The 56,050-nt window shown below is 72.5% G+C and carries 52 protein-coding genes and 1 pseudogene (2 of these 53 running past the window's edge); 28 read left to right on the forward strand and 25 right to left on the reverse strand.

The window, feature by feature from the left end:
- Both GA0070610_RS02175 and GA0070610_RS02180 read right to left on the reverse strand, forming a co-directional pair.
- Positions 1 to 718: the 5' portion of an ABC transporter permease gene (locus GA0070610_RS02175; RefSeq protein WP_088998468.1), read on the reverse strand. Its footprint begins 221 nt before the window's first position; only the first 718 of its 939 coding nucleotides appear in the window; its start codon is at positions 716 to 718; the stop codon falls past the left edge of the window.
- Positions 719 to 803: 85 nt separating this feature from the next.
- Positions 804 to 2,408, reverse strand: a complete 1,605-nt coding sequence (locus GA0070610_RS02180; protein ID WP_088998469.1) for a peptide ABC transporter substrate-binding protein — start codon at positions 2,406 to 2,408, stop codon at positions 804 to 806.
- 430 nt (positions 2,409 to 2,838) lie between these two features.
- Between GA0070610_RS02180 and GA0070610_RS02185 the strand changes: the two genes are divergently transcribed.
- Both GA0070610_RS02185 and mdh read left to right on the forward strand, forming a co-directional pair.
- Positions 2,839 to 3,699, forward strand: coding sequence for a bifunctional methylenetetrahydrofolate dehydrogenase/methenyltetrahydrofolate cyclohydrolase (locus GA0070610_RS02185; protein ID WP_088998470.1), 861 nt, complete (start codon positions 2,839 to 2,841; stop codon positions 3,697 to 3,699).
- 140 nt (positions 3,700 to 3,839) lie between these two features.
- Positions 3,840 to 4,790 carry a malate dehydrogenase gene (gene mdh / locus GA0070610_RS02190; protein ID WP_088998471.1) on the forward strand — a complete coding sequence of 317 codons (951 nt, stop codon included), beginning with the start codon at positions 3,840 to 3,842 and terminating at the stop codon, positions 4,788 to 4,790.
- A 56-nt stretch (positions 4,791 to 4,846) separates the two neighbouring features.
- Here mdh and GA0070610_RS02195 read toward each other — a convergent pair whose 3' ends face one another.
- Positions 4,847 to 5,653 carry an MBL fold metallo-hydrolase gene (locus tag GA0070610_RS02195; RefSeq protein ID WP_088998472.1) on the reverse strand — a complete coding sequence of 269 codons (807 nt, stop codon included), beginning with the start codon at positions 5,651 to 5,653 and terminating at the stop codon, positions 4,847 to 4,849.
- A 137-nt stretch (positions 5,654 to 5,790) separates the two neighbouring features.
- Here GA0070610_RS02195 and GA0070610_RS02200 point away from each other — a divergent pair, with 137 nt between their 5' ends.
- Complete coding sequence (locus tag GA0070610_RS02200; protein ID WP_088998473.1) at positions 5,791 to 7,008, forward strand: NADP-dependent isocitrate dehydrogenase; 1,218 nt, start codon at positions 5,791 to 5,793, stop codon at positions 7,006 to 7,008.
- Between the two features lie 598 nt (positions 7,009 to 7,606).
- Here the strand turns inward: GA0070610_RS02200 and galT are convergent.
- The 4 genes from galT to GA0070610_RS02220 all read right to left on the reverse strand — a co-directional run bounded on the left by galT (position 7,607) and on the right by GA0070610_RS02220 (position 11,806).
- Positions 7,607 to 8,683: a galactose-1-phosphate uridylyltransferase gene (gene galT / locus GA0070610_RS02205; RefSeq protein WP_088998474.1), complete on the reverse strand. Its 1,077-nt coding sequence runs from the start codon at positions 8,681 to 8,683 to the stop codon at positions 7,607 to 7,609.
- Positions 8,680 to 9,504 (reverse strand): DeoR/GlpR family DNA-binding transcription regulator, encoded by an 825-nt coding sequence (locus GA0070610_RS02210; protein ID WP_088998475.1) that lies wholly within the window; start codon positions 9,502 to 9,504, stop codon positions 8,680 to 8,682. Before GA0070610_RS02210 ends, galT begins: the two co-directional genes overlap by 4 nt.
- A gap of 105 nt (positions 9,505 to 9,609) precedes the next feature.
- On the reverse strand, positions 9,610 to 11,139 hold the full coding sequence (gene cysC / locus GA0070610_RS02215; RefSeq protein WP_088998476.1) for an adenylyl-sulfate kinase: 1,530 nt from the start codon (positions 11,137 to 11,139) through the stop codon (positions 9,610 to 9,612).
- Positions 11,140 to 11,248: 109 nt separating this feature from the next.
- Positions 11,249 to 11,806 carry a DM13 domain-containing protein gene (locus tag GA0070610_RS02220; RefSeq protein ID WP_392567283.1) on the reverse strand — a complete coding sequence of 186 codons (558 nt, stop codon included), beginning with the start codon at positions 11,804 to 11,806 and terminating at the stop codon, positions 11,249 to 11,251.
- A 193-nt stretch (positions 11,807 to 11,999) separates the two neighbouring features.
- Here GA0070610_RS02220 and GA0070610_RS02225 point away from each other — a divergent pair, with 193 nt between their 5' ends.
- From GA0070610_RS02225 to GA0070610_RS02245, 5 genes are all read left to right on the forward strand, one after another.
- The gene (locus GA0070610_RS02225; RefSeq protein WP_088998477.1) at positions 12,000 to 12,914 is read left to right on the forward strand and encodes an ABC transporter ATP-binding protein; all 915 of its coding nucleotides are present in this window, start codon (positions 12,000 to 12,002) and stop codon (positions 12,912 to 12,914) included.
- The gene (locus GA0070610_RS02230) at positions 12,907 to 13,788 is read left to right on the forward strand and encodes an ABC transporter permease (RefSeq protein WP_088998478.1); all 882 of its coding nucleotides are present in this window, start codon (positions 12,907 to 12,909) and stop codon (positions 13,786 to 13,788) included. The genes GA0070610_RS02225 and GA0070610_RS02230 overlap by 8 nt, the downstream gene beginning before the upstream one ends.
- On the forward strand, positions 13,785 to 14,744 hold the full coding sequence (locus tag GA0070610_RS02235; RefSeq protein WP_088998479.1) for an ABC transporter ATP-binding protein: 960 nt from the start codon (positions 13,785 to 13,787) through the stop codon (positions 14,742 to 14,744). The genes GA0070610_RS02230 and GA0070610_RS02235 overlap by 4 nt, the downstream gene beginning before the upstream one ends.
- Before the next feature lie 4 nt (positions 14,745 to 14,748).
- Positions 14,749 to 15,459 (forward strand): ABC transporter permease subunit, encoded by a 711-nt coding sequence (locus GA0070610_RS02240; protein ID WP_088998480.1) that lies wholly within the window; start codon positions 14,749 to 14,751, stop codon positions 15,457 to 15,459.
- A 91-nt stretch (positions 15,460 to 15,550) separates the two neighbouring features.
- On the forward strand, positions 15,551 to 16,201 hold the full coding sequence (locus GA0070610_RS02245) for a hypothetical protein (RefSeq protein WP_231925879.1): 651 nt from the start codon (positions 15,551 to 15,553) through the stop codon (positions 16,199 to 16,201).
- A 67-nt stretch (positions 16,202 to 16,268) separates the two neighbouring features.
- Here the strand turns inward: GA0070610_RS02245 and valS are convergent, their stop codons facing one another.
- From valS to GA0070610_RS02275, 6 genes are all read right to left on the reverse strand, one after another.
- Positions 16,269 to 18,884: a valine--tRNA ligase gene (gene valS / locus GA0070610_RS02250; protein ID WP_088998481.1), complete on the reverse strand. Its 2,616-nt coding sequence runs from the start codon at positions 18,882 to 18,884 to the stop codon at positions 16,269 to 16,271.
- Positions 18,885 to 18,972: 88 nt separating this feature from the next.
- Complete coding sequence (locus GA0070610_RS02255) at positions 18,973 to 20,580, reverse strand: trypsin-like serine protease (RefSeq protein ID WP_088998482.1); 1,608 nt, start codon at positions 20,578 to 20,580, stop codon at positions 18,973 to 18,975.
- A gap of 131 nt (positions 20,581 to 20,711) precedes the next feature.
- Positions 20,712 to 22,583, reverse strand: coding sequence for an ABC transporter ATP-binding protein (locus GA0070610_RS02260; protein ID WP_088998483.1), 1,872 nt, complete (start codon positions 22,581 to 22,583; stop codon positions 20,712 to 20,714).
- Positions 22,580 to 24,397 (reverse strand): ABC transporter ATP-binding protein, encoded by a 1,818-nt coding sequence (locus GA0070610_RS02265; RefSeq protein ID WP_088998484.1) that lies wholly within the window; start codon positions 24,395 to 24,397, stop codon positions 22,580 to 22,582. The genes GA0070610_RS02260 and GA0070610_RS02265 overlap by 4 nt, the downstream gene beginning before the upstream one ends.
- Before the next feature lie 47 nt (positions 24,398 to 24,444).
- A complete protein-coding gene (locus GA0070610_RS02270) occupies positions 24,445 to 24,945 on the reverse strand; it encodes a methylated-DNA--[protein]-cysteine S-methyltransferase (RefSeq protein ID WP_088998485.1) in 501 nt (166 codons plus the stop codon).
- Positions 24,942 to 26,492, reverse strand: a complete 1,551-nt coding sequence (locus tag GA0070610_RS02275; RefSeq protein WP_088998486.1) for a DNA-3-methyladenine glycosylase 2 family protein — start codon at positions 26,490 to 26,492, stop codon at positions 24,942 to 24,944. The genes GA0070610_RS02270 and GA0070610_RS02275 overlap by 4 nt, the downstream gene beginning before the upstream one ends.
- 141 nt (positions 26,493 to 26,633) lie before the next feature.
- Between GA0070610_RS02275 and GA0070610_RS31295 the strand changes: the two genes are divergently transcribed.
- The gene (locus GA0070610_RS31295; protein WP_231925880.1) at positions 26,634 to 27,116 is read left to right on the forward strand and encodes a hypothetical protein; all 483 of its coding nucleotides are present in this window, start codon (positions 26,634 to 26,636) and stop codon (positions 27,114 to 27,116) included.
- Between the two features lie 128 nt (positions 27,117 to 27,244).
- On the opposite strand, the pseudogene GA0070610_RS02285 reads toward GA0070610_RS31295, so the two are convergent.
- A pseudogene (locus GA0070610_RS02285) lies at positions 27,245 to 28,135 on the reverse strand (EamA family transporter); the annotation flags it as partial.
- Between GA0070610_RS02285 and GA0070610_RS02290 the strand changes: the two are divergent.
- From GA0070610_RS02290 to GA0070610_RS02310, 5 genes are all read left to right on the forward strand, one after another.
- Positions 28,107 to 28,610, forward strand: coding sequence for a MarR family winged helix-turn-helix transcriptional regulator (locus tag GA0070610_RS02290; RefSeq protein WP_231925881.1), 504 nt, complete (start codon positions 28,107 to 28,109; stop codon positions 28,608 to 28,610). The pseudogene GA0070610_RS02285 and the gene GA0070610_RS02290 overlap by 29 nt on opposite strands.
- Positions 28,611 to 28,734: 124 nt before the next feature.
- The gene (locus tag GA0070610_RS02295; protein ID WP_088998488.1) at positions 28,735 to 29,469 is read left to right on the forward strand and encodes a Type 1 glutamine amidotransferase-like domain-containing protein; all 735 of its coding nucleotides are present in this window, start codon (positions 28,735 to 28,737) and stop codon (positions 29,467 to 29,469) included.
- A 147-nt stretch (positions 29,470 to 29,616) separates the two neighbouring features.
- Positions 29,617 to 30,702, forward strand: a complete 1,086-nt coding sequence (gene ychF / locus GA0070610_RS02300; protein ID WP_088998489.1) for a redox-regulated ATPase YchF — start codon at positions 29,617 to 29,619, stop codon at positions 30,700 to 30,702.
- Positions 30,703 to 30,826: 124 nt separating this feature from the next.
- On the forward strand, positions 30,827 to 31,069 hold the full coding sequence (locus GA0070610_RS02305; RefSeq protein ID WP_157747020.1) for a hypothetical protein: 243 nt from the start codon (positions 30,827 to 30,829) through the stop codon (positions 31,067 to 31,069).
- A gap of 637 nt (positions 31,070 to 31,706) precedes the next feature.
- Positions 31,707 to 32,162, forward strand: coding sequence for an Rv0361 family membrane protein (locus tag GA0070610_RS02310; RefSeq protein WP_088998491.1), 456 nt, complete (start codon positions 31,707 to 31,709; stop codon positions 32,160 to 32,162).
- Positions 32,163 to 32,308: 146 nt separating this feature from the next.
- On the opposite strand, the gene GA0070610_RS02315 is transcribed toward GA0070610_RS02310, so the two are convergent.
- The 3 genes from GA0070610_RS02315 to GA0070610_RS02325 all read right to left on the reverse strand — a co-directional run bounded on the left by GA0070610_RS02315 (position 32,309) and on the right by GA0070610_RS02325 (position 33,808).
- Positions 32,309 to 32,803: a GNAT family N-acetyltransferase gene (locus GA0070610_RS02315; protein ID WP_088998492.1), complete on the reverse strand. Its 495-nt coding sequence runs from the start codon at positions 32,801 to 32,803 to the stop codon at positions 32,309 to 32,311.
- Between the two features lie 281 nt (positions 32,804 to 33,084).
- Positions 33,085 to 33,420 carry a YnfA family protein gene (locus tag GA0070610_RS02320; protein WP_088998493.1) on the reverse strand — a complete coding sequence of 112 codons (336 nt, stop codon included), beginning with the start codon at positions 33,418 to 33,420 and terminating at the stop codon, positions 33,085 to 33,087.
- A gap of 22 nt (positions 33,421 to 33,442) precedes the next feature.
- A complete protein-coding gene (locus GA0070610_RS02325) occupies positions 33,443 to 33,808 on the reverse strand; it encodes a hypothetical protein (protein WP_088998494.1) in 366 nt (121 codons plus the stop codon).
- A 162-nt stretch (positions 33,809 to 33,970) separates the two neighbouring features.
- Between GA0070610_RS02325 and GA0070610_RS02330 the strand changes: the two genes are divergently transcribed.
- From GA0070610_RS02330 to GA0070610_RS02355, 6 genes are all read left to right on the forward strand, one after another.
- Positions 33,971 to 34,432 (forward strand): hypothetical protein, encoded by a 462-nt coding sequence (locus GA0070610_RS02330; RefSeq protein WP_088998495.1) that lies wholly within the window; start codon positions 33,971 to 33,973, stop codon positions 34,430 to 34,432.
- On the forward strand, positions 34,419 to 35,075 hold the full coding sequence (locus GA0070610_RS02335; RefSeq protein ID WP_088998496.1) for a DUF3995 domain-containing protein: 657 nt from the start codon (positions 34,419 to 34,421) through the stop codon (positions 35,073 to 35,075). Before GA0070610_RS02330 ends, GA0070610_RS02335 begins: the two co-directional genes overlap by 14 nt.
- A gap of 260 nt (positions 35,076 to 35,335) precedes the next feature.
- Positions 35,336 to 39,625, forward strand: coding sequence for a DUF5005 domain-containing protein (locus GA0070610_RS02340; protein ID WP_172896352.1), 4,290 nt, complete (start codon positions 35,336 to 35,338; stop codon positions 39,623 to 39,625).
- Between the two features lie 257 nt (positions 39,626 to 39,882).
- Positions 39,883 to 40,200 (forward strand): hypothetical protein, encoded by a 318-nt coding sequence (locus GA0070610_RS02345; RefSeq protein WP_088998498.1) that lies wholly within the window; start codon positions 39,883 to 39,885, stop codon positions 40,198 to 40,200.
- A 22-nt stretch (positions 40,201 to 40,222) separates the two neighbouring features.
- Positions 40,223 to 40,558, forward strand: a complete 336-nt coding sequence (locus GA0070610_RS02350) for a YciI family protein (RefSeq protein ID WP_088998499.1) — start codon at positions 40,223 to 40,225, stop codon at positions 40,556 to 40,558.
- On the forward strand, positions 40,551 to 41,792 hold the full coding sequence (locus tag GA0070610_RS02355; protein WP_088998500.1) for an RNA polymerase sigma factor: 1,242 nt from the start codon (positions 40,551 to 40,553) through the stop codon (positions 41,790 to 41,792). The genes GA0070610_RS02350 and GA0070610_RS02355 overlap by 8 nt, the downstream gene beginning before the upstream one ends.
- A 173-nt stretch (positions 41,793 to 41,965) precedes the next feature.
- Here the strand turns inward: GA0070610_RS02355 and GA0070610_RS02360 are convergent, their stop codons facing one another.
- The 3 genes from GA0070610_RS02360 to GA0070610_RS02370 form a co-directional block, all read right to left on the reverse strand.
- Complete coding sequence (locus tag GA0070610_RS02360; RefSeq protein ID WP_088998501.1) at positions 41,966 to 42,694, reverse strand: class I SAM-dependent methyltransferase; 729 nt, start codon at positions 42,692 to 42,694, stop codon at positions 41,966 to 41,968.
- Positions 42,695 to 42,941: 247 nt separating this feature from the next.
- Positions 42,942 to 43,304: a PH domain-containing protein gene (locus GA0070610_RS02365; RefSeq protein WP_088998502.1), complete on the reverse strand. Its 363-nt coding sequence runs from the start codon at positions 43,302 to 43,304 to the stop codon at positions 42,942 to 42,944.
- A 104-nt stretch (positions 43,305 to 43,408) separates the two neighbouring features.
- Complete coding sequence (locus GA0070610_RS02370) at positions 43,409 to 44,293, reverse strand: LysR family transcriptional regulator (RefSeq protein WP_089003211.1); 885 nt, start codon at positions 44,291 to 44,293, stop codon at positions 43,409 to 43,411.
- 86 nt (positions 44,294 to 44,379) lie between these two features.
- Between GA0070610_RS02370 and GA0070610_RS02375 the strand changes: the two genes are divergently transcribed.
- Together GA0070610_RS02375 and GA0070610_RS02380 are read left to right on the forward strand one after the other, a co-directional pair.
- The gene (locus GA0070610_RS02375; protein WP_088998503.1) at positions 44,380 to 44,742 is read left to right on the forward strand and encodes a DUF1801 domain-containing protein; all 363 of its coding nucleotides are present in this window, start codon (positions 44,380 to 44,382) and stop codon (positions 44,740 to 44,742) included.
- A 5-nt stretch (positions 44,743 to 44,747) separates the two neighbouring features.
- Positions 44,748 to 45,131, forward strand: coding sequence for a VOC family protein (locus tag GA0070610_RS02380; RefSeq protein WP_231925882.1), 384 nt, complete (start codon positions 44,748 to 44,750; stop codon positions 45,129 to 45,131).
- A 46-nt stretch (positions 45,132 to 45,177) separates the two neighbouring features.
- Here the strand turns inward: GA0070610_RS02380 and GA0070610_RS02385 are convergent, their stop codons facing one another.
- On the reverse strand, positions 45,178 to 45,483 hold the full coding sequence (locus GA0070610_RS02385; protein ID WP_088998505.1) for a 4a-hydroxytetrahydrobiopterin dehydratase: 306 nt from the start codon (positions 45,481 to 45,483) through the stop codon (positions 45,178 to 45,180).
- A 183-nt stretch (positions 45,484 to 45,666) separates the two neighbouring features.
- Here GA0070610_RS02385 and GA0070610_RS02390 point away from each other — a divergent pair, with 183 nt between their 5' ends.
- Complete coding sequence (locus tag GA0070610_RS02390) at positions 45,667 to 46,104, forward strand: (deoxy)nucleoside triphosphate pyrophosphohydrolase (RefSeq protein ID WP_088998506.1); 438 nt, start codon at positions 45,667 to 45,669, stop codon at positions 46,102 to 46,104.
- A 77-nt stretch (positions 46,105 to 46,181) separates the two neighbouring features.
- On the opposite strand, the gene GA0070610_RS02395 is transcribed toward GA0070610_RS02390, so the two are convergent.
- From GA0070610_RS02395 to GA0070610_RS02410, 4 genes are all read right to left on the reverse strand, one after another.
- Complete coding sequence (locus tag GA0070610_RS02395) at positions 46,182 to 47,279, reverse strand: succinate dehydrogenase/fumarate reductase iron-sulfur subunit (RefSeq protein ID WP_088998507.1); 1,098 nt, start codon at positions 47,277 to 47,279, stop codon at positions 46,182 to 46,184.
- 4 nt (positions 47,280 to 47,283) lie between these two features.
- On the reverse strand, positions 47,284 to 49,212 hold the full coding sequence (locus tag GA0070610_RS02400) for a fumarate reductase/succinate dehydrogenase flavoprotein subunit (RefSeq protein WP_088998508.1): 1,929 nt from the start codon (positions 49,210 to 49,212) through the stop codon (positions 47,284 to 47,286).
- Between the two features lie 12 nt (positions 49,213 to 49,224).
- Complete coding sequence (locus GA0070610_RS02405; RefSeq protein WP_088998509.1) at positions 49,225 to 50,031, reverse strand: hypothetical protein; 807 nt, start codon at positions 50,029 to 50,031, stop codon at positions 49,225 to 49,227.
- 305 nt (positions 50,032 to 50,336) lie between these two features.
- Complete coding sequence (locus GA0070610_RS02410; protein WP_231925883.1) at positions 50,337 to 50,573, reverse strand: PDDEXK family nuclease; 237 nt, start codon at positions 50,571 to 50,573, stop codon at positions 50,337 to 50,339.
- A gap of 216 nt (positions 50,574 to 50,789) precedes the next feature.
- Here GA0070610_RS02410 and GA0070610_RS02415 point away from each other — a divergent pair, with 216 nt between their 5' ends.
- From GA0070610_RS02415 to GA0070610_RS02435, 5 genes are all read left to right on the forward strand, one after another.
- Complete coding sequence (locus GA0070610_RS02415; protein WP_231926148.1) at positions 50,790 to 51,845, forward strand: ABC transporter ATP-binding protein; 1,056 nt, start codon at positions 50,790 to 50,792, stop codon at positions 51,843 to 51,845.
- Positions 51,842 to 52,948: an ABC transporter ATP-binding protein gene (locus GA0070610_RS02420; protein ID WP_088998511.1), complete on the forward strand. Its 1,107-nt coding sequence runs from the start codon at positions 51,842 to 51,844 to the stop codon at positions 52,946 to 52,948. Before GA0070610_RS02415 ends, GA0070610_RS02420 begins: the two co-directional genes overlap by 4 nt.
- A complete protein-coding gene (locus GA0070610_RS02425) occupies positions 52,945 to 53,946 on the forward strand; it encodes an ABC transporter permease (RefSeq protein ID WP_088998512.1) in 1,002 nt (333 codons plus the stop codon). Before GA0070610_RS02420 ends, GA0070610_RS02425 begins: the two co-directional genes overlap by 4 nt.
- A 12-nt stretch (positions 53,947 to 53,958) precedes the next feature.
- The gene (locus tag GA0070610_RS02430; protein ID WP_088998513.1) at positions 53,959 to 54,945 is read left to right on the forward strand and encodes an ABC transporter permease; all 987 of its coding nucleotides are present in this window, start codon (positions 53,959 to 53,961) and stop codon (positions 54,943 to 54,945) included.
- A 108-nt stretch (positions 54,946 to 55,053) separates the two neighbouring features.
- Positions 55,054 to 56,050: the 5' portion of an ABC transporter substrate-binding protein gene (locus GA0070610_RS02435; RefSeq protein ID WP_088998514.1), read on the forward strand. The gene runs 749 nt beyond the window's last position; only the first 997 of its 1,746 coding nucleotides appear in the window; it begins with the start codon at positions 55,054 to 55,056; its stop codon lies off the right edge, out of view.

Below are 56,050 nucleotides of genomic sequence, written 5' to 3' on the forward strand. Positions count from 1 at the left end.
AGGTGACCACCGGGATGAGCGAGTTGCGCAGCACGTGGACGCTGACGATCCGCCGCTTCACGAGCCCCTTCGACCGGGCGGTGCGGACGTAGTCGGCGCGCAGGTTCTCGGCCACCGAGGTTCGGGTCAGCCGCAGCGCGGTGGCCAGCGAGAGCGAGCCGAGCACGATGCCCGGCAGCAGCAGCGCGTACAGGTCCGGGTCGGCGCCGGCGGTGGGCGGGAAGAGCTGCCACTTCACGCCGAGGAGGTACTGCGCCAGCGGGGCGAGCACGATCGTGGGGATGCCGAGCACCAGCAGGGTCAGCAGCAGGGTCGAGTTGTCGAAGATGCTGGCCCGCCGGATGCCGGCGAGGACGCCGGCGGTGACCCCGAAGAGGATGGTGACCGCCATGGCGATCAGCGCCAGCTTGACCGTGACCGGCCAGGCGGCGGCCAGGATGTCGCCGATCGAGCGTCCGGTGAGGGACTGCCCGAGGTCACCCTGGAGCAGGTTCTTGAGGTAGTCGAAGTAGCGGTAGAAGAAGCCGCCGACCCCGGTGCGGTCGAGGTGGAACTTCTCCGTCAGGTATGCCCGCTGCGCCGCCGTGACCGGGCGCTCGCCGGCGAGCGCCTGGATGGGATCGCCCTGGCCGGCGAACATCAGCGCGTAGACGATCAGCGTGGTCCCGAAGAACGCGAGGACCATCTGGAGCAGACGCCGCAGGATGAAGCGGAACATACTTGGCAGTCTGGCGGAAAAAGTGCGAAGAGGAAGGCGGGTCGGGCCACCGTACGCCGATGGCCCGACCCGTCCTGCCGTGGTGTTACTTGACGGCCTCGATCTTCAGCAGGTCGATCCGGTCGAAGAGATCCATCTCCACGTTGGTGACCTTGGTCGAGTGGCCGAAGTTGTTCTGGCCGTACCGCAGCGGGATCACCGGCAGGTCCTCCGCCAGCAGGTCCTCCGCCGCCTGGTACTTCTTGATCGCCTCGTCCTCGTTCGCGGCGCTGGCGCCCTCGGCGAGCAGCTTGTCGAACTCCGGGTTGGCGTAGCCGTAGTAGTTCGACGAGCCGTTGCTGCTGTACAGCGGGCCCAGGTAGTTCTCCATGGACGGGTAGTCCATGACCCAGCCCATCCGGAACAGGCCGACCGGCTGCTTGGCCTTGACCTTGGTCAGCAGGTCCGCGAACTTCGGCTCGGCGGTGCCCACGCAGTCCACGCCCAGGTTGGTCTTGAGCTGGTTGCAGGTCGCGTCGATCCAGTCCTTGTGGCCGCCGTCGCCGTTGTAGGACAGCTCGATCCTCGCCGGGCCGCCCGCGGCCTGGTACAGGGCCTTGGCCTTGGCCGCGTCGAACTCGCCGGCCTCGCCGATGGTGTTGTCGCGGTAGCCCGCGACGACCGGCGAGACGAACGAGCGGGCCGGCTGCTGCGAGTCCTTGAAGATCGACTTGGTGATCTCGTCCCGGTCGATCGCCATGGAGATGGCCTTGCGCACGTCCGGGTTGCTGAACTCCTCCTGGAACGTCGGGAAGGCCAGCACCTGGAGCGACGACGCGGAGCTCTGCTTGAACCGGTCACCGAGGTCGGTGCCGGCCGTCGAGAGGTTCTCGGTCGGGATGGTCTTGATGACGTCCAGGTTGTCCGAGAGCACGTCCGCGTACGCGGCGGTCGGCTGCTGGTAGATCCGGAACTCGACGCCGGCCACCTTCGGCTTCTCGCCGGGGAAGGCGTCGTACTTCTCGACCTCGACCTTGGCGTCGTGCTGCCAGGTGCCCTTCATCTTGAACGGGCCCTGACCGACCGGCGCCTGCTCGTACGCCTCGGCCAGCACGCCGGGCGCGGAGAACGCGGCCTTCGGCATCGGGTAGAAGGCGGTGTAGCCGAGCATGGTCCGGAACTCGCTGTACGGCTGGGACAGCGTGACGGTGAAGGTCAGGTCGTCGACCTTCTTCAGACCGGTGAGCGTCTTGGCCTTGGGGGTCTCGCCCTGCAGGTCCTCGTAGCCGGCGATCTTCTCGAAGAAGTAGCTGGAGTTCTGCCCGTTGGGGGCGTACGCGCCGTAGTTCCAGGCGTCGAGGTAGTTGTCGGCGGTGACCTTCTCGCCGTTGTGGAAGGTGTAGCCGTCCTTGAGCTTGACCGTCCAGGTCGTGTTGTCCTCGGACGTCACTGACTCGGCCGCCACCTCGTAGGGCTTGTTGGCCTCGTCGTAGTCGACCAGCGGGCTGAACAGGGCGGCGAGCACCTGCGAGCCGCTCGTCTCGTTGGTGTTGGTCGGCACCAGGTGCTGCGGCTCGGCGATCTCGATCCGCACGGCCGCGTCGGGGTTGCTCTCGCCGGATCCACCGTCGCCGCCCGAGCCGCAGGCCACCAGGCCCAGGGTCACCGCGAGCGGGAGGGCGGTCCAGGCAGCGAGCCTACGAACACGCATGTAGCCTCCTCATCTCCTCACGCTGCGCAGTCGGGCCCGACGTTGGGTTAACGCTGCGCAACGTTGGGCAACGGTAGGTCACCGGTCGGCGATCGACAACGAGCCGGTTGCGAACCGGTAACGGAGTGCCGGCCTGAGCCTTGTCGAGGCGGCCCGCACCTGCTATGGCTGTCGGGCCCCGGATGTGGGCTCTCGCTGCGGAGACTCTCGGCGTCGCCGAGGCCGCTCGCGACGGTCGGCCCGTCTCGGCCCGCTCGTCCCGGGCGTGCCGTTCCGGTCCGCGGGCTGCCGTTCCGCCCGGATCGGGGAGGCCTCCAGCCCGCCCCGAAGTGACTCAGAGTGATTAACGGCACCTCACTCTTCGTGGTCGCGCGGCCGGCTTGGCCCGGGTCGTCGGATCGCCGGCCGTGGACCGTGAGACGATCTGGGCGTGACGGCGACGCTTCTGGACGGCAAGGCGACCGCGGCCGAGATCAAGGACGAGCTGCGGACACGGGTCAAGGCACTGGCGGAACGCGGTATCACCCCCGGGCTCGGCACGGTCCTGGTCGGTGCGGACCCCGGCTCCCAGGCGTACGTCAACGGCAAGCACCGCGACTGCGCCGAGGTGGGGATCGCCTCGATCCGCAGGGAGCTGCCGGCCGACGCGACCCAGGCGCAGGTCGACGCCGTGCTCGACGAGCTGAACGCCGACCCGGCGTGCCACGGCTACATCGTCCAGCTCCCGCTGCCGGGCCACCTCGACACCCAGCGGGTGCTGGAGCTGATCGACCCCGACAAGGACGCCGACGGCCTGCACCCGGTCAACCTCGGCCGGCTCGTGCTCGGCTACGACGGCCCGCTGCCCTGCACCCCGCGCGGCATCGTCGAGCTGCTCCGCCGCCACGACGTGGCGCTGCGCGGCGCCAAGGTCGCCGTGGTCGGTCGCGGCAACACCGTCGGCCGTCCGCTCGGTCTGCTGCTCACCCGGCGCAGCGAGAACGCCACCGTGACCCTCTGCCACACCGGCACCCTCGACCTGGCCTCGCACACCCGGGCCGCCGACATCGTCATCGTGGCCGCCGGCGTGCCCGGCCTGCTGACCGCCGACATGATCACGCCGGGCGCGGTGGTCGTCGACGTCGGCATCACCCGGGTGATCGGCCCCGACGGCAAGGGCCGCTACACCGGCGACGTCGCCGCCGAGGCGGCGGAGGCCGCAGGCAAGCTGGTACCCATGCCGGGCGGCGTCGGCCCGATGACCCGCGCCATGCTGCTGACCAACGTCGTGGAGCGGGCCGAACGCGACTGAGTCGCCGGCCGGCCCCGCCCGGAGCCGGACGGCGGTGACGTTCGCCCCATCCCGGCGATGGCCGCCGCCCCTGGCCTGTTCGGTGCCAGGATGACTGATACGGTCCGGAAAACCGACTGGTAGCAGGGAGTGGGACGACCATGGGTAAGAAGGTCACTGTCGTCGGGGCCGGCTTCTACGGCTCCACCACCGCGCAGCGCCTGGCCGAGTACGACGTCTTCGACACCGTCGTGATCACCGACATCGTGGAGGGCAAGCCCGCGGGTCTCGCCCTGGACCTCAACCAGTCGCGTGCCATCGAGGGCTTCGAGACCAAGGTGGTCGGCGCGACCACCGGCCCGAACGGCGAGGGCTACGAGGCCATCGAGGGCTCGGACGTCGTGGTGATCACCGCCGGCCTGCCGCGCAAGCCGGGCATGAGCCGGATGGACCTGCTGGAGACGAACGCCAAGATCGTCCGCCAGGTCTCCGAGAACGTCGCCAAGTACGCCCCGAACGCCGTCGTGATCGTGGTGTCCAACCCGCTGGACGAGATGACCGCGCTGGCCCAGCTCGCCACCCAGTTCCCGAAGAACCGGGTGCTCGGCCAGGCCGGCATGCTGGACACCGCCCGGTTCACCAACTTCGTGGCCGAGGCGCTGGGCGTACCGGTGAAGTCGGTCAAGACGCTGACCCTCGGCTCACACGGCGACACGATGGTGCCGGTGCCGTCGCAGAGCACGGTCGACGGCAAGCCGCTGCGTGAGGCCATGCCGGCCGAGCAGATCGAGGAGCTGGTCGTCAAGACCCGCAACGGCGGCGCCGAGGTGGTCGCGCTGCTCAAGACCGGCTCGGCCTACTACGCGCCGTCGGCCGCCGCCGCGCGGATGGCCAAGGCCGTCGCGGAGGACTCCGGCGAGGTCATGCCGGTCTGCGCCTGGGTCGACGGCGAGTACGGCATCTCCGGCGTCTACCTGGGTGTCGAGGCCGCCATCGGCGCCGAGGGCGTCAAGCGGGTCGTCGAGACCGACCTGGACGCCGACGAGCTGGCCAGCCTGAAGGAGGCCGCCGAGGCGGTCCGCGCCAAGCAGGGCGACGTCGCCAGCATGTGATCCACCCGTCGAGGGGGCACGCCGGTCGCCGGCGGGCCCCCTCGCGTCGTATCCGGCTACAGCGTGACGAACGCCTCGCCCAGGTGCGGGGTCGCGAGGACCGTGGGGCCGCGCGCGGCCAGGTCGCGCAGCAGGCCCACCCGCGAGGCACGCGCCGTGGCCTGGTCCTCCTCGTGGGCGTACGCCAGCTCGGGGTCGACCAGTTGCACGGCGTGCACCAGCAGGTCGCCGGTGAGCAGCAGCCGCTCGTCGCCGACCTCCAGCAGTACCGACTGGTGCCCGGGCGTGTGCCCCGGCGTCGGCAGCAGCCGTACGCCCGGATCGAGCCTCTCCTCGCCGTCGACCACCCGGAGCTGGCCGGCGGCGCGCAACGGCGCGACCAGGCCGGCCGACAGCCCCGGGTCGAGCTGCCCCACGGCGGCCAGCTCGGCCCGCTGGAGCAGGTAGTCGGCGTTGGGGAAGTACGGCGTGCCCGGTGAGCCGGTGACCGCCCAGCCGACGTGGTCGCTGTGCAGGTGGGTGAGCACCACCGCGCGCACGTCGGCCGGGTCGATGCCGGCGGCGGCGAGTTCGGCCGGCAGCCGGCCGGGCACCGGCGCCCAGCTCGCGGCGGGGGAGCCCGCCGGGCCGATCCCCGCGTCGACCAGGGTCACCGGGCCGTCCCCGGCGCGGATCGCGAAGCCGCGGAACGGCAACCACCAGCGGCCGTCGGCGGTCACCGTGCCCGGGTCCCGCCGGTCGGCGGCGCGCCACTGCTCCGCCGTGGCGTCCGGGAACGCCTCGGCGCGAGGCTGGAAGAACGGCCCCTCGCCGTCGGTGAGCGCGGTGACCGTGATAGACCCGAGGATGCGGCTCAGCGGCATCGGGCGATCATGCCAGCGGTCCCTGCGCCGTGCACTCCGTTTCTTCCGGCCCGACCGAGGCCGGCTGGGGACTGCCGATCAGTTTCCAGTACGCTCGTACTGCTTGAGCACGTGTCCCCCGAGAGGAGCGCCGGCCGATGGCGAAGATCAAGGTAAACAACCCGGTCGTTGAGCTCGACGGCGACGAGATGACCCGGATCATCTGGAAGCAGATCCGGGAGCAGCTGATCCTGCCCTACCTCGACGTCGACCTGCACTACTACGACCTGTCGATCCAGCACCGCGACGAGACCGACGACCAGGTCACCGTCGATGCCGCCAACGCCATCAAGGAGCACGGCGTCGGCGTCAAGTGCGCGACCATCACCCCGGACGAGGCCCGGGTCGAGGAGTTCGGCCTGAAGAAGATGTGGCGGTCGCCGAACGGCACGATCCGCAACATCCTCGGCGGCGTCGTCTTCCGTGAGCCGATCATCATGTCCAACGTGCCGCGGCTGGTCCCCGGTTGGACCAAGCCGATCATCATCGGCCGGCACGCCCACGGTGACCAGTACAAGGCCACCGACTTCGTCGTGCCGGGCCCGGGCAAGGTGACCATCACCTACACCCCGGCCGACGGCGGCGCCCCGATGGAGATGGAGGTCGCCAACTTCCCCGGCGGCGGCATCGCCATGGGCATGTACAACTACGACGAGTCGATCCGGGACTTCGCCCGCGCCTCGTTCCGGTACGGCCTGGACCGCAACTACCCGGTCTACCTGTCCACCAAGAACACCATCCTCAAGGCGTACGACGGCCGGTTCAAGGACATCTTCGCCGAGGTGTTCGAGAACGAGTTCAAGGCCGAGTTCGACGCCGCCGGCATCACCTACGAGCACCGGCTGATCGACGACATGGTCGCCGCCGCGCTCAAGTGGGAGGGCGGCTACGTCTGGGCCTGCAAGAACTACGACGGTGACGTGCAGTCCGACACCGTCGCGCAGGGCTTCGGCTCGCTGGGCCTGATGACCTCGGTGCTGCTCTCCCCGGACGGCCGTACGGTCGAGGCCGAGGCCGCGCACGGCACGGTCACCCGGCACTACCGGCAGTGGCAGAAGGGCGAGAAGACCTCGACCAACCCGATCGCGTCGATCTACGCCTGGACCCGGGGCCTGGCCCACCGGGGCAAGCTGGACGGCACCCCGGCGGTCACCGAGTTCGCCAACACGCTGGAGCAGGTCATCGTCGACACCGTCGAGGGCGGCCAGATGACCAAGGACCTCTCGCTGCTCATCTCGCGGGACGCCCCGTGGCTGACCACCGACGAGTTCATGAACGCGCTCGACGAGAACCTGGCGCGCAAGCTCTCCGCCTGATCTTCTCTGCGCCTTCCGGCGGCACCTGACGGTGCCGCCGCCGCATCACCAGGAGCCCGCCGGCACCCGCCGGCGGGCTCCCGCCGTTCCACTCGCTCGTGCCGTCCTGCCGTCCCGTCGAGTGGCGGGAGCGTGGGCTCTGGCGGTGGTCGCCCGCCGAGCGCCTGAGATCTTGGTGAGAAACGGCCCCTCCAGGGGCCCATTCCTACCAAGATCTATCTGCTTGGCCTTTCGGCGTACGTGCTTGGCGGCGTGTCGGGGGGTGACACGCCGTCGGCGTCACCTGCTTCGGCGCGCCTCGTTGACCTGGGTGGACGAGATGCCAGTCGCGTCCAGGAAGGTTGACCGCGGTCGCCTCGCGGCAAGCGCGCCGATCAGCCAGCCTTCCCGGCTGTCGCGTACAGCCAGCCGTCCCTTCCCTGCGGGGGGCCCTGTCCCGGGCCCCCCGCGCCCTGTCTCCGCCCCGCCACCGGCGACCACCCGACCGCCCGCGCCCACCGGTACCGCTCCAGCCGGCAGCGCCGGTCGAACCGGGGGCGTCACGCCGGCGGCCTTCCCGCGTCCGCTGAGCCCAGTTCGGTGGACGCGGTGCCGTGGCTCAGGCGGCGCGGAGGAGTTCGGCGGCGCGCTCCGGGGCGATGTCGTTGATGAAGACGCCCATCCCGGACTCGGAGCCCGCCAGATACTTCAGCTTGTCCTTCGCGCGCCGGATGCTGAACAGCTGAAGGTGCAGGTGACCCAGCTCGCGGTCGACGCGTACCGGCGCCTGGTGCCAGGCGGCGATGTAGGGCATCGGCAGGTCGAACAGCCCGTCGAAGCGGCGCAGCAGGTCCAGGTAGAGCGGCCCGAAGGCGTCCCGCTCGGCGTCGTCGAGCGCGGGGATGTCCGGCACCGCCCGGTGCGGGGCCACGTGCACCTCGAACGGCCAGCGGGCCGCCGCCGGGACGTACGCCGTCCAGTGGTCGTTCTCGGCGACCACCCGCGTGCCGGCGGCCCGCTCGGCGGCGAGCACGTCGGCGTAGAGGTTGCGCCCGCCGGTGCCCTCCGCGTGCCGGCGGGCGGCGGCCAGCAACGCCCGGGTCCGCGGGGTCACGAAGGGGTACGCGTAGATCTGGCCGTGCGGGTGGTGCAGGGTGACGCCGATCTCCACGCCCCGGTTCTCGAAGCAGAACACCTGCTCCACCCCCGGCAGCTCGCCGAGCACCTGCGTACGGTCGGCGAGCGCGTCGAGGACGGTGCGCACCCGACGCGGCGGCAGGGCGGCGAAGGACGCGTTGTGGTCGTCGGTGAAGCAGACCACCTCGCAGCGGCCCCGGCCGGGCCGGACCGGGGTGTACGGGGTGATCTCGGCGGGCTCGTCGGCCACCCGGCCGCTCAGCGAGGGGAACCGGTTCTCGAAGACGGCGACGTCGTAGCCGGGCGCCGGGATCTCGCTCTGCCGACCGTGGGTGCTGGGGCAGAGCGGGCACTGGTCGGCCGGCGGGAGGAAGGTGCGCGTCTGCCGGTGCACGGCGACAGCCACCCACTCGTCGGTCAGCGGGTCCAGGCGCAGCTGCGACGCGGGCGGTGGCGGGGGCAGCTCGCGCCGGTCCGGCTGGTCCCGGACGGCGTCGTCGCGTTCGTCGAAGTAGATCAGCTCCCGGCCGTCGGCCAGCGCGATCGCGGTGCGCTTCACCTCGCCATCCCCTCATCTGTCGTCGTGGCCGCCCGCCCCGCGCCCGCCGAGGCGGGCACGACGACCAGCTCGCCCACCCGTTCGGCGAGCGCCTGCCGCGCGTCGGAGGGCAGCCGGTCGTCGGTGACCAGCAGGTGGGCGGCGGAAAGCTCAACGATCGAGGAGATGCCGACGGTGCCCCACTTGGTGTGGTCGGCGAGCACGACCAGCCGGTCGGCGGCGGCCACCAGGGCCCGGTCGGTCTCCGCCTCCATCAGGTTCGGGGTGGTGAATCCCGCCCGCTGGGTGATCCCGTGCACCCCGAGGAAGAGCAGGTCCAGGTGCAGCGACCGGATGGCGGCGACGGCGAGCGGCCCGACCAACGCGTCCGAGGGCGTACGGACCCCGCCGGTGAGCACCACGGTCTGGTCCGACCGGCCGCCGGTGTGCAGTATCTCGGCCACCGGCAGCGAGTTGGTGACCACGGTCAGCCCCGGCACGTCGACCAGTCGGCGGGCCAGCTCGGCGGTGGTGGTGCCGGCGGAGAGGGCCACGGCCGCCCCGGGCCGGACCAGCTCGGCGGCGCGGCCCGCGATGGCCGCCTTCTCCGCGAGCTGCCGCACCGACTTGACCCGGAAGCCGGGTTCGTCGGTCGAGCCGGGGCCGGCCACCGTCGCGCCGCCGTGCACCTTGGCCAGCAGGCCGCGTTCGTGCAGCGCCTCCAGGTCGCGGCGGATGGTCATGTCCGAGACGCCGTACTCGGCGGCCAGCTCGGTGACGCGTACGCCCCCGGTGGCGCGGACCCGCTCCAGGATGGCCGCCTGTCGCTGCTGAGCGAGCATCCGCCGCACCTCCGTGCCTGCCGCGCACTCTCACGCGGTCGAACGTGTTCGAACAAAGATGAACACTAGCGTGAAGGAGGGGACCACCGGTAGGCGGAGGGGCTGTCAGAGGGACGGGAGGCGGGGTTCGACCCAACCCGTCTCGTTCAGGTGGTGCAGGACGGCCTCGACCGCCTCCTCGACCGACAGGTCGCTGGTGTCGACCACCAGGTCGGCGTCGGTCGGCTCCTCGTAGGGGTCGTCGATGCCGGTCATGCCGGTCAGCAGGCCGGCCCGGGCCCGGGCGTAGAGACCCTTGCGGTCGCGCTGCTCGCAGACCTCCAGCGGGGTCGCCACGTGCACCAGCAGGAAGCCCGCGCCGGCGGCCAGCGCCATCTCGCGGGCGGTGGCGCGGGCCTGGGCGTACGGGGCGATCGGGCAGCAGATGCCGACGCCGTGGTGCCGGGCGATCTCCGCCGCCACCCAGCCGATGCGCCGGACGTTCAGGTCCCGGTCGGCCTTGCTGAAGCCCAGCCCGGCGGAGAGTTCCCGGCGCACCACGTCCCCGTCGAGCAGCGTGACACTCCGGTCGCCCTGCTCGCGCAGCACGTCGGCCAGGCCCCGGGCGATCGTCGACTTGCCGGAACCCGAGAGCCCGGTCAGGAAGATCACCAGACCCCGGTGCCGCCGCGGCGGCCGGGCCCGGGCCAGCTCCTTCGCCACCGCCGGCGGGGTGTGCCACTCGGGCAGCGGGAAACCCCGGTCCAGCAGGTCGTCGATCTCCGGCTGGGTCAGCGCCAGACGCCGGTTGCGCGGCGGGATGTCCTCCCGCCAGCGCCACTGCCCGTCGCGGTTGTCGTAGGCCAGCTCGCGCGGCACCAGCACCCGCAGGCCGGCGCCGGAGAGCATCTCGCCCGTGGAGAGCAGGTGCGTGACGCCGTACGCCGCCGACACCCGGGCCCGCAGCAGCGCGTCACTGATCTCGTCGCGCCGCCGGGACAGCGGCACGGCGACCAGCGTGGCCGGCGGCATCCGGTCGCGGGCGGCGAAGACGCTGCGCACCAGCGCCTCCGGCGGCAGCCCGCCGAGGCCGTCCTCGCCGACCGGGATCATCACCAGCAGGTGGGCGCCGAGCGTGCGGACCGCGTGGGCGATCTGGGCGAGCTGCGGCCGGTGCAGCGGCCGGTCGGCGATCACCCCGAGCACCCGCCCCGACGGCAGCAGCGGGCGTACCTCCTCCGGGGTGCGGCGCAGCCGCTGGAACGGGCCGTGCCCGCCGTCGCCGAGCCGGCGGACCGTGCCCCCGACGCCGGCCACCCCGTCGCGGACCTGCCACACGTCGGCGACCGACAGCGCCGCGACCGGCGCGCCCTCGCCGTCGGTGAGCACCAGGGCCCGGCGTGCCTCGTCGCGCGGGTCGAGGCCCTGGGCGAGCGCCGCCGGCACCTGGAGGGTCACCGGCACGGGCCACGGCGAGCCGTCGGCGAGCCGGCCCCGGCGGCTCACCGAGACCAGGTCGGCGCGGGTCATGAAGCCGGCCAGCGGCGCGTACGCCCCGGTCAGCAGCAGCTCCAGGTCGGCCAGCTCGCCGGGGCGCGGCGTGTACGCCGGCGCATCCCGGAGCACCTCGTCGGGCAGCACCCAGCTGTTGCTCATCCATCCCCCAAACGACACTGACCGGCACACAGTTTCTCAGCCGGCCGGCGATCGGTCGAGAGCGCCACTCCACCGGCGGCTCAGCCGGCGGGCGACGGCGGCCGGCGGGTCAGCGGGGCAGGGTCAGGGGCGCGGCCCCGAAGGAGACGGCGAACCGCTTGCACCAGATGGAGACGCTGGTCAGGCCCGTCAGGTCGACGTCGGCCGGGATGTCGTAACCCTGGTCGCCCCGGTTGCCCTTGAGCCGGCCCAGCTCGACCCACCGGCCGTCGTCGAAGACCCGCCACCCGGCAGTGCCGCTGCGCACCGGCTGGTCGGTGAGCCAGACCCGCAGGTCCGGGCCGTTGGAGGTGGCCAGGCCGACGAGTTCCAGCCGGTGCCGTCCGTCGGGGGCGCGGACGATCCGCGCGCTGCCCGACGTGTCGTGCTCGTGGGTCACGAAGTCGCCCTGCCCGACGAGGACCGGCCCGGCGGGAGCGGGCGCCGCGCCCGTGGCGGAACCCGTCGGCGCCGGCGTGGCCGCCACGCTCGAGAGTGCCTCGTCGACCTCGGCGTCGGTGACCAGCTTCCAGGGCTGGAACCAGTAGAGGCCGAACGCCGACCCGGCGGCGAGGACGGCGACCACCACCCACGTCAGCGGTGCGCGGAAGAGTCGGTTCACGCCCACAGTCTGTCGGTCCGGGCCGCGTCCTGTCTGCCCCGCGCGGCGTGGCGGAGGCGGATGCGTGCCGGCGGTGCCGGCCCGCCCGCCACCGCCGGGGGCCGCGCCGGACCCTAGGGGACGCGGGCCGCCAGGATCAGGGGAGCGCCCGGGGGCGAGCCGCTGCCCGGGGCGGTCGTCGCCTCCTACGCTGTACGACGTGACACTCATCGCGACCGAGTCGCTGACCAAGACGTACGGGGGTGGGGTCACCGCGCTGGCCGACCTGACCGTCGCGGTCGAGCCGGGGATCATCGGGTTGGTCGGCGCGAACGGCGCCGGCAAGTCCACCCTGATCAAGATCCTGCTCGGCCTCCTCGCCCCGACCAGCGGACGGGTCCGGGTGCTCGGCCTCGACCCGACCACCGACGCCGCCCAGGTCCGCGCCCGGGTCGGCTACATGCCCGAGCACGACGCCCTGCCGCCGGACCTCTCCGCCGCCGAGTTGGTCACCCACCTGGGCCGGATCAGCGGCCTGCCGCGTACGGTCGCCCGCGAACGGGCCTCGGAGGCGCTGCGCCACGTCGGGCTCTACGAGGAGCGCTACCGTCCGGTCGGCGGCTACTCCACCGGCATGAAGCAGCGGGTCAAGCTCGCCCAGGCCCTGGTGCACGACCCCGACCTGCTGCTGCTCGACGAGCCGACCAACGGCCTCGACCCGGCCGGTCGCGACGCCATGCTGGCGCTGGTGCACCGCATCGGTACCGAGTTCGGCATCTCCGTGCTGGTCTGCTCGCACCTGCTGGGCGAGGTCGAGCGCATCTGCGACACCCTGGTCGCCATCGACGGCGGGCGGCTGCTGCGCGCCGACCACATCTCCGCCATGACCTCGGCCACCGACGTGCTCGCCGTCGAGGTGAGCGAGGGCACCGACGAGCTGGCCACCCGGCTGGCCGCGCTCGACCTGCCGGTGCGCCGGGACGGCCGGCTGCTGCTCGTCGAGCTCGCCGACGACGCCACCTACGACCTGATCCTCGGCGCGGTCGCCGAGCTGGACCTGCCGCTGCACCGGCTGGACCAGCGCCGGCACCGGGTGGCCGAACTCTTCGCCACGAGGGAGCCCAGCCATGCCTGAGCCGACCGGCGTCATCCACGACATCGGCTACCAGCGCTACACCGGTCCTCGGCTGGGCCGCCGGGCCGTCTTCGGCGCGCTCTACCTGCACGGCCTGCGTACGGCGTTCGGGCTGGGCCGCAGTGCGAAGGCCAAGATCTTCCCCTGGCTGGTGGTCGCCATCGTCACCGTGGTGGCCGCCGGGCTCGCGGCGGTTCGCAGCCAGGTCGGCGAGGCGGTGATGACGTACGCCCAGTTCGCCGACAACATGAGCTGGCTGGTCATCTTCTTCGTCGCGGTGGTCGCCCCCGAGCTGGTCTCGCGGGACCTGCGCAGCGGGGTGCTGCCGCTCTACTTCTCCCGGCCGCTGCCGCGTTCGGACTATCCGCTGGCCAAGCTGCTGGCGCTGGCCACCGCGCTCTGGCTGCTGCTCGGCGGGCCGCAGCTGCTGATGTTCCTGGGCGCCGCCTTCACCACCGGCGACGGCATGCGCGGGGTCTGGAACGAGCTGCTCGACCTGCTGCCCAGCCTGCTCTACGCCGGGCTCTGGGCGGTCGTCTTCGCCTCGGTCGGCCTGCTGGTCGCCTCCCTCACCGGCAAGCGGGCGTTCGCGGCCGGCGGGATCGTGGCCGTGTTCCTGATGACCACCCCGATCGTCGGCACCCTGTCGATCATGCCCTCCCAGACGGTCAACGAACTGGCCTTCCTGGCCTCGCCCTCGACGTTGGTGGGCGGCGTGGGCACCTGGGCGCTCGGCGACCTGCTGCTGTTCGAGGGGGAGGGCGGAGTGCCGATCGGCGACTTCGGCCCGATCTATGCGGTCGCCGCCGTGCTGCTCGTGACCGGCAGCGTCGCCCTGCTGATGCTGCGATACCGGAAGGTGGCTGCCCGATGACCACGATCAGCGCCGACCAGGTGGCGGGGACGCCGACCGCCGCCGTCAGCACCCTCGACCTCGACGGCGTCTCCCGCTGGTACGGCAACGTCGTGGCGGTCAACGACGTCAGCATGAGCCTCGGCCCGGGCGTCACCGGGCTGCTCGGCCCGAACGGCGCGGGCAAGACCACCCTGCTGCACATGATGGCGGGCTTCCTGGCCCCGTCGCGCGGGGCGGTGAGCCTGGACGGCCGGCCCACCTGGCGCAACCCGGAGGTCTACCGGCGGCTGGGCCTGGTCAGCGAGCGCGAGGCCGTGCACAGCTTCCTCACCGCGCACGAGTTCGTGCTGGCCAGCGCGAAGCTGCACCGGCTGCCGGATCCGACGGAGGCGGCCCGCCGGGCGATCGCCCTGGTGGAGCTGGAGGGCGCGCAGGACCGTCGGATCGGCACGTACTCCAAGGGCATGCGGCAGCGCGCCCGGGTGGCCGCGGCGCTGGTGCACGAGCCGCAGGTGCTGCTGCTCGACGAGCCGTTCAACGGGATGGACCCGCGCCAGCGGCTGCACATGATGGAGCTGCTGCACCGCCTCGGCGACGCCGGCCGGACCATCCTTTTCAGCTCGCACATCCTGGAGGAGGTCGAGCAGGTCTCCGGCACCGTCCAGGTGATGGTCGCCGGCCGGCTGGCCGCCTCCGGCGACTTCCGTACGATCCGCCGGCTGATGACCAACCGGCCGCACGTCTTCGCCGTGCACTCCACCGACGACCGGGCGCTCGCCGTGGCGCTGATGGCGGAGGCGTCGGTGACGGGGGTCGAGCTGGGCCGCGCCGGGTTGACCGTGCGGGCCGGCGACTACGGCGCGTTCACCCGCGTCCTGCCGAAGATCGCCCTGGCGGAGGGCATCCGGGTGCGGCAGTTGGTGCCCGAGGACGAATCCCTGGAGAGCGTCTTCTCCTACCTCGTGGAGGCCTGAACCCATGTCTACCGTTTCCTGGATCACCGTGCGGGGGCTGTTCGGGCGCCGCCGGTTCCTGCTGCTGCTGCCGCTGCCCGTGGTGCTGGTGCTGCTCGCCGTGCTCTCCCGCGCGCTCGGGGTGGACCCGGGCGAGTGGGGTCCGCCGGTGCTGGTCGGCCTCGGCCTGGCCGTGGTGCTCCCGGTGGTCGCCCTGATCGTCGGCACCGGCGTGCTGGGGGCAGAGATCGACGACGGCACGGTCGTGCACATCCTGACCAAGCCGCTGCCGCGCTGGCAGATCGTGCTGCCCAAGCTGGCGGTGGCCGCCGGCGTCACCGCGGTCACCGTCGCCGTGCCGCTCTACGTGGCGGGCGTGCTGGCCGACTCCGTACGCCTCGGGCTGTCGCTCGCCGTCGCGTCGGCGGTCGGTGCGCTGGCGTACTCGGCGCTGTTCGTGGCGCTCAGCCTCCTCACCCGGCGGCCGGTGCTGCTCGGCCTGGTCTACGTGCTGATCTGGGAGGGGCTGCTCGGCAACGTCGTCAGCGGCACCAAGGTGCTCTCCATCCAGCAGTACGTGATCAGCATCGCCGACCGGATGGCCCCCACCGGGCTGCTGGAGGCCGGCGTCTCGGTGCCGGTGGCGGCGGTGATGGCCACTCTGATCAGCGTGGGGTTCACCGCGCTGGCGGTCGACCGGCTCCGTTCGTTCAGCGTGGCCGGCGAGACGAGCTGATCTCCGCCATGACGGTCGTCCGGGCGGCCCCACCTGCGATGGTAGGGCTGGCCGGATGGACCGGTCCGGGCGGCTGCGCGAGGCTGACGGCGTGAGCGCGGAGACGGGGCTGGTGATGTCGCGGGAGTCCCATCCGGGTGCCGGCCGGCACTGGATGGTCAGCCTGGCGGTGGCGGGGCTCGCGGCGGCGGCGACCACCACGGCCGCGCAGGCCACCGGGCACTTCCACTGGTGGGCCGGCTTCGTGCTGATCCCCGGCGCGCTGATCGCCGCCACCGGCGGGCCGCTGCTGGCCCGGGGCGGCGGGCGGGCCTTCGCCGGCTACGTGGTCGCCTGCCTCGGCGCGCTGGTCTTCGCGGTCGGGGCGCTGCTGATGTTCGGCGCGTTCGGGCGGGGCTGGCCGCTGATGGTCGTCCTGCCGTGCCTCGCGGTCGCCGGCACCTACCGCTGGCGGCTGGTCCACCCGCTGGCCCGGGGGCTGCACCGGGCGGTCGCCCTGCTGGCGCTGGCCGGCGCCCTGCTGCTCGGCGGGATGCTGCAACTGGTCCGCGTCGGCCTGGTCGACGTCGGGGCGGCCCCGATGTGGGGTGCGTTCCTGATGCTGGCCGGGGTGATCGTGCTGGGCAACGCGGTGGAGCTGACCCGGCACCGGATGCCGTACCGCCTCCAGGCGATCACCCTGCTGGTCGGTCCCGCCGTCGTCGCCTTCCTGCTCGGCCTGCGCCTGCTGCGCGGCTGGTGAGCCCCGCCGCGCCGCTGGGCCCACCCGGCACCCGCCGCGCCCGGTGGGGCGCGACGGGGCCGGCCGGTCAGAACGCGCAGGCGATCACGAGTTCCGGGGTGCGGTCGGGGAGCAGGTCCAGCTTGGCGATCCGGCCGGCGGCCCGGACGTCGTCGGCGACCGCGGTCAACTGTTCCAGCAGGGCCGCCGGGCCGAGCGCCTCCGCCAGCGGCACCTCCGCCTTCATCGACAGCTTCCGCTCCGACTTGGCCCGGCGCACCTGGCTGAGCGCGTCGCCGGCCAGCCGCAGCAGCTCCGGTTCGCCGGCGCCCTCGATCGCCCGGTCCACCTCGTACGTGGTGGGCCAGGTCGCGCGGTGCACCGACCCGTAGCGCCACCACGACCAGACCTCCTCGGTCGCGTACGGCAGCACGGGGGCGAAGAGCCGCAACTGCACCGACAGCGCGGTGGCCAGCGCCGCCCGGGCGGAGTCCGCCCCCGGCCCGGAGCCGTAGGCGCGTTCCTTCACCAGCTCGATGTAGTCGTCGCAGAACCGCCAGAAGAAGCTCTCCGCGACCTGCAACGCGGCCGTGTGGTCGTACGCCTCCAGCGCCGACGTCGCGGCGGCGACCACGCCGGAGAGTTCGGCGAGCATGGCGCGGTCCAGCGCCTCGGTGGCCGGGGCCCGCAACGCGTCGGCGGCGCCCAGCCCGAGGGCGAACTTCGACGCGTTCAGCAGCTTGGTGGCCAGCCGCCGGCCGACCTTGATCTGGGCCGGGTCGAAGGCGAGGTCCATGCCCGGCCTGCCGTTGGCCGCCCAGTAGCGCACCGCGTCGGAGCCGTGCTGCTCCAGCAGCGCCATCGGGGTGACCACGTTCCCCTTGGACTTGGACATCTTCTTCCGGTCGGGGTCGAGGATCCAGCCGGAGAGCACCGTGTCCCGCCACGGCAGCGCCCCGTGCTCCAGGTGGGAGCGGACCACCGTGGAGAACAGCCAGGTGCGGATGATCTCCTGCCCCTGCGGGCGCAGGTCCATCGGGAAGACCCGGGCGAACAGGTCCGGGTCGGTCTCCCACCCGCCGGCGATCTGCGGGGTCAGCGACGAGGTGGCCCAGGTGTCGAGCACGTCGGGGTCGCCGACGAAGCCGCCCGGGCGGCCCCGCTGCGCCTCCTCGAACCCCGGCGGGGCGTCGGTGGACGGGTCGACCGGCAGCGCGGACTCCGCCGGCGTGAGAGGCTGGGACCAGTCCGGCTCGCCAGCGTCGTCGAGCCGGTACCACACCGGCACCGGCACGCCGAAGAAGCGCTGCCGGCTGACGAGCCAGTCACCGGTCAGGCCGCCGACCCAGTGCGCGTAGCGGTGCCGCATGTGCTCCGGCACCCAGCGCAGCTCCCCGCCCCGGGCGAGCAGTTCCTCGCGCAGGCCCGCGTCGCGTCCGCCGTTGCGCAGGTACCACTGCCGGGTCGAGACGATCTCCAGCGGCCGGTCGCCGCGCTCGTAGAACTTGACCGGATGGGTGATCGGACGCGGCTCGCCGACCAGGTCGCCGGCCTCGGCCAGCATCTCCACCAGCGTCCGCCGGGCGCCGTCGACGCCCTGCCCGGCCAGCTTCGCGTACGGCTGCGCCGGCACGCCGGCCGGCGGCTCGGGCAGCAGCCGGCCGTCGCGGCCGATCACCACTCGGGTGTCCAGCCGCAGCTCCCGCCACCAGGTCACGTCGGTCAGGTCGCCGAAGGTGCAGACCATCGCGATGCCCGTGCCCTTGGCCGGGTCCGCCAGCGGGTGCGCCCGCACCGGCACCTCGACCCCGAAGACCGGCGTACGCGCGGTGCCGCCGACCAGGTCGGCGTAGCGTTCGTCGTCGGGGTGGCAGACCAGCGCCACGCAGGCCGGCAGCAGCTCGGGGCGGGTGGTGTCGATCAGGATCTCGCGCCCGCCCCGCCCCGCGAACCGCAGCCGGTGGTACGCCCCGGGCCGCTCCCGGTCCTCCAACTCCGCCTGGGCGACGGCGGTGGCGAAGCCGACGTCCCACAGCGTCGGCGCCTCCGCCTGGTACGCCTCGCCCCGGGCCAGGTTGCGCAGGAACGCCCGCTGCGACACGGCCCGGGCCGCCGCGCCGATCGTGGTGTACGTCAACGACCAGTCCACGGAGAGCCCGAGTCGCCGCCAGAGCGCCTCGAAGACCTGCTCGTCGGCGGCGGTCAGCCGCTCGCAGAGCTCGATGAAGTTGCGTCGGGAGACCGGGGTCGGGTCCTTGCGGGCGGCCTCGCTCACCGGGGCCTCGGGGGCCTGCCGGTCCGGGTCGTACGGCAGCGCCGGATCGCAGCGCACGCCGTACACGTTCTGCACCCGGCGCTCGGTGGGCAGGCCGTTGTCGTCCCAGCCCATCGGGTAGAAGACCGTGCGCCCGCGCATCCGCTGGAACCGGGCCACCACGTCCGTGTGCGTGTACGAGAAGACGTGCCCCATGTGCAGCTCGCCCGATACGGTCGGCGGCGGGGTGTCGATCGCGTACACGTCGGCCCTGCGACCGTTCGGGCTCGGCGCGTCTGACGCCGCGCTGCGCCCCCGCACGGTCGTCTTCGCGCGGTCGAACGCGTACGTGCCTTCCTCCTGCCAGCGGCGGGCCCAGGTCTCCTCGATGCCGTCCAGGGTCGGACGTTCGGGGACGCCGGCGCGGGCCGTCCTCGCCGTATCAGTCATCCGTCGATGGTAGGCACCGGCCAACGGCCGGACCACGGGATAACCCGCGCGCCACGACGGATGTCGTCCGACGCGCCCGGTCGGCGGGTCAGCGGATGACCGGCCGGGTCAGCGGGGGGAGCGGGCCACTGGTGGCCAGCCGGATCCGCAGGCCCCCGTAGGTGCGGGCGTTCGCCCGATCGAGGATCGTGGAGACCGGGGCGTAGGAGTTGCGCTCGTTCGGGTTGGTGCAGGGGCCCTGTCCCGGGTCGCCGTGCGACAGGATGCCCAGCGCCTTGCCGTCGGCCTCGGTGAAGAGCGGGCCGCCGCTGTCGCCCGGGCGGGCACAGATGCGCACGTCGATGCCGCCGCTGGTCTTGCCGATGATCTCCCCGCAGCGGGTGCCGGGCACGTAGCCGGCGCCCGCGCCCGAGTCGACGTGCTGCTCGCCGTCCTTCGGGGTGTACGCCGCCCCGGTGGCGCAGACCACCCAGCCGGGCTGGATGGCGCTCCACGGCACGTGCCCGGTGATGGCCACGTCGCGGCTGCCCCGGGTGGCGCATCCGGTGCTGTCCGGCACGCACCAGTAGTTGACCAGGCTGGGCACCTGCGTGGCCCCCGCCGGGTACGCCCACAGCCCGAGCGCGCCGGCCTGGTACGGCATGATCGCGTAGTCGTACGGGTATGCGTTCTCGGCCAGCCCCGGCCTCGACGACTCGACGGTCACCGGCACCTTCGGGCCGAGGAACTGGTGCCAGGTGCGGTCCACCAGTTGGTGCCGCCCCCCGACGACGCAGTGCCCCGCCGTCAGCACGTACGGGTCGCGCAGCCCGGCGACCACGTTGAAGCCCGTCGTGCAGCCGCCCACGGTGCCGTCGTCGCGCGGCACGTCCAGCCGGATGCCGCCGCGCATCGGCGCCTGCGCGCAGTCGCGCGGGTCGCAGGCCTTCCGCACCGCGCTCTCGGCGATCCGGGCCTGCGCGCGGGCCGGCACCCCGGCGGCGCGCAGCGCCCCGGCCAACCGGGGGTCGTCGGCGGCGATCCGGTCGCCGGTCAGCACGACGACCTCGTTGGCCCGCTCGTCCACCAGGACGTCGGCGCCGGCCGTGGCGTCGAGCGTGGTGGCCAGCCGGGTCGCCGCCTCGGTGAGCTGCCGCAGCGGGTGGCGCACCGGCACCACCCGGACGCGCGCCGCGTCCGGCATGCCGGCCAGTGCCGCCCGGACCGGTTCGACGCCGGTGGCGGCGACGGTCAGCACGCCGCCGGCGGCCTGGTCCAGCCACATCCCGCCGTACGCGGCGGGGAACTCCGTGGCGAGCCGGGCGGCCAGCGGCGCGGACAGCTCCTGGAGGGCGAGCCGCCGGGCCGCCTCGTCGGCGTCGACCCGGTAGCGGTCGCGCAGGTAGGAGACCGAGGCGGGGCTGCCGGCCGCGACCTCGGCGGCCGGCCGGGCCCGGAGGGTCACCGCCGCGCCCGGCGTCGCGCCGCCTCGGGGACGGCTGCCGGGCCCGCTGTCGGCGCGGACCGGCGCGCTGTCGGCAGGGACCGGCGCGCCCGCCGGGGCGGCGGCGTCGCCCGGCGACGCAAGGGTCTCCCCGGCGGTGAGCGTGGCCGGTGTCCGGCCGGCGTCGCCGAACGGCATCCCGGCGACCGCCGCCGCACCCAGCGCGCAGGCGGTGACCATCCCCGCCACCGTCACCCGTCGTCCGAACCGCACGTCGCAACCCCCCTCGTCGCCGCCGTCGGGACGACCACCCGGTGGGCCGCTCCGCTCGGCGCGGTGAGTCTAGTGGCATCGACGATCATGGTGGGGGCCGTCGACCGTGGGCGACCGCGACCGACCGGGGCTCACACCAGGGAGTCGCGCCACTGCCGGTGCAGGGCGGCGTACCGGCCACCGGCGACGGCGAGCCGGGCGGGCGGGCCGTCCTCGACGATCCGGCCGGCGTCGAGCACCAGCACCCGGTCGGCCGTCTCCACGGTGGAGAGCCGGTGCGCGATCACCAGCGCGGTGCGGTCGGCCAGGACGGTGCCGAGGGCGTGCTGCACCAGCCGCTCGGTGGGCACGTCCAGCGACGAGGTTGCCTCGTCCAGGATCAGCACCGTCGGGTCGGCCAGGAAAGCCCGGGCGAACGCGACCAGTTGCCGCTGCCCGGCGGAGAGCCGGCCGCCGCGCCGCCGCACCTCGGTGGCGTACCCGTCGGGGAGGGCGGCGATGAAGTCGTGCGCGCCGATGGCCCGCGCGGCGGCCTCCACGGCGGCGTCGTCGGCGCCGGGACGGCCGAAGCGGATGTTCTCCGCGACCGTGCCGCCGAACAGGTGGGTCTCCTGGGTCACCAGCACGACGGCGCGCCGCAGCTCCGCGTCGGCGACCTCGCGCAGGTCGACCCCGTCGAGGGTGACCGCCCCCGAGACCGGGTCGTGGAACCGGGCGAGCAGCTTCGCGACGGTCGACTTGCCGGCGCCGGTCGCCCCGACCAGCGCCACGGTCTGGCCGGCCGGGACGGCGAGGTCCAGCCCGGCGATGATCGGCGCGTCCGGCCGGTAGCCGAAGGTGACCGCCCGGAAGGCGACCGCGCCGCGGCCGGGCCCGGTGGGCAGCGGCACGGGCCGGGCCGGTTCGGCCACCGACGGCCGCTCGTCGAGCACCCCGGCGAGCTTCTCCAGTGCGGCGGTGGCCGACTGGAGCGAGTTGTAGAAGTGGCTCAGCTCCTGCATCGGCTCGAAGAACCGCCGCAGGTAGAGCAGGAACGCCGCCAGCACCCCGATCCCGGTGGACCCGCCCAGCACCCGCCAGCCGCCGTAGCAGAGCACCACCGCCACGGTGACGTTGCCGATCACCTTGATCCCCGGCGAGTACGTCGCGATCAGCCGGAACGCGTCGCGGCTGGCCCGCCGGTAGTCGTCGCTGACCGTCCCGAAGATCTCCTGGTTGCGCGGCTCCCGGCGGAACGCCTGCACCGCCCGGATGCCACGCATCGACTCGACGAAGTGGACGATGACCAGCGCCACCGTCTCCCGGGTGCGCCGCCACGCGTCGGCCGACGCCCGCGCGAACCAGCGGCTCAGCCAGATCAGGAACGGGAACGCGAGCAGCGTCACCGCGGCCAGGGGCAGGTCCAGCCAGAGCAGGATGCCGGCGATCGACAGGATCGACAGCACGGCCAGCACCACGCCGTCGATGCCGCCGCCGACCAGCTCGCCGATGGAGTCCAGGTCGCTGGTGAGCCGGGAGACCATCCGGCCGGAGGTGTAGCGCTCGTGGAACGCCACCGACAGGCGCAGGAAGTGCGCGTACACCCGCTGGCGGAGGTCGAGCAGGACGGCCTGGCCGATCCGCGCGGAGAGGGTGAGGAAGCCCCGGCGGGCGACGTACTCGACGGCGGTGGCGGCGGCGAACCCGGCGGCGACGGCCATCAGCGGGCCGGGCTCGCCGGCCCGCAGCGGCGCGATCGCCCGGTCGATGCCGAGCATCACCAGGTACGGCCCGGCCATCGCGGCGGCGTTCTGGCCGAGCAGCAGCGCGACGGCCAGCCCGAGGCGGCGCCGGTGCGGGCGCAGCAGGTCGCGCAGCAGCACCCGGCTGCGGGCCCGGAGCCGGGCCACCGCCTCGGGGGCGGTGTCCTCGGCGTGGCTGCGGTCCGCGTCCGGGTCGGTGGCGACGCCGCGCCACCGCGCGAGGCCCGCCCCGCCCGGGCGCCGGACGGCGTCGCCGGTCACGAACGCACCAGGCCGCGGTCGCCGGGCGGTGCGGGGGTGGGCTCGGCCGAGAGCACCGCGCGGTACGCCGGCACGTCGGCGAGCAGTTCCGAGTGCCGCCCGACGGCGGTGATCCGGCCCTCCTCCAGCAGCGCCACCCGGTCGGCGAGGGCGATCGTGGAGGGCCGGTGCACCACCAGCAGCGCGGTGGTGGTGCGCAGCACCCGCCGCAGCGCCGTCTCGACCAGCGCCTCGGTGTGCACGTCGAGCGCGGAGAGCGGGTCGTCCAGCACGAGCAGGGCGGGCCGGCCGAGCACCGCCCGGGCCAGCGCCAGCCGCTGCCGCTGCCCGCCGGAGAGCGACAGCCCCTGCTCGCCCACCCGGGTCGCCAGCCCCCACGGCAGCTCGTACGCGAAGTCGGCCTGGGCGAGGGCGAGGGCGGCGCGCACCTCGTTCTCGCCGGCCTCCGGCCGGCCGAGCGTGACGTTCTCCCAGACCGACATGGAGAACAGCGTCGGCTCCTCGAAGGCCACCCCGACCAGCCGGCGCAGGGCGGACAGCCGCAGCTCGCGCAGGTCGTGCCCGTCGAGGGTGATCCGCCCGCCGGTCACCTCGTGCAGCCGGGGCACCAGGGAGAGCAGGGTGCTCTTGCCGCAGCCGGTCGCCCCGACCAGCGCCACGGTCTCGCCCGGCTCGACGGTCAGGTCGATCTCCCGCAGCACCGGCGCGGCGCTGCCCGGGTAGCGGAACGACACCCGCTCGAAGCGGAGCCGCCCGCGTACGTCGGCGCGGCGGGGGGCCAGCGCGTGCGGGGCGTCCTCGATGGCCGGCGGGGTGTCCAGCACCTCCCACACCCGGTCGGCCGCGGTGGCCGCCTCCTGGCCGTTGGCGATGATCCAGCCCAGCGACTGCACCGGCCAGATCAGCATCAGCTGGAGGCTGACGAAGGCGACCAGTTCGCCGATGGTCAGCACCCCGCCCGCGGCGGCCGCCGCGCCGGCGACCAGGACCACGCCGAGGGTCAGGTTGGGCACCAGGTCGAGCAGGGCGGAGGTGCGGGCCAGCAGCCGGCCCTTGGCGACCCCCGTGTCGTGCAGCGCCCGCGCGTCGACGCCGAAGCGGGCGGCGAGTTCCGACCCCCGCCCGTACGCCTTCATCGTGCGCAGCCCCTGCGCGGTCTCCTCGACGAGGGTGGCCACGTCGCCCTGCTGGTCCTGCATCCGGCGGGAGGCCGCGTGGTAGTGCCGCGCGAAGCGGCGGCTGATCAGGAACAGCGGCACCGCGCTGCCCGCCACCAGCAGCCCCAGCGTGGGGTGCAGCCGGATCAGCAGCACCACCACGGCCAGGTAGGTCACCAGGTTGAGGATCAGGAAGAAGAGGCCGAAGGAGAGGAAGCGGCGCAGCACCGACAGGTCGCTGGTGACCCGGGAGAGCAGTTGGCCGGACTGCCAGCGGTCGTGGAAGCTGGCCGGCAGCCGTTGCAGGTGGGCGTAGACGTCCTCGCGGATGGCCGCCTCGATCCGCATCGAGGAGGACGACTGCACCCAGCGGCGGATGAAGATCAGCAGCGCCTCGACCAGGCCGAGCAGCAGCGCCAGCCCGGCCAGCCGGAACAGCCCGGCCGGGTCCTGGCGGGCCACCGGGCCGTCCACGACCCGCTGCGCGACCAGCGGTACGGCGATGCCCGCCCCGGTGGCGGCGAGGCCGGCCAGCAGCAGCCAGCCGAACTCCGCCGCGTGCGGGCGCAGGTAGTGGCGCAGTCGCCAGAGGTTGTGCAGGGGACGCCGGCCGGTCTCCACCCGGGAGGCCGGGTTGCCGTCACCTTCCGCAGGCACTACCCGACGGTAGCCTCAAACGGCCCGGCGCAGGTGTCGGCTTCCCGTCATGGTCGCTCGTGCCCGAGAAGCCACTTCTTCACGTCCAGCCCCCAGCGGTAGCCGCCGAGGGTCCCGTCGGTGCGCAGCACCCGGTGGCAGGGCACGAAGAGGGCGGCGGCGTTGCGGGCGCAGGCCGCCGCGGCGGCGCGTACGGCGGCGGGCCGGCCGGCCAGCCCGGCGAAACCGGTGTAGGTCACCGGGTCACCCGGCTTCACCTCGCGCAGCACCTGCCAGGCGTGCGCCATGAACGCGCCCCCCGTGTGCTGCCGTACCGGCACGGCGTCGATCGCGGCCAGGTCGCCGTCCAGGTAGGACGCCACGGCGGCGCTGACCGGGCCGAGGTCGCCCCGGTGCCGCAGCGGCGCCCGCAGGGTCGGGTGCACGAGGGGGAGCAGGCTCTCCGGGTCGCCGGTGAAGCCCGCCGCCCGGACCGCGCCGTCCGGGCCGGCCACGATGCTGAGCGGTCCGGCGGGGGTGGCGATGATGGTGCTGTCGTTCATGCTCATGCTGCTCTCCAGAGTCGGATCACCGCGTAGGAGCGCCAGGGGCGCCAGCGGTCGGCGTACGTGTCGAGGGTCCGGGGGTCGGCGGGGACGCCGAGGGCGGCGGCGCCCCGGCGTACGGCGAGGTCGGTGGGGAGCAGGACGTCCGGGTCGCCGAGGGCGCGCATCGCCACGTAGCCCGCCGTCCAGGGCCCGATCCCGGGCAGCGCCAGCAGCCGCCGTACGGTCTCCTCGCGGTCGCCGCCCGGCGCCAGGTCCAGCGACCCGTCGGCGACGGCCCCCGCCAGCGCCCGGAGTGTCTCCCGCCGCCCCGCCGGCATCCCGAACACCTCGTCCGGCACCCCGAGCACCTCCTCGGCGGTGGGAAACCCCCGCAACCGGCCCGCCCGCTCGGCCCCCTCCGCACTTCCCGCGCCCTCGGCTGGTGGATCGAGAGGTTCGGGCTCCCGAGAGCGGTCACCTGGTGCCCGAACCTCCTGCTCGACGCCGCCGGGGCCGGGGGCGGGGGCGGGCGGGCGGAGGTGGGTCAGGAGGCGGGTGAGGGTGGTGCGGGCCGAGCGGACGGAGACCTGCTGGCCGACGACCGCGCGCACGGCCATCTCGAAGCCGTCGACCGAGCGGGGGAGCCGGATCCCGGGCTCAGCGGCGACCGCCCCGGCCAGCGCCGGGTCGGCGGCGAGGGTGCCGTCGACGGCGGTCGGGTCGGCGTCGAGGTCGAGCAGGCGGCGGCAGCGGGCCACGGCGGGGGCGAGGTCGCGCATGTCGGTCAGCCGTAGCGTCGCGCTCACGTGCCCGTCCGCCGGGGTCAGGGCCGCCTCGCCCGGGCCGTGCGGCAGCCGCAGGCCGCGCCGGTACGTCCCGTCGCGCACCTCCTCGACGCCGGGCAGCGCGCGCAGCGCGAGGAAGTCCAGCAGCGCCCGGGCGTGCAACGGCGGGCGGTACGCGAGCCGCAGCGTGATCGTGCCCGCCCCGCCCGGCGCCACCGACCGCCCGCACGCGGTGCGCAGTTCGGACGGGGCCCTGCCGTACACCTCCCGGACCGTGTCGTTGAACTGCCGGACGCTGCCGAACCCGGCGGCGAACGCGATCTCCGCCATGCCGAGCCCGGTGGTCTCGATCAGGGTGCGCGCGGTCTGCGCGCGTTGCGCCCGGGCCAGGGCCAGGGGACCGGCGCCCATCTCGGCCCGCAGCATGCGGTGCAGGTGCCGCTCGGTGTACCCGAGCCGGGCGGCCAGCCCCGGGATGCCGTCGCGGTCCACCACCCCGTCGGCGATCAGCCGCATGGCCCGGCCGACCACGTCGGCCCGTACGTCCCACTGGGGCGAGCCCGGGGCGGCGTCCGGCCGGCAGCGTCGGCAGGCGCGCAGCCCTGCCGTCTGGGCGGCGGCCGCCGACGGGAAGAACCGGACGTTCTGCCGCTTCGGCGTCGTCGCCGGGCAGGACGGCCGGCAGTAGATCCCGGTCGACGTGACGCCCGTGTAGAACCAGCCGTCGAACCGCTGGTCGCGGCTGTCGACCGCCCGGTAGCACCGCTCGAAGTCCAACTCCACGTCACCGATGATGCCCCTGCTCGGCGCCCACGGCTCGCGGGAATCGGACGTGGCCGTGCGGGCGCGAACCCGACTTCCGGCGCCGAAAGTGTCGGTTGTGGCCGGTACCGTCCGGCCACCAACTCAAGAAGGGGTGCGGCGATGGCGAGCGTGGCGGGTCGGGAGGCGGCGTCGGCACGGGACGGGCACCCACCGCTGGACGGCGTGGTGGTGCAGCGCTTCTACGAGCGGATGCGCGCGGTCGCCCCGGCCGCCGTCGGCGCGATCGAACGGGACCGGGCCGGCGATCCGGGTCGGGCCTTCGGCGACACCGCCTGCGGTCGGCTCGTGCGTTCGCTCGACACCGACGGCGTGCGCGCCCTGGGGATGTGGGTGCACCACTGGTGCATGCGGTTCTACGACGACGACACCCGGGTGGCGCTGCGCCTGGTCCGCGAGATCGCCGGCCGCCCCGGGCTGGGCTGGACGGCCGATGAGGTGCGCTGGATGCTCCGCGAGTCCTACGCCGCCGGTCCCGCCGCCGAGGCCCGCTTCACCCTGCCGCTGGCCGCCGCCGGGGAGCTGGCCCCCGGCGCCCTGCGCATCGAGGCCGTGGTTCCCCGCCAGGCGGGCCCCCGCGACTGACCCGCCGGCCCGGGCCCCCGCGACCGACCCGCCGGCCCGGGCGGGCGTGCCGGCAGTTGCCCGGCCACGGTGGCGCCGACCGCCACGGCGAAGCCGACGAGCTGCCACCCGGTCAGCGCCTGCCCGAGCACGGCCCAGCCGAGCGCGGCGGCCGTCAGCGGGCTGAGCGCGCCGAGCAGCGAGACCTGGGTGACCGGCAGCCGGGCCGCGCCCCGGAACCACAGCGCGTACGCCAACGCCGTCCCGGCCAGCGTCAGCCACGCGTAGCCGGCCAGCGCCGGCGGGTCGGGCACGGGCGGCGTCCCCTCGACGAGCAGGGCCGCCGGCACCACCATCAGCCCACCGGCGGTGAGCTGCCAGCCGGTGGCGGTGAGCGTGCCGACGCCCGGCGGGCGGCCCCAGCGGCGGGTCAGCACCAGACCGGCGCCCATCGCGGCGGTGGCGGTCAGCCCGGCGGCGACGCCGGCCGGTTCGAGGCCCGCGTCGGGGCGCAGCACGACCAGGGTGACCCCGGCCAGCGCGGCGAGCGCGGCGGCCAGCGCCCGGGGGCGGGGCCGCTCGTGCAGCGCGAGCACCGTCAGCCCCGCCACCAGCAGCGGCTGGGTGGCGCCGAGCACGGCGGCGGTGCCCCCGGGCAGGTGGTAGGCGGCGAAGAAGAGCAGCGGGAAGAACGCCCCGATGTTCAGCGCGCCGAGCGCGGCCGAGCGCCACCACCAGGCGCCGCGCGGGCGGTGCCGGGTCAGCGCCAGCAGCAGCAGGCCGGCGGGGAGGGCCCGGATCGCGCCGGACCAGAGCGGCCGGTCCGGCGGCAGCAGCTCGCTGGTGACCAGGTAGGTGGTGCCCCAGGCGGCCGGCGCGGCGGCGGTGAGCAGGACGTCGGGCCAGCGTCGGTCCACGGTTCCTCCCTGAATGCTTGACGTCAAGTATCTTGCCACTAAGCTACTTTGTGGCGAGACAAGAGGGGAGTGCGAGGTGCGGCACAATCCGGGAGTGACCGAGCGGGACGACGTCGACGGCATCGTCGAGCAGTGGCAGCGGGAACGGCCCGGGATGCGCCCCGAGCCGATGGCGGTCTTCGGCCGGATCTACCGGCTGGCCCGGCTCGTCGGCGACGAGCAGGAGCGCACCTACGCCCGCTGGTCGATCAGCCGGGGCGAGTTCGACGTGCTCGCCGCCCTGCGCCGCGCCGGCGCCCCCTACACGCTGGCGCCGAAGGCGCTCACCGCCTCGCTGATGCTCACCTCCGGCGGGATGACCGGCCGGCTCGACCGGCTGGAGCGCGCCGGGCTGGTCCGCCGCTCACCCGACCCGGCCGACCGGCGCGGACTCCAGGTCACGCTCACCCCCGCCGGCCTCGACCTCGTGGAGGAGGCCGCCGAGGCGGGGCTGGCCGTCCAGCGCCGGCTGCTCGACGCGCTGCCCGCAGAGGACCAGCGGCGCCTCGCCGACCTCCTGCGTACGCTGCTGGGCGCGGTCACCGGCGGCGGACGCTGAGCGGCGGCGCGGACCCTGGCGGCGACGGGCGGCAGCCCCGGGCGGGCCTGCGTGGCGGGCGCTGAGTGACGGGGGACCGGCCTCGGGCAGGATGGGCACCGTCGACCCCGACGGAAGGACGACCGTGCCCGCCAGCGAACCGACCATCCTCGCCACCAGCATGGGCATCTACGCGCCGCGCCACGAGGGCGGGCCCCGGCGGGTCAACCCCGTCTTCGACCTCGCCGCCGAACTGGCCGGGGCCGGGCCGGAGCCCAGGATCTGCTTCCTCAACCAGGCCGAGGGGGACCAGCCGACCACGCTCGCCCGGGTCTACGAGGCGTTCGCCGGCAGCCGGTTCCGGATGATGCACCTGGCGCTGTTCCCGATGCCCAACGTCGACGACGTCCGCGCCCACCTGCTCGCCCAGGACGTGATCTGGGTCGGCGGCGGCAGCGTCGCCAACCTCTGCGCGGTCTGGCAGGTGCACGGCCTCGGCCAGATCCTGCGCGAGTGCTGGGAATCCGGCGTGGTGCTCGGCGGCGTCTCCGCCGGCTCGATCTGCTGGCACACCGGCGGGGCCACCGACAGCTTCGGCACCACCCTGCGCGGCTTCACCGGCGGGCTGGGCTGGCTGCCCTACGGCAACGGCGTGCACTACGACAGCGAGGAGCAGCGCCGCCCGCTGATGCACCGGCTGGTCGCCGACGGCACGCTGCCGACCGCCCACTGCACCGACGACGGCACCGGCCTGCTCTACCGGGGCACCCGGCTGGTCGAGGCGGTCGCGGACCGCGAGGGCGTCTCGGCGTACGAGGTCAGCCGCGCCGAGGACGGCACGGCGCGGGAGACCCCGATCGCCCCCCGCCTGCTCGCCTGAGCCGCCCGGGCCACCTGAACCCCTGGCCGATCTTGGTACGGGAGCGCCCCTCGGGGGGCCGTTTCGTACCAAGATTCGGTGGGCGTGGATCCGGCGCACCGGCCTGCCTGACCGGGAGCGTGGGGCACCGGCGTAAGCTGGCTCGTCGTGAGTCTCACCATCGGCATCGTCGGCCTGCCCAACGTCGGCAAGAGCACCCTGTTCAACGCGCTGACCAAGAACGACGTGCTCGCGGCGAACTACCCGTTCGCCACCATCGAGCCCAACGTCGGCGTCGTCGGGCTGCCGGACGAGCGGCTGCACACGCTCGCCGAGATCTTCAGTTCGCAGAAGGTGCTGCCCGCCCCGGTGTCGTTCGTCGACATCGCCGGCCTGGTGCGCGGCGCCTCCAAGGGGCAGGGCCGGGGCAACGCGTTCCTGGCGAACATCCGTGACGCGTCGGCGATCTGCCAGGTCGTACGGGCCTTCTCCGACCCGAACGTGGTGCACGTCGACGGCAAGGTCTCCCCGGCCGACGACATCGAGACGATCAACACCGAGCTGATCCTCGCCGACCTCCAGACCCTGGAGAAGGCGCTGCCCCGGCTGGAGAAGGAGGCCAAGCTCCGCAAGGACCGGGCCGCCGCCGTCGCCGCCGCCAAGCAGGCCGTCGAACTGCTCGACACCGGCGTCACCCTCTACGCGGGCGCCAAGGACGCGGGCATCGAGCTGGAGCACCTGCGCGAGTTGCACCTGCTCACCACCAAGCCGTTCCTGTACGTCTTCAACGTCGACGAGGCCGAGCTGGGCAACGCCGAGTTCCTCGACGAGCTGCGCGCCCTGGTCGCCCCGGCCGAGGCGGTCTTCATGGACGCCAAGATCGAGTCCGAGCTGGTGGACCTGCCCGAGGAGGAGGCCCGCGAGCTGCTGGAGTCGATCGGCCAGCCCGAGCCGGGCCTGGACCAGCTCGTCCGGGTCGGGTTCCGCACGCTCGGGCTCCAGACGTACCTCACCGCCGGCCCCAAGGAGGCGCGCGCCTGGACCATCCCGGTCGGCGCGACCGCCCCGGAGGCCGCGGGGGTCATCCACTCCGACTTCCAGCGCGGCTTCATCAAGGCCGAGGTGGTCTCCTTCGACGACCTGGTCGCGGCCAAGTCCATGGCGGCGGCAAAGGCAGCCGGCAAGGTCCGGATCGAGGGCAAGGAGTACGTCATGCAGGACGGCGACGTCGTGGAGTTCCGCTTCAACGTCTGAAATTCCCTGTTCGCCCTGGCCGGGGTGTTGTTTCCTGGCCCTGGGGCATTTCGGGGGCACAGCCCCACACCTGATCGACGGCGCGACGGGTGAGGTGGGTCTGATGCCGTGGCAACATGCGGCGGTGACGTTCGATGATGACCGGTACCTGGATGCCTTTGTCGACTACAGCAGAGGGCGTCACTTCGTTCGGCTCGACGTCGAAGTGCCGGCGGAGACCCTGACGGGAGGGTTGGCCGGCCCCGATGACCACGTGCCACATGGCTCGTTGTGGTTGTCGGCGGACCGGGCGGACGCGTTGGCTGAGGCGTTGCTCAGTTGCGCGGCAGAGGTGAGGAAACAAGGCGGTCTGCACGCTCGTGAGTGACCAAGCCGAGGTCGGCCCCCGTCAGCCCGTTGGCTTCCACCAGGCCGCGAGCAGCCCTACGACGGCGATGAGGAAGAGACAGGTAAATCCCGTACAGAGCAGCAGGCCGAAGCCGGCCAAGGTTCCGAATTCCACCGGCCGACTGTAGGTGGACGAGCCTCGATCAATGCCCGCGGGAGACGGCCCGGCGGTCTGGGGCACAGTGGGCCCGAGTACCGCAGCATCATCGGCTCAACCGACTCTCCTGCGTCGAGCGCCCCGGCAAGCGGAGCCAACCTCTCGGCCGGTTGACGCCAGCTGAGCTGGACGCCGCCGCCCGCTGCGGTGTTCACGTCCACCAGGACCCCGACGCACGGGTCTTCGCTCTCCGCCACCCCGTTCCAGGCGCTGCCGACCGGTAGGCCGACAGCGTGAAGCTCGCCGACGACAGCGTCGCGAAGAGACCGCCAGCTCGCGACGTTCGAGGGGCTGGCACTGCCCTGCAGAGGCTTCTGCGCACCTTCGTCGGCGGTCACGGCGACACCCTAGCCCGATGTGACACGGGGATCCTGACACCGATCTGCCACGGTCGCAGGTTTTGAGCCCCGGACTGATCCACGGCGCGAGGGTTTGCTCGCATCCCCTACCCTCACGAGCCATGACCCACCCGTACCAGGTGCCCCAGCCGCCGAAGCGGCGCACGCTGCGCACCGTGTTGATCGTCGTCAGTGTGGTCGTCGTGCTGTGCTGCGGTGGTGCCGGCGTCGGCGGCTTCTTCTTGTACAAGGGGGTCAAGGGCGCGACGGACCCGGCGCGGCAGGCCGCCGAGTCGTTCGTGAGCCACCTGGAGGCGGGCGAGCCGGACGCGGCGTACGAGCTGTTGTGCGGCGACACGCGCGGCGGGTACACGAGGGAGGCGTTCGCACAGGGCGTCGCCAAGCAGCCGAAGATCCGCGGTCACAAGGTCGACGGCGTCAACGTGTCGAGCGTCAACGGCCGCACGTCGGCGACGGTGAACATGGCCCTGACGCTGGACAGCGGCTTCACCGACCGGCACACGTTCATGCTGGTGAAGGAGGACGGGGCCTGGAAGGTGTGCGGCCAGCCGTACTGAGCGCGCGCACGGTCGTACGTTCTGGGACCGGTAGGTGTGGATGTCGTCCTCGTGCTGCACGCCGAGCTTCAGGCGCATGGCGGGACGTCACCTCCGCGCGGGCAGCCGGCGGGTGCCGTCGATCGCCCGCGACCGACGCCGGACCGCTAGCTGACGAGGCTCTTGGTCAGGATGTGCTCCCGGCGCACGCCGTCGGGCATGAGGCCACCCAGCTCACCCGTGTCCTGGAAGCCATGCCGCTGGTAGAGCGCCCAGGCGTTCCTGTTGCCCGCCACCACGGCCAGCCGCAGCGCTTCCGAGCCCACCTGCCGCGCCCACTGCTCGATCGCCCGCACGAGGTGGTCGCCCACGCCCCGGCCACGTCCCACCGGCGCCACGTACATCGAGATCAGCTCGACGATGCCGTCCTGTTCGGTCGGCACCCCACTGGCCATCCCGACGGGCTGCCCGTCGAGAGTCACCAGGATGTTGCGAGAGCCGGGGATGGCCAGCCGACCGCGCCAGCGTTCCTCGCGGTCGCCGTCGCCCTGCCAGTCCGCCAACTGGGAGCCGAATGCGTACGCCGCCTCCGCCAGCGCGGCGAGCCGCAGTTCCCGCCACATCCTCCAATCGTCCTCGCTGAGGACACGCGTCTCGATCATGCGATGGAGGCTGCCGCAGGCATGGGAAGCACGCAACCCGGTATCCGGTGACTACCAGAACCTGCCGACCGCCGAGGATGGTTGACGGCCCGTACAGGTCCTCGCGTTCCCCCGTCTCGATCCTGCCGTGCTCGTCGTTGACGGCGTTGAGGGCGGTGACCACCCGCTCCACCGCGGCGAAGACCTCCTCGTCGGACGGCGAGGAGCGAGCGTACGTCCGCTTCGTAGGCGTCGAGAACGATCGCGCAGCGTAGTGGCGGAGTCCGACACCGTCGCGTGGTTCAGCCGCTGCGTGGGGCGTACATGATGACGGCGACCCCGACCAGGCAGATGGCCGCGCCGACGAGGTCGTAGCGGTCGGGGCGGAACTTGTCGACGACCATGCCCCACGCCAGGGAGCCGGCGACGAAGACGCCGCCGTAGGCGGCCAGGATGCGGCCGAAGTTCGGATCGGGCTGGAAGGTGGCGACGAAGCCGTAGAGGCCGAGGGCGACGACCCCGGCGGCCACCCACAGCAGCCCCCGGTTCTCGCGCCAGCCCTGCCAGACGAGCCAGGCCCCGCCGATCTCGGCGAGCGCGGCGAGCAGGAACAGCAGGATGGAGCGGGCCACCGTCATGGGGTCGAAGGTAGCGGGAGCATCACCTGGTCAGCGGGCGGGCGGCCGCTGCCCTCGCTTGTGCGGCGAGGCCGTCGAGCACGTCGGCGTGTGCCGCGGGCACCCGGACGTCCAGCGTAAGCGCGTCCGGGCCGGAGCGGGAGAGGTCGAACGTGAAGAACGAGCAGCACGTGGCCTCGCGCGCCGTCAGGTCCCGTGCCGCCTCCTCCGCCTGCCCCGACCCGGCAAGCCGCAACCGCAGGTGCCGCGCCGAGAGCCGCGTGACGTCGCGTACCGCCTCGCGGAAGAACCGGTCGAACTCGGCGAGTCGCAGCGGTCGTGCGGCCGTCGGCAGCGTGCAGGCGTCCGGCACCCAGGCTGCATCCGTCGCGGAATCGTGGTCGTCCATGTCCCGACGGTAGCCCGCTGGGCGGGCACCGGAGGCGAGCCGTCGACGGGCGCAGGCCCCGTGCGTGCCCGGCCCGGACGCACCGGGCTCCCGTCCACGGGGGAGGCGGTCCCCTCGCGCTCGGGAATCGGCGCGAGGTCCGCCGGGCCTAGCGTCGGGACCATGGATGCTTCTCCTGGTGCGCGGCGATGGCCGGCCTACGCGGTGGCGGTGCTCTTCCTCGCGTACGCCGTGGGCAAGGCCGCCTTCGCGCTCGACTCCCGGCTCGGTTTCCCGGGCGGCCCGGTCGTTCCGGCCGCCGAGCACGAACGGTACGCCCGCGACGTGATGGGCGTGGCGACGGCGCAGTGGTCGGCGGCCGTGTCGGGGGTGGTGGGGGCCTGCCTCGCCCTCGCCACGGTCACGGCGCCGGGGCGCCGGGTGCCGAGGCCCCTGATGCTGCTGGCGCTGGCCGGCATGCTGTTGGCCGTCGGGGCCGGCGCCACGATCATGATCGTGGACGGGTTCGTGGGCATCGGCGTGGGCTGGCAGTGGTACCACGGCCTTCTCGGGCTCGTCGTGATCGGGCTGCTCGTGGCGATGGTCCGGTCCTACGTGGTGGCGACGAGACGTGCCGCGCACTGACCGGGCCCGGGTGGGCGCGTACGGCGCGGCGGCGTGCGCCTCGGCCTACGGGTCGATGAAGCTCGCGCAGGCGCTGGGGGCCAACGCGCTGGCCGACAAGGATCCGCTCCCGCCGGAGCTGCGCGAACGGCTCCTCGCCCGTGATCCGCTGTTCGTGGCGAGCCACTGGGTGCTGGCCGCCGCCGCGGTCGTCGGCGTCGTGGTCGCGCTGGCCACCCTGCGCCCCTGGCCGGCGGCCCTGCCACGCCGGCTGCTGTCGACGGTCGCCTGGACGCTCGGCGTACTCATGATCGCCCGGGCGATCGGGGCGCTGGGGCACGGCCTCGTCGGTGACGCGCTGCTGCTGACGGGCCTGCGGCCGCCGCCGGCCACCCACGCCGCCCTGGCCCGCGACCTGGCCCGGTGGGACCTGCTGCTGTGGTCGCCGTTCTTCCTGCTCTGGGGGGCGTGCTGGGCGACGGCGGCATGGCGGCTGGGCAGGCGGCACCGCGCCGCCGGTGGACCTGAGGCCACTGGCCGTCTGGACCCGGCCCGCCCGAGCGCCGTCCGACCGGGCGACCCGCACCCGCCTACGAGCACGGCACCGCATCGGGGAGCAGCTCCGCCGCCAGGGTCCGCGCCCGGTCGTAGCTGGGCGGCGTGACGCCGCGACCTTGTTCCTTCCGCCACGGCGCGCACGGGGGCAGCCGAGTAAGGCCGCCGCTGATACTGTCCCGCCTCAGCGGTGATCATCGATCCGCTGCTTACCTCCCCCTCTCCTGCTCTCCTCCAAGAGGTCGCTTGATGCGCACATCTTCCAGACCGACCAAGTCGCTGCGGCGGCTCGCCGGCGGGCTGCCCGTGGCTCTCGCAATCACCCTCGCTCTTGCTCCCACGCCCGCGGCTGCGGTACCGGCCGGGGGAATGTCGGCGACGGCGCTCAACACGATGTTCCAGACGTACGGCGATCAGGGCGGGCACTGGACGGGAGGTGACAACACCGCCTCCGTGGCCCTACCCGACGGGCGGGTCGCGTGGCTCTTCTCGGACACGTACCTGGGCACGGTCAACGCGGACGGCACCCGTCCGGCCGGCACGCCGATGGTGAACAACACCCTCGTCGTGCAGGAGAACACGAGCCTGGTGTCCACCCGCCACGGTGGCTCAGCGTCGGCACCGTCCGCCCTGGTCGTCCCAACCCAGGCCGACCAGTACTTCTGGGCGGCGGACGGCGTCGTCGAGGGCGGTGCCCTCAAGGTGCTCTACAACCGCATGCAGCGCGGTGGGAGCGACGACAATCTCGACTTCATCCTCAAGGGAACCTCACTGGTGACCTTCGCCCTGCCGGGACTCACAGTCTCATCCGTCGTGGATCTGCCCGTCGGTGACTCGGTCGGCTGGGGCTCGGCGATTTTGGAGGACGGCGGATACACCTACATCTACGGCACGTCGTCCGGTGATGGCGGCATGCGCTTCGGACACGTCGCCCGCGCACCCGCAGGAGGCTTCGGCGGCGCATGGCAGTACTGGACGGGCAGCGCCTGGTCGAGCACGGAATCCTCGGCCGCACGGCTGCTCAGCGGCGTCGGCACGACCTATGGCGTCTTCCGGTCGGGAGACAAGTACGTCCTGCTCACGCAGGACAACAACCAGGTCTTCAACCCGCAGTTCGTGACCTACACCGCCGACTCGCCGACTGGTCCGTTCACCGGGCCGACGCCCCTGTTCGACGCGCCCGAGGCCGTACCGGGCACTCCGAAGATCGTCTACGACGCCCGTGTCCATCCCGAGCTCACCACCAGCGGCAAGCTGCTGTTCTCCTACAACGTCAACAGCCTCGACAACGCCGACAACCTCAGCGACGCCCGGCTGTACCGTCCCCGGTTCATCGAGCTCGCCTGGCCTCGGCCGGTCCCCGACCCGGCGGCGCTCCCCGGAGTACCGCAGGCGGTCACCGCGACCCCGGACGACAAGGGCGACGTCACACTCGCGTGGCAGGCGGTCGCCGGCGCCACCGGCTACCGGTTGCACCGGCGTGACGTGACAACCGGCCAGACGCACTTCAGCCGGGAGAGTGCGGTCGCCACAGGGACGTCCGCGAAGATCGGCTTCCTGTACTCCGGGCACACCTACGAATTCCGGGTCAGTGCCGTCAACACGGCAGGCGAGGGCACGCCGTCGACCACGGTGACCGCGGTGCCCCGGATCGCCCCGCCGCCGGCCCCGGCATCCGTCACGGCGGTCGCCGACGATGCCGGCAGCATCACCGTCTCGTGGGATCAGGTGCCTGACGCCTGGGGCTACGACCTGCTCGAGCGTGATCTCACCGCAGGTGACAGTGAGTTCAACCTCGCCCTCCGACCCGGCAGCACCGACACCCAGGTCCGGCGGGAGAACCTCGAGCACGGTCACCTGTACGAGTTCGCCCTGGTCACCAGGAACGGTGGTGGCGAGTCACCCCGGTCGGCGATCGCCACGGCGACCGCACAGTACGCGCTCCCGCCCGCGCCGACCGGCCTGACCGCCACCCCCCGCAGCGACGGCAGCGTTGCCCTGGCGTGGACGGCGCCGGCCCCTCTGCTGTGGTACATGGTCTATCAGCGGGACGTGACGGCCGGCGAGGCGGCCTTCACGCAGTTGCCCCTCCCCGTCGAGGGCACCGCGATAACCGCCGATTTTCTGCACCACGGGCACACCTACGAGTGGAAGGTCAGCGCCACCAACCGGGGAGGCGAGGGGCCGGCCAGCGGCGTGGTACAGGGCACGTCGACGATGGCGCCGCCGGCTGCCCCGACGAACCTCCGGGCAACCGTGGGAGATGGGAAGGTCACCCTCGTTTGGGACGCGCCGAGCGACAACGTCTTCTACCACATCTACCAACGCAACGTCACGACCGGGGAGGGGGAGTTCACCGAACTCCCCCTGCCGATCACCGAGTGCTGCACCATGACGCCGGAGTTCCTCACCAACAACGAGACCTACGAGTTCAAGGTGGCCGCGAGCAACCAGGGGGGCACGGGCGCGGCGTCCACCGCCATCCAGGTCACCCCGCGGGCGCCGACGCCGGCCAAGGTGACCGGCCTGACGGCGACGCCACAGTCCAACGGCTCGATCCGGCTGCAGTGGACCGGGCCGACGGGCAACTACTGGTACGACGTCTACCGGCGTGACGTCACCGCCGGCGGCAGCTTCACCAAACTTCCGCTGCCGGTGACGACCTGCTGCGCCATGACGGACTCGTTGCTGGTGCACCGCCACGTGTACGCCTACAAGGTCGTCGCCAACAACGGCACCGACGGCCCGGCGAGCGACATCGTCCAGGCGACCAGCAACTACTCGCCGCCGCCGGCCCCGCAGAACCTGCGCGCGAGGGCGGCTGGTGACGGCAGCGTGGATCTGGACTGGGATCCGGTCGGTCCCAACATCGACTATTGGATCTACCAGCGTGACGTGACCGCGGGTCAGACGTCCTTTCAGAAGCTGCCGCTCCCGCTGACCGACAGCGCGTTCAGCGCCGGCCTCCTGGCCAATGGCCACCAATACGAGTTCAAGGTGAGCGCGTCCAACCAGGGCGGGGAAGGAGCCACGTCGGCCGCGGTACGCGTCACCGCCCTGGGTGGGCTTCCCGCCCGTCCCGCCAACCTGAGCGCGGACGTGGGCAACGCCACGGTGCGCCTGACCTGGACGGCGAGCGCCACCTCCGGCGTCTCGTACGACGTCTACCAGCGGGACGTGACGGCCGGGCAGTCCTGGCAGAAGCTGCCCTACCCGGTGACGACCTGCTGCGCGTTCAGCGGCTCGCTGCTCACCAACGGGCACACCTACGAGTGGAGAGTGGTCGCCACCAACGTCCACGGTTCCAGCGCCGCCTCGAACGTGGTTAGTGGCCGCCCGATGCCGCCACTGCCGGGCAGCCCCTCGAACCTGGTTCGGACGGTGGGTGACGGAACGGTCCGGCTGACCTGGACGGCCAGCCCGAGCCCGAACGTCTCGTACGACGTCTACCAGCGGGACGTGACGGCCGGACAGTCCTGGCGCAAGCTGCCGTACGCGGTGGGCTGTTGCTCGTTCAACGGTGGCCTACTCACGAATGGGCACACGTACGAGTGGAAGGTGAGCGCGACGAACATGACCGGTTCGAGCGGATTCTCGAACACCGTCAGTGGGCGTCCGATGCCACCCCTGCCGTCGGCCCCCTCCGGTCTCACCGCTACTCCGAAGAGCAACGGCGTCACCCTTAAGTGGACGGCCAGCACGCCGTCGAACGTCTCCTACTCGATCTACCAGCGGGACGTGACGACGGGGCAGTCGTGGCAGAAGTTGCCGCTCGGCGTGAGTTGCTGCACCTTCAACGGGGCCCTGCTGATCAACGGGCACACGTACGAGTGGAAGGTCCTGGCGTCGAACATCACGGGTTCGAGCGGGTTCTCGAACACGGTGAGCGCCCGCCCGATGCCCCCGATGCCGAAGGCGCCCGGCGGGCTGTTGGCCTGGGGTGGCGTCAACCGGGTCACGTTCACCTGGGGGGATGGCGGGAACTCGAAGCTCGACACGTTTTACCAGGTCTATTACCGAAACCTCAGCGATGGGCAGACCAGTTGGTCGAAGTACCGGAGCCCGATCGCCGAAACCAAAGTAATCATTTACGATTTCCTGCGCGAACTGAAAGCCTACGAGTTCAAGGTCTCGGCGGTGAACATTTCCGGTGAGGTGTCGTCGAGTTCCACGGTGGAGGCCATCCCCTATCGGGTGGTGCCGTACAACAGTGGCGTCCGGCGGCGAGGGAATCAGGATAACGGCAGCAACGACTGGGCCGGCATATTCGCGCTGGCCCACAGCACTTCATGCCAGGGGGACTGGTTCCAGACCATCTGCTTCGGCATGACGCCGATCATGTACGCCGGCCAGACCAATCCGGTGACGGTGGGTGACTTCTTCTTCTACGCAAGAGGCGGCCCGCAGCGGCTGGAAGAGGAGTTGGTGTGTGAGGTCCGGCAGCGGTTGATCCTGCGGCGGATGTACGGGGCGGCGACCGCGAACAACGAGGGCCCGGACCTCCTCTGGCACGAGCAGATCCACTCCGTTCAATGGTCGGAGTACAGCGATTGGGGGGCCTTCCTGTGGGATTACCGCAACGATCACATGCGTTTCGAGAAGGAGGCAAACCTCTACTGGGGCGGCTACAAGGTCAAGTACGGCGCATCGAGGTGCTGACCGGGCGGCGGCCCTGACCGAGCCCGGCGAGTGCGGCCGACGTGACAGGCGATGTCACGTCGGCCGCGTGCGTCCCGCGCGACCCGGCTGCCGCCCGTCGCCCTCGCCCGACGCGGCGAGTGGAACACCACGTGCGTCAAACACGAACGTTGACAGCCATGCTGTTCCACTCGCGGGCGTGGCGGGACATGCCGCTGGTGTCGACTGCGGGTCAGCCGGCCGTGCGTCATGTGCCCGTCAGTCCGAGGTCACTGCCGATGAGAGCCGCCCGGGATCGTTTCGTCATCCACCTGCCGGTGGTCACGAGAGACCTGCTCTCCGCCGTACGCCTGGCTCGGGTGGTGGCGCGGCGGGCGAGCGTGCTCGCGCAGACCGACCCCGGCGAGACCACGGTCTCCGTCGGGGACGCGCAGCACCTGCGGCACCGGGTCTTCTGTGACACGCTGCTGGCCGAGGGCCGGCGCTGCCTGCTGCGGGCCGGCCACGAGGGCCGCTGCACCCGCCGTCCGGCGAGATTCTGGGATCGCCGGACGCGGGTTGTCCGGAACCGGGCCGCCCGTTCGTCACCCTGGTGACAACCCGACACCGAGGAGCGGCATGAAGTACCTGATGTTCGTCTGCACCGACAGCGAGCCGGACACCGACCGGGCCGACTGGCCGGACGTCGAGGCGTGGGTCGAGGAGAACGACGCCCGGGGCCGGCGGCTGACGGGCGACGCCCTCGCGGGCACGACGGCTGCCACCACGGTCCGCGTCCGCAACGGGGAGCTGCTGGTCACCGACGGTCCGTTCGCCGAGACCAAGGAGGTGATCATGGGTTTCGACCTGCTGGAGTGCGCCGACCTGGACGAGGCGATCGAGGTGGCGCGCGCCCACCCGATGGCCCGCGAGGGGCGGCTCGAACTGCGTCCGGTCGTCAGTCTGGATGGCTGACGGCCCCGCCGACCCGCTCGCGGTGGCGGCAGCCGTCGCCACCGCGAGCACCGGGTCGTACGCCCGGATCGTCGCCACGCTGATCCGGGTGACCGGCGACTGGACCCTGGCCGAGGACTGCGCCCAGGAGGCGTCGGCGCTCGCGCTGACCCGGTGGCCGGCCGAAGGCGTGCCCGCCAACCCGGGCGGCTGGCTGATGACGGTGGCCCGCAACCGGGCGATCGACGTGCTCCGGCGGGCCTCGGTCGAGCGGCGCAAGCTGCGTGAGCTGGCCGTGCTCACGCTGACCGAAGCGGAACCCGGGGCGGGAACGGGGGCGGGGGAGATCGTGGACGACCGGTTGCGGCTCGTCTTCACCTGCTGCCACCCGGCCCTGTCGCCGGAGGCGCGGGTCGCCCTGACGCTGCGTACGGTCTGCGGGGTGTCGACCGCCGATATCGCGCGGGCCTTCCTGATCACCGAGTCGACCATGACCCGCCGGCTCACCCGGGCCAAGGCGAAGATCGCCGCCGCCGGCATCCCGTACCGGGTGCCGACCGGCCCGGCGCTCGCCGAGCGGCTCCCGGGCGTCCTCGCCGTGCTGTACCTGCTCTTCACCCAGGGCTACGACGCCGACGGCGAGCCCGCCTTCGCCGACGAGGCGATCCGGCTGGCCCGGCTGCTCGACCGGCTGATGCCGGGCCAGTCCGAGGTGGCCGCCCTGCTGGCGCTCTTCCTGCTCCAGCACTCACGGCGCGACGCCCGCCGCGACCCCGACGGCAACCTGCTCACCCTCGACCGGCAGGACCGCGCCCGTTGGGACCACGACGCGATCGCCGAGGGCGTCGGCGTGCTCGCACGGGTCGCGGCGGACGGCCCGTACGCCCTCCAGGCGCGGATCGCCGCGTGCCACGCCACCGCCGCGTCCGCCGAGGCCACCGACTGGGTGGCGATCGCCGAGGCGTATGACCGGCTCGCCCGGCGGCAGCCGTCGCCGGTGGTGGAGCTGAACCGTGCCGTCGCCCACGGCTACGCCCACGGGCCGGCGGCGGGGCTGGCGCTGCTGGCCGCCGCCCGGGCCGGCGGGGCGCTGGACGGCTATCCGCTCGCCGTCGCCGCCGAGGCGGAACTGACCGCCCGGCAGGGCGATCGTCACCGGGCCGCCGAGCTGTTCCGCCGGGCGGCCGAGGCGCACTCCGGCGCCGCCCGGCGGGCCCTCCTGGAACGCGCGGCGACCCTGCTGCCCGGCCTCTGACCCGACACCGACCAGGGGGACCGGGCACCGACCAGGGAGACCGGGCACCGGCCCGGCGGAGCCTGGCCCCTGACCCGGTGGCGAGACCGGCGGGTCGGGCCGCCCCGGGGAGGGAGCGGCCGTCGCGGTCGGACCGGTCGCTCCCTCCCCGTGCGGTGCTGCTCCCGGTGTGCCTACCCCTTGCGGTACACCGAGACGTGCGAGGCGCTGTCCGTCCCGAAGGGCGACCGGTGCCAGTCGGCGTACCGCTCGGCGAGCCGGAGACCGGCCCGCTCCGCCAGCTCGTCGACCTGCTCCGGCCACAGGTAGCGCATCGCGAAGGGACGCAGGTGGACGCCGTCCCGGTCGAACGTGATGGTCTGCCGGACGAACGTCTGCGCCGCCCGGTCGTACTGGTGCACACGGATGGTGGCCGAGTCCTCGGTCACCGCCCGCATCTGGACCTGCTCGTCCCGGTCGAAGTCGGCCGGGTCCGGCACGAACGTCTCGATGACGAATGCGCCGCCCGGCGCGAGCACCCGGGCGACGTTGCGGAAGCAGTCCGCCTGCCGCTCGGCGTCGACCAGGTTGAACAGGGTGTTGAACACCAGGTACGCCAGCCGGTACGGGCCGGTGACCGGCACGTCGGCCATGTCGCCGATGACGACCGGGATGTCGCCGCCGGGCTTGGCGCGCAGCTTCGCCACCATCTCCGGTGACGCCTCGACGCCCTCGACGGCGACGCCCCGCTCGGCGAGCGGCAGCGCGACCCGGCCGGTGCCGATGGCGAGCTCCAGGACCGGGCCGCCGCCGGCCAGGTCGGCGAGGAAGTCGACGGCCGGAGCCGGGTCCGGGTTGCCGGGACCGTCGTAGGTGTCGGCCCACAGTCGGCCGAAGAGGCCGGGATCGTCGAAGACCGACATCATCGGCCTCCCGGGGTGACGCGGTCAGTGGCGCCCTGCGGCGCGGGAGTGCGGGTGTTCACGAAGCCTCGATTCCGGTTGGTCGGGGGTTCCTGCCTGGGCGGACCTCGACGCGTCGGACATCGTCGTCTCCCTTCACTCGGTCTGACCCCACCCAACCGGCCCCGCAGCGCGCCGGCAACCGCTTTACCCGCCACCCGTGGACGCCGTCGCCCCGCCTCCGGCGCGAGGTGCCCCGCCGACCGGTTCAGCTGATGTGGTGCAGGATCACGTTGTGCACGTGGTGGCTCTTGTCGGCGCCCCGGAACTCCACCTCGTAGGTGTGCGTACCGACGTGGATCGCGATGGCGCCGGTGGAGAAGAACGAGCCACCCCACGACTTGTTGCTGACCACGCTGACGCTGGTGATCTTCGAGTACGGGATGCTGGTGATGGCGTACCGCTTGCCGACGAAGGAGCGGTCCTGGATGATGACGCGCCGGTCGGTCAGGCCGATGAAGCCGGTGCCGGTGCCGACGGCGTCGTAGACGGCGATGATCTGTTCTCCGTGGAGCAGGCCGCTCTGGATCTGCTGGAACTGCTCCTTGCGGTCGTACGTCGCGTTCGCCATGCCCCCACGGTAGGTCGGGTCCGCCAGCCGAAGATCACTGCCGCCTGGCGAGGACGAGGAACTCGCCGTCCCCCCGGCCCACCGGCTCCCCGCCCCAGCATCCGTCAGGCCGCGTTCGCGTCGGTCGCGGCCCGGACGAACTCGTGGACCCGGGCCGTGGCGTTGCTCTCCCGCCAGATGAGGCCCCGCCGGATCGGTGGCGCGTCGCGGATCGGCACGTACGCCACGTCGGGGCGCGGGTAGTAGCGGCGGGTGTGCTCGCCGACCGGCAGCACCCCCCGTCCCATCGCGACCAGCGTCAGCATCTCCGAGAACGTGTTGCCGGCCGGCCCCTTCGGCACCGGGCGGCCCGACGGTGTGTGCTCGGGGGTGCGGTCGCGCTTGAACTCCGCCGAGGTCACGGCCGGGTACTGCACCACCGGGTGGTCGCCGAGCGTCTCCAGGCGGACGGACTCCTCCCGGGCGAGCGGGTGTCCGGCGGCCACCGCGAGCAACCGCCGCTCCTCCAGCAGCGCCGGCCCGCAGGCCATCCCGTCGAAGGGGTACGCGGCCATCAGGACGTCGACGGAGCCGTCGAGCAGGCTCTGCCGGGAGTTGAAGAGCTGCACCTCCCGTACCTCGACCTGGCACTCGGGGTGACGCTGCGAGAAGAGGGCGACGGCCTTGAGTAGCGTCGGCGCGGTCCACTCGCCGAGGAAGGCGACCCGCAGCCGGCCGGTCACGCCCCGTCCGGCCTCGACGGCCCGGCGTACCGCGTCGTCGATGCCGGCCACCAGCGGCGCCAGGTCGGTGGCGAGCTGCCGGCCGATCGGGGTGAGCTGTACGACGCGGCTGGTGCGGGCGAACAGCGGGGCGCCGACGCGGCGTTCCAGCTTCTTCACCACGTGGCTGATCCGCCCGGTGGTCACCCGCAGCCGCGCCGCCGTCCGGCCGAAGTGCAGCTCCTCGGCGAGGGTCAGGAAGGTCTCCAGCTCGTGTCGTTCCAGCACGTCCCGCCCCATCGTTGAATCCGGCTCAACGATGGTAGTGCGATCGCGTCTTGGTCGGCCCCGCCCGCCGGCGGATCGTGAGGGGCATGGAAACCACGACAGTCACCGACTACCTGGCCGCCCTCGACGCCCCGCTGCGAGAGGTCGGCGAGAAGCTCCGCCCCGTCATCGAGGCGGCCCTGCCGGGCGCGACGGGCGCGATGTGGCACGGACACCCGGTCTGGGGTCTCGGCGACCGCCCGGGCCGGCACCCCGTCTGCCTGGTGAAGGCGTACGCCGCGTACGTCACCTTCGGGCTGTGGCGCGGCGCCGACGTCACCGACCCCTCGGGGCGGCTCGTCCCCGGCGCCCGGCGGATGGCCGCCGTGAAGCTGCGGACGCTCGCCGACGTCGACCCCGCCCTGTTCACCGACTGGCTGCGCCAGGCCCACGCCCTGGAGGCGAGGTGAGCGCGGTGCGGGTCACGGGTTTCGACCACCTCGTGCTCAACGTGACCGACGTCGAGCGCGCGTTGGACTTCTACTGCGGGCAGCTCGGCCTGGCGCCGGTGCGGGTCGACCGGTGGCGGGCCGGCGCGGTCCCGTTCCCCTCCGTACGGGTCGACGCGGGGACCATCATCGACCTCGTGCGCCGCGACCGGCACGGAACCAACGTCGACCACTTCTGCCTGGTGGTGGAGCCGCTGGACTGGGCGCAGGTGGTCGCCTCGGGCGCCTTCGCGGTGATCGAGGGCCCGGTGGGCCGGTTCGGGGCCCGCGGCGACGCCACCTCGGTCTACGTACGGGACCCGGACGGCAACGTCGTCGAGCTGCGCTGTTACCCGGGGGACGACGCCTGAACGACCGGCGTCGGGGCCGGCCGTCGGCGCGGCTGTCCGACGCGGGTCAGGGCTGGGTGACCGCCCGGTAGGCGTCCTCGATGCGGGCGGCCAGGAGGACCTCGCCCTCGGTCAGCGGCGCGTCGCCGTGCCCGACCCGGATCTGGGTCTGGCCGGCCCGGCGGCTGATCTCCGGCCGCTGGTGCAGTGCGTCCGCGACCACCTTCACGCGCTCGGTGAGCGCCGCGTGCTGGGTGTCGTCGAGGGTCAGGGTGCGTCGGATCTGCTCACCCTCGCGGATCCAGCCGGTGAGGAGGGTGAGAGCGTCGCTGAGGTAGTCGTGCTTGGATCGACTGCTGAACAGCGCGCGCATCACCGCACCTCCCAGGCGCCGTTGCCGGCTTGTGGCCAAATCGTCGCCGTCCCGTGTCTTGTCGGTGCCTTCTAGTCTGTCCTCGCATGCTGGGTGTGTCCACGCCCACACTTCCGGGTTCTCCTGCCCTGACGGTCGGCTACGGTACCCAAACCGCCTATTGATCTGGCACGCTGGACGCCCGTGCGGACCGAACGGGCTAATGGCGGCGGGCAGGCCGAGCGACGGGACCTCAGGGTGATCGTCGGGGCGGCGATCATCAGGGACGGCCGGGTGCTCGCCTGCGCCCGCTCCGCCCCGCCCGAGGTGGCGGGCATGTGGGAGTTCCCCGGCGGCAAGGTCGAGCCCGGCGAGAGCGAGACCGCCGCGCTCGCCCGCGAGTGCGCCGAGGAGTTGGCCGTCCGCGTGGAGATCGGCGACCGCGTGGGCCGCAACGTCCGGATGGCCCACGGCCGTTCGGTGCTCAAGGTGTACGCGGCCCGCCTGCTGCACGGCGACCAGCCCAAGGCCCTGGAGCACTCGGCGCTGCGCTGGCTTTCCGCCGACGAGCTGGACAGCGTCACCTGGCTGCCCGCCGACGCGCCCATCGTCGCCGCCCTCAGGCCGATGCTGTCAACCTGAGCGGAAGCGGACAGCCGGGTCGAACGGGGACGGGGGCCGGCGGCACAAGCCGCGGCCCCCGTCTTCACCAGACACACTCAGTGCTTGTCCTGCTCCGGGTGGGCGAAGTTCAGGTGCTCCGGAGGCAGCGGGAAGGTCACGTCGTCCCCGAACGGCGACGGCGCCGCCGCCCGGTCGAAGGTGAGCTCCGTCAGCGGCAGCTTGCCGTGGTCGTCGACGGCCGGCGCGGTCGGCCTCGGCACCTCGCGGTCCCAGTTGACGCCGCGCTGCGCCTGCACCTCGGCCCCCGGGTCGTGGGAGCCGCCCGCGTGCGAGTGCACGCCCCCGTGCGCCGCGCTGCCGCGCACCGCACCGCTGACGTGCCCGCTGGTCACGCTGGTCTGAGGCACCTGACCCCTCCGGAAGATCTTGCTACCAAGCCACACAAGGGGATCGTACCTGCGGTCGACGACCCGCTCCTTCATGGGGATGATCCCGTTGTCCGTGATCTTGATGTGCTCGGGGCAGACTTCGGTGCAACACTTCGTGATGTTGCAGAATCCGAGGCCCTGCTCGGCCTGCGCGTATTCCTTGCGGTCGCTCTTCGCGTCCAGCGGGTGCATGTCCAGCTCGGCGGCCCGGATGAAGTACCGCGGCCCGGAGAACGCCTGCTTGTTCTCCTCGTGGTCCCGGATCACGTGGCAGACGTTCTGGCACAGGAAGCACTCGATGCACTTGCGGAACTCCTGCGAGCGTTCCACGTCGACCTGCTGCATCCGGTAGTCGCCGGGCGCCACGTCGGCCGGCGGCGCGAACGCCGGCGTCTCCCGGGCCTTCTCGTAGTTGAACGAGACGTCGGTGACCAGGTCCCGGATCACCGGGAAGGTACGCAGCGGGGTGACCGTGACCGTCTCGTCCTCCGTGAAGGTGGACATCCGGGTCATGCAGCTCAGCCGCGGCTTACCGTTGATCTCCATCGAGCAGGAGCCGCACTTGCCGGCCTTGCAGTTCCAGCGGCAGGCCAGGTCGGGGGCGTCGGTCGCCTGGAGCCGGTGGATGACGTCGAGGACGACCTCGCCCTCGTTGACCTCGACCATGTAGTCCTGGAGCTCGCCGCCGTCCTCGTCGCCGCGCCAGATGCGGAACTGGCGCTTGGCGCCCGGCTTGCCCGGCCCCGGGGAGTTCTGGTTACCCATTGCGTCAGCGCTCCTTCTCGGTCTCGACGTCGGCGACGTGGGCGTCGAACTCGGCGAGTTCCTCGTCCGTGAGGTACTTGGCCAACTCCGCGCGGTCGAAGAGGCCGATCAGCTCGGGGCGCATCCTCGGCAGCGGCTTGCGCTCCAGCCGCACCGTGTCGCCGTCGAGGGAGCAGACCAGGTTGACCCGGCGCCACGCCGGGTCCATCGCCGGGTGGTCCTCCCGGGTGTGGCCGCCGCGCGACTCCCGCCGCTCCAGCGCCGCCTTCGCGGTGCACTCCGAGACGACCAGCATGTTGCGCAGGTCGAGGGCCAGGTGCCAGCCCGGGTTGTAGCGCCGGCCGCCGCTCGCGCTGACCTTCGCCACCCGCTCCCGCAGCTCCGCCAGCCTGATCAGCGCGTCCTCCAGCTCGCTCTCCCGGCGGATGATGCCGACGAGATCCCCCATCACCGCCTGGAGGTCCTGCTGGAGGGTGTACGGGCTCTCGCCGGTGTCCCGCTGCAACGGCGCCAGGGCCGTCTCCACCGCGGCCTCCACGGCGGCGACGCCCACCTTCGGGCGCGCGGGGAGGGTGTCGGCGTACGAGGCGGCGTGACCGCCCGCGCGCTTGCCGAACACCAGCAGGTCGGACAGGGAGTTGCCGCCGAGCCGGTTGGAGCCGTGCATGCCGCCGGACACCTCGCCCGCGGCGAAGAGCCCCCGCACGTGGCCGAACGCGGCCCCGCTGTCCGGGTCGACCTCGACGCCGCCCATCACGTAGTGACAGGTGGGCCCGACCTCCATCGGCTCCTTGGTGATGTCGACGTCGGCCAGCTCCTTGAACTGGTGGTACATCGACGGCAGGCGGCGGCGGATCTCCTCCGCCGGCTTGCGGGAGGCGATGTCCAGGTAGACGCCGCCGGCCGGCGTGCCCCGCCCGGCCTTCACCTCGCTGTTGATCGCCCGGGCCACCTCGTCGCGCGGCAGCAGCTCCGGCGGACGCCGGTTGTTGTCCGGGTCGGTGTACCAGCGGTCCGCCTCCTCCTCGGTCTCCGCGTACTGCTTGCGGAAGACGTCGGGGACGTAGTCGAACATGAACCGCTTGCCGTCGGAGTTCTTGAGCACGCCGCCGTCGCCGCGTACCGACTCGGTGACGAGGATGCCCTTCACCGACGGCGGCCAGACCATGCCGGTCGGGTGGAACTGGAGGAACTCCATGTTGATCAGCGTCGCGCCGGCGCGCAGGGCGAGCGCGTGCCCGTCGCCCGTGTACTCCCAGGAGTTCGAGGTGACCTTGTAGGAGCGGCCGACGCCGCCGGTCGCCAGCACCACGGCGGGAGCCTCGAACAGGACGAACTCGCCGGACTCCCGGTAGTAGCCGAACGCGCCCGCGACCCGGTCGCCGTCGAGCAGCAGCTCGGTGATCGTGGTCTCGGCGAAGACCTTGATCCGGGCGTCGTACGAGCCGTGGTCGCGCTTGTCCTCCTGCTGCAGCGACACGATCTTCTGCTGGAGGGTGCGGATCAGCTCCAGGCCGGTCCGGTCGCCGACGTGCGCGAGGCGGGGGTACTCGTGGCCACCGAAGTTGCGCTGCGAGATCTTCCCGTCCTTGGTGCGGTCGAAGAGCGCACCGTACGTCTCCAGCTCCCAGATCCGCTGCGGCGACTCCTTCGCGTGCAGCTCGGCCATCCGGAAGTTGTTGAGGAACTTGCCGCCGCGCATCGTGTCGCGGAAGTGCACCTGCCAGTTGTCCCGGCTGTTCACGTTCCCCATCGCGGCGGCGGCGCCGCCCTCGGCCATCACCGTGTGCGCCTTGCCGAAGAGCGACTTGGAGATGATCGCGGTCTTCTTGCCGGCGAGGCGGGCCTCGATCGCTGCGCGCAGGCCGGCACCGCCGGCCCCGATCACGACGACGTCGTAGTGGTGTCGTTCGATTCGCGTTGTGTTCGTCATGTCAGGGGCCCTCTAGTTGATGAACCGCAGGTCGTTGAACCAGCCGGCCGCGACCGCCATGACGTAGAAGTCCGTCAGGGCCAGCGTGCCGAGGGTGATCCAGGCGAGCTGCATGTGCCGGACGTTCAGGACGGAGATGAAGGTCCAGGCCCGGTAGCGCACCGGGTGCTTGGAGAAGTGCTTCAGCCGCCCGCCGATGATGTGCCGGCACGAGTGGCAGGAGATCGTGTACGCCCACAGCATCACCACGTTGCCGAGCAGGATGATGTTGCCCAGCCCGAACCCGAAGCCCTCGGGGGAGCGGAAGGCCAGGATCGCGTCCCAGGTGTTGATCAGCGAGATGATCGCGGCGGCGTAGAAGAAGTAGCGGTGCAGGTTCTGGCCCAGCAGCGGGAAGCGGGTCTCGCCGCTGTAGGACTTGTGCCCGTCGGGGACCGCGCAGGCGGGCGGCGACAGCCAGAACGACCGGTAGTAGGCCTTGCGGTAGTAGTAGCAGGTGAGCCGGAACAGCAGCAGGAACGGCAGCGTCAGCGCGGCGTCCGGGATGATCCACCAGTCGGGCAGGAACCGTCCGAAGTGTGCGGCCTCCGGCAGGCACCGGTCGGTCACGCAGGGGGAGTAGAACGGGGTGAGGTAGTGGTAGTCCTCGACCCAGTACCACTTGTGCATGAAGACCCGGACCGTCGCGTACGCCACCCACGCGCCGAGCCCGATCACGGTGATCAGCGGGGCGAGCCACCAGCGGTCGGTACGCAACGTCTTCGCCGCGATGGCGGCGCGCGCCCGCGCTCCCCGCGGCCTCGTTGCCGTTGATGTCATTAGAGTCGTCTCCCTGACAGGACCCTCACGGGCGGATCAAGTTCCGGTCGGCACGCGGACCGGCGAACCCGCACCCGCCTGCCACGTCATGCGCACACCAACGACCGCGCCGGCGATACGGCGCAGCTAAGTGACACACGTTACGCCGATCTTCGCGAGCCGTCCGCGCAAGGCAGTGTCCCGTGTGTCCCGGCCGGTGGAAAGCCCCGCACGATGATCGATGTCCGGATGTTAAGAACTTCACCCGACGCCTGTCCGGCGTACCGGAGCGGCTCACCCGAACAGCGTCCCGCGGCGGTGGCCCGTCAGGCGAGCAGGTCCGCCGGCCGGATCGTGGCCCGGACCGGCTCGGTCAGCTCCAGCGCCTCGCCGGCCTCGGTCACCGACCGCTCGACGTAGTGGGCGTCCTGCCGCTGGTAGACGTGCACGGTCAGCGTCTCCTGCTCCACCAGGAGATACCACTCGATGCCGGCCGCGGTCATCGTCACCTCCACCTCGTGCCGGGGGACATCCTTGCGGGACTGCCGCGCCCATCGTCGCACCCGCTGTCCCGGCGCGGGAGGTCAACGCCGGTGAATGCCGAGGTGAGGGGTGTTCAGGCCCGTTGCAGAGTCGTTACGCTGTGGCCCGCTGACAGCCCCCGGCTATGTAGCTTATTTTCACCCTCAGTGCTTTCCTGTAAGTTCTCTTCGTCACTGAGGGAGGCGGTCGTGGCCAGGTCGGAGTCGGCGCCGTCCGGGAAACCGGACCGCCCCAACGTGCCGGAGCAGCGTTCCGGCGGGGATCCCTACCTGCGGGTGAGCGACCTGCGGGTCCGCTTCGACACCGAGGATGGCGTGGTGCGCGCCGTCGACGGGGTGTCGTTCGAGGTGGCGCGGGGGCGCACCCTCGGCATCGTCGGTGAGTCCGGCTCGGGCAAGAGCGTCACCTCGCTGGCCATCCTCGGGCTGCACAGCGCCAAGCGGACCAGCATCAGCGGGGAGATCTCCGTCGGTGGCCGCCAGCTGGTCGGCCTGCCGGACGAGGAGATACGCCGGCTGCGCGGCCGGGACATGGCGATGATCTTCCAGGATCCGCTGTCCGCCCTGCACCCGTACTACACGGTGGGCAGGCAGATCGTCGAGGCGTACCGGGTGCACCACCCGAAGGCCGGCAAGCGCGAGGCCCGGCAGCGCGCGGTCGACATGCTGGGCCGGGTCGGCATCCCGCAGCCGGCCCGCCGCTTCGACCAGTACCCGCACGAGTTCTCCGGCGGCATGCGCCAGCGGGCGATGATCGCGATGGCGCTGGTCAACGACCCCGACCTGCTGATCGCCGACGAGCCGACCACCGCCCTGGACGTGACGGTGCAGGCGCAGATCCTCGACCTGCTGGCCGACCTCCAGGCCGAGTTCAACTCCGCGATCATCCTGATCACCCACGACCTCGGCGTGGTCAGCCAGGTCGCGGACGAGGTGCTGGTCATGTACGGCGGGCGGGCCGTCGAGCACGGCAGCGTGGAGCAGGTGCTCCGCCGGCCGCAACATCCGTACACCTGGGGCCTGCTCTCCAGCGTGCCGTCCCTGCACGGCGACGCCGACGCGGACCTGGTGCCCATCCGGGGCAACCCGCCGAGCCTGATCAACCTGCCGTCCGGCTGCGCCTTCCACCCGCGCTGCCGCTACGCCGACCGCAACGGCGACCGGTCCCGCACGGAGGTCCCCGAGCTGCGCCCCGCCGGCGCGCCCGGCCACCTGGTGGCCTGCCACCTCTCCGCCGACGACCGGACGCTGCTGTACGCGGAGGACATCGCCCACGTGGGAGTCGCCCGATGAGTAGCCAGGTGGACACCGAGCCGGTGCGCCCGGCCGAGACCGCTGAGCCGCTGCTGCGCGTACGCGGGCTGACCAAGCACTTCCCGGTGCGCGACGGCCTGCGGCGCGGCGGGCTGGTCCGGGCCGTGGACGGGCTGGACTTCGACGTGCGCCCGGGCGAGACGCTCGGCCTGGTGGGGGAGTCGGGCTGCGGCAAGACGACCACCGGCCGGATGCTGGTCCGTCTGCTGGAGCCCACTGCGGGCAGCATCGAGTTCGCCGGGCGGGACATCACGCACGCGGGCCGCCGCGAGCTGCGGGCGCTGCGGCAGGACCTCCAGATCATCTTCCAGGACCCGTACGCGTCGCTGAACCCCCGGCACACCGTGGGCCGCATCGTGGCGATGCCGTTGCAGGTCAACGGGATCGACCCGCCGGGCGGGGTGAAGAAGCGGGTCCAGGAGCTGCTGGAACTGGTCGGGCTGAACCCCGAGCACTACAACCGCTACCCGCACGAGTTCTCGGGCGGCCAGCGGCAGCGCATCGGCATCGCCCGCGCGCTCGCCCTGCAACCCAAGCTGATCGTTGCCGACGAGCCGGTCTCCGCCCTGGACGTGTCGATCCAGGCGCAGGTGGTCAACCTGCTGCGCGACCTGCAACGCGATCTGGGCCTGGCGTTCGTCTTCATCGCCCACGACCTGGCCGTGGTGCGGCACTTCTGTCAGCGGGTCGCCGTCATGTACCTCGGCAAAATCGTCGAGATCGGCGACCGGAACGACATCTACGAGCGCCCGCAGCATCCGTACACCCGGGCCCTGCTCTCGGCGATCCCCGACGTCACCCAGCTCGGCGCGGCCGGTCGGATCCGGCTCTCCGGGGACGTCCCCACGCCGCTGGACCCGCCGTCGGGCTGCCGCTTCCGCACCCGGTGCTGGAAGGCGCAGGAGCGGTGTGCCACCGAGGAGCCGGCGCTGGTGCCGCGCGGTGGCGACCAGGCCACCGCCTGCCACTTCCCGGAGACGGGGCCGGTCGGCGCCACCACGGGACCGGCCGGTGACGACGTGCGGCCGGCGGACCCCGGGACGGCCGGGGTCGGCACGACCGCCGAGGAGGTGTCGAAGTGAGCCTGTCCCCGGTCGAGGGCACGGCGCTGGCCGAGATCGAATCCGGCGGCGACGCCGGCGAGGGGAAGACGCTGGTCGGCCGCTCGCCGGGCCAGCTCGTCCGCAGCCGGCTGCGCAGCGACCGTACCGCCCTGGTGAGCGGCGTGGTGCTGGTCCTCTTCGTGCTGCTGGCGGTGGGCGCGCCCCTGGTCCAGCGGCTCTACGGGGTGACGCCGAACGAGCAGTTCGGCGAGCTGCTGGACAGCACCGGGATGCCGCTGGGCTACGTCGGCGGGATCAGCGGCGACCACTGGTTCGGTCTGGAGCCCGGCCTGGGCCGGGACATCTTCATGCGGATGATCTACGGCATCCGCACCTCGCTGCTGATCGCGCTCGGCGCGGCCCTGATCACCACCACGATCGGCGTGGTCCTCGGGATCCTCGCCGGCTACCTCGGCGGGGTGGTGGACGCGGTGATCAGCTGGATCACCGACGTGGCCCTGGCGATGCCGTTCCTGATCTTCGCGCTGGCCGTGGTGCCGACGTTCTCGCTGCGCTTCTACGGGCCGCGCGACGAGGTGCCGACCTGGTTCGCGGTCACCACGCTGATCGTGGTCTTCACCGCGTTCGGCTGGACCAGCACCGCCCGGCTGGTCCGGGGGCAGGTGGTCTCGCTGCGCGAACGCGAGTTCGTGGAGGCGGCCAAGGCCAGCGGCGCGGGGCTGGGGCACATGCTCTTCCGGCAGCTGCTGCCGAACATCTGGGCCCCGATCCTGGTGTCGTTCTCGCTGCTGGTGCCGTCGTACGTGACCAGCGAGGCGGCGCTGTCCTTCCTGGGCGTCGGGCTGCCCGAGTCGGTGCCCAGCTTCGGCCGGATGATCTACCGGAGCATCGACTACCTCCAGACCGACCCGGCCTACGTGTTCTTCCCCGGCATCACGATCTTCGCGCTCGTGCTGGCGTTCAACCTCTTCGGCGACGCGTTGCGTGACGCGCTCGACCCGAAGTCGTCACGGTAAGGGGTACTGCGCATGGTGCGCTTCCTGCTGAAGCGGGTGCTGCTGGCGATCTCGGTGCTGTTCGCGGTGAGCGTGGTCAGCTTCCTGCTGTTCTTCGCGCTGCCCGCCGACCCGGTGACCGGCATGTGCCCGAAGAACTGCAACGCCGAGCGCCTGGAGCGGGTGCGGACGGAGCTGGGGCTCAACGAGCCGAAGGTGCAGCAGTACGCCGACTACATGAAGGGCATCTTCGTCGGCCGCGACCTGGGCAGCGCGCAGGGCGGCGAGTGCGCGGCGCCCTGCCTCGGCTACTCGTACGTCAACAGCGAGGCGGTCACCGACACCTTCGCCCGGGTGCTGCCGGTGACCTTGAGCATCGTCCTGCCCGCGGCGGTGCTGTGGCTCGCCATCGGCGTCGGGCTCGGCATGGTCTCGGCCCTGCGGCGCGGTTCGCTGCTGGACCGGATCTCGATCGGCCTCACGCTGACCTTCGCCTCGCTCCAGCTCTACTTCGTCGGCGCGGTGCTGTTGCTGATCTTCGTCTACACCCTGAAGATCCTGCCCACGCCCCGCTACACCTCCATATTCGAGAATCCGGTGGAGTGGGCGCGAGGGCTGGTGCTGGCCTGGGTGACCCTGGCCCTGCTCTTCTCCGCGATCTACGCCCGGCTGTCCCGGGCCCAGATGTTGGAGACGCTCTCGGAGGACTACGTGCGTACCGCCCGGGCCAAGGGCATGCCGAAGCGGCAGGTGTACGGCAAGCACGCGCTGCGCGCCGCCATCACGCCGATCGTCACCATCGCCGGTCTCGACGTCGGCACGGCGCTGGGTGGGACGGTGATCACCGAGACCACCTTCGGCATCCAGGGGCTGGGGCGTACGGCCGTGGAGGCGGTCAGCCAGGGGGACCTGCCGACCATCATGGGGACCGTGCTGATCGCCGCGCTGTTCGTGGTCGTCGCCAACATGCTCGTCGACCTGCTCTACGCGTTCATCGACCCCCGGGTGCGCCTCGGCTGACCCGCGGGGCCTCGGGGCCGATCGTTGTAGCCCCGTTATCTGCTCGAAATTTACCGTCATTGAAGGCTAGGCGAAGCTTTCCTTCATCGGCGATCCGGAGGAGTGAGTATGCGAGCAAGACGCGTCACCGCCCTGGGCGGTGCGATCGCACTGATGGTTTCCCTCGGTGCGTGCAGCGAGAACACCGGTGACGACACCGGCGGGGTGGACACCACCAAGCCGCGCACCGGCGCCATCGCGACCGACCCCAAGGACTCCCTCGGCCCGGCGCCGGAGGTGCCCGGCGCGGCCAAGGGCGGCACGTTCTACATCCTGCGGGAGAACAAGATCTCCCACATGGACCCGCAGCGGATCTACTCGTTCGCCGGGCTGATGGGAAGCCAGCTCTACGCCCGCTTCCTCACCACCTTCAAGGACGACGGCAAGGGCAACGTCACCCTGGTCGGCGACCTCGCCGAGACTCCCGGCACCAACGTCAACAACGACTGCAAGGTCTGGGAGTTCAAGGTCAAGCAGGGGGTGAAGTTCGAGGACGGCCGCCCGATCACCAGCAAGGAGATCGCGTACGGCATCGCCCGGTCCTTCGACCCGGACCTCACCGGCGGCCCGACCTACCTCCAGGAGTGGCTGGTCGACAGCCCGCAGTACGACACCAAGTGGGACTTCAAGGCCAACAAGACCTCGCTGCCGCCCGGGCTGACCACGCCGGACGAGCGGACCCTGCGCTTCGAGTTCAACAAGCCCCGCTGTGACCTGCCGTTCGCCGTCTCGCTGCCGGCCACCGCGCCGCTGCCGGCCGACAAGGACACCGGCGTCAACCTGGACAACCAGCCGTTCTCGTCGGGCCCGTACAAGTTCACCAAGCACACCCCGGGCGTCGAGATCGTGCTCGAGCGCAACGAGCACTGGGACCCGGCCACCGACGCCGTGCGCCACCAGTACCCGGACAAGTTCGTCTGGTCGCTGGGCGCGGACCAGGCCGCCCAGACCAACCGGGTGCTCGCCGGCACCGGCAACGACGCCGCGGCGGTCGCCACCGGCGGTGTCCCCTCGGAGCTGATCGCCAAGGTCACCGGCGACCCCAAGCTCAAGGAGCGGATGATCG

It is taken from the genome of Micromonospora echinofusca, from assembly GCF_900091445.1.
Lineage (GTDB): Bacteria > Actinomycetota > Actinomycetes > Mycobacteriales > Micromonosporaceae > Micromonospora > Micromonospora echinofusca.

Excerpts from the sequence above, each read along its gene's own strand:
- GA0070610_RS02180 (WP_088998469.1), bottom strand. The coding sequence starts at position 2,408 with ATGCGTGTTCGTAGGCTCGCTGCCTGGACCGCCCTCCCGCTCGCGGTG.
- mdh (WP_088998471.1), top strand. The coding sequence starts at position 3,840 with ATGGGTAAGAAGGTCACTGTCGTCGGGGCCGGCTTCTACGGCTCCACC.
- GA0070610_RS02195 (WP_088998472.1), bottom strand. The coding sequence starts at position 5,653 with ATGCCGCTGAGCCGCATCCTCGGGTCTATCACGGTCACCGCGCTCACC.
- GA0070610_RS02200 (WP_088998473.1), top strand. The coding sequence starts at position 5,791 with ATGGCGAAGATCAAGGTAAACAACCCGGTCGTTGAGCTCGACGGCGAC.
- GA0070610_RS02210 (WP_088998475.1), bottom strand. The coding sequence starts at position 9,504 with ATGCTCGCTCAGCAGCGACAGGCGGCCATCCTGGAGCGGGTCCGCGCC.
- cysC (WP_088998476.1), bottom strand. The coding sequence starts at position 11,139 with ATGAGCAACAGCTGGGTGCTGCCCGACGAGGTGCTCCGGGATGCGCCG.
- GA0070610_RS02230 (WP_088998478.1), top strand. The coding sequence starts at position 12,907 with ATGCCTGAGCCGACCGGCGTCATCCACGACATCGGCTACCAGCGCTAC.
- GA0070610_RS02235 (WP_088998479.1), top strand. The coding sequence starts at position 13,785 with ATGACCACGATCAGCGCCGACCAGGTGGCGGGGACGCCGACCGCCGCC.
- GA0070610_RS02240 (WP_088998480.1), top strand. The coding sequence starts at position 14,749 with ATGTCTACCGTTTCCTGGATCACCGTGCGGGGGCTGTTCGGGCGCCGC.
- valS (WP_088998481.1), bottom strand. The coding sequence starts at position 18,884 with ATGACTGATACGGCGAGGACGGCCCGCGCCGGCGTCCCCGAACGTCCG.
- GA0070610_RS02270 (WP_088998485.1), bottom strand. The coding sequence starts at position 24,945 with ATGAGCATGAACGACAGCACCATCATCGCCACCCCCGCCGGACCGCTC.
- GA0070610_RS31295 (WP_231925880.1), top strand. The coding sequence starts at position 26,634 with ATGGCGAGCGTGGCGGGTCGGGAGGCGGCGTCGGCACGGGACGGGCAC.
- GA0070610_RS02310 (WP_088998491.1), top strand. The coding sequence starts at position 31,707 with ATGACCCACCCGTACCAGGTGCCCCAGCCGCCGAAGCGGCGCACGCTG.
- GA0070610_RS02315 (WP_088998492.1), bottom strand. The coding sequence starts at position 32,803 with ATGATCGAGACGCGTGTCCTCAGCGAGGACGATTGGAGGATGTGGCGG.
- GA0070610_RS02320 (WP_088998493.1), bottom strand. The coding sequence starts at position 33,420 with ATGACGGTGGCCCGCTCCATCCTGCTGTTCCTGCTCGCCGCGCTCGCC.
- GA0070610_RS02325 (WP_088998494.1), bottom strand. The coding sequence starts at position 33,808 with ATGGACGACCACGATTCCGCGACGGATGCAGCCTGGGTGCCGGACGCC.
- GA0070610_RS02330 (WP_088998495.1), top strand. The coding sequence starts at position 33,971 with ATGGATGCTTCTCCTGGTGCGCGGCGATGGCCGGCCTACGCGGTGGCG.
- GA0070610_RS02340 (WP_172896352.1), top strand. The coding sequence starts at position 35,336 with ATGTCGGCGACGGCGCTCAACACGATGTTCCAGACGTACGGCGATCAG.
- GA0070610_RS02345 (WP_088998498.1), top strand. The coding sequence starts at position 39,883 with ATGAGAGCCGCCCGGGATCGTTTCGTCATCCACCTGCCGGTGGTCACG.
- GA0070610_RS02350 (WP_088998499.1), top strand. The coding sequence starts at position 40,223 with ATGAAGTACCTGATGTTCGTCTGCACCGACAGCGAGCCGGACACCGAC.
- GA0070610_RS02355 (WP_088998500.1), top strand. The coding sequence starts at position 40,551 with ATGGCTGACGGCCCCGCCGACCCGCTCGCGGTGGCGGCAGCCGTCGCC.
- GA0070610_RS02360 (WP_088998501.1), bottom strand. The coding sequence starts at position 42,694 with ATGTCGGTCTTCGACGATCCCGGCCTCTTCGGCCGACTGTGGGCCGAC.
- GA0070610_RS02365 (WP_088998502.1), bottom strand. The coding sequence starts at position 43,304 with ATGGCGAACGCGACGTACGACCGCAAGGAGCAGTTCCAGCAGATCCAG.
- GA0070610_RS02375 (WP_088998503.1), top strand. The coding sequence starts at position 44,380 with ATGGAAACCACGACAGTCACCGACTACCTGGCCGCCCTCGACGCCCCG.
- GA0070610_RS02385 (WP_088998505.1), bottom strand. The coding sequence starts at position 45,483 with ATGCGCGCGCTGTTCAGCAGTCGATCCAAGCACGACTACCTCAGCGAC.
- GA0070610_RS02395 (WP_088998507.1), bottom strand. The coding sequence starts at position 47,279 with ATGGGTAACCAGAACTCCCCGGGGCCGGGCAAGCCGGGCGCCAAGCGC.
- GA0070610_RS02400 (WP_088998508.1), bottom strand. The coding sequence starts at position 49,212 with ATGACGAACACAACGCGAATCGAACGACACCACTACGACGTCGTCGTG.
- GA0070610_RS02405 (WP_088998509.1), bottom strand. The coding sequence starts at position 50,031 with ATGACATCAACGGCAACGAGGCCGCGGGGAGCGCGGGCGCGCGCCGCC.
- GA0070610_RS02420 (WP_088998511.1), top strand. The coding sequence starts at position 51,842 with ATGAGTAGCCAGGTGGACACCGAGCCGGTGCGCCCGGCCGAGACCGCT.
- GA0070610_RS02430 (WP_088998513.1), top strand. The coding sequence starts at position 53,959 with ATGGTGCGCTTCCTGCTGAAGCGGGTGCTGCTGGCGATCTCGGTGCTG.